General features: G+C 64.8%; 49 protein-coding genes, 2 tRNA genes and 1 pseudogene (2 of these 52 cut by a window edge). 14 read left to right on the forward strand and 38 right to left on the reverse strand.

The features are described from left to right. From cpaB to HWX09_RS01830, 4 genes are all read right to left on the reverse strand, one after another. Positions 1 to 163, reverse strand: the 5' end (the start) of a protein-coding gene (gene cpaB / locus HWX09_RS01815) for a Flp pilus assembly protein CpaB (RefSeq protein ID WP_027784291.1). It extends 737 nt beyond the left edge of the window; only the first 163 of its 900 coding nucleotides appear in the window; its start codon is at positions 161 to 163; its stop codon lies beyond the left edge, outside the window. A 95-nt stretch (positions 164 to 258) separates the two neighbouring features. Next, complete coding sequence (locus tag HWX09_RS01820; protein ID WP_027784290.1) at positions 259 to 753, reverse strand: TadE family protein; 495 nt, start codon at positions 751 to 753, stop codon at positions 259 to 261. Next, positions 750 to 1,244, reverse strand: coding sequence for an A24 family peptidase (locus tag HWX09_RS01825; RefSeq protein WP_027784289.1), 495 nt, complete (start codon positions 1,242 to 1,244; stop codon positions 750 to 752). Before HWX09_RS01825 ends, HWX09_RS01820 begins: the two co-directional genes overlap by 4 nt. Positions 1,245 to 1,331: 87 nt before the next feature. Beyond that, entirely contained in the window at positions 1,332 to 1,502 is a 171-nt protein-coding gene (locus tag HWX09_RS01830; RefSeq protein ID WP_027784288.1) for a Flp family type IVb pilin, read from the reverse strand. Between the two features lie 679 nt (positions 1,503 to 2,181). On the opposite strand from HWX09_RS01830, the gene HWX09_RS01835 reads away from it, so the two are divergent. From HWX09_RS01835 to HWX09_RS01850, 4 genes are all read left to right on the forward strand, one after another. Beyond that, positions 2,182 to 3,792 carry a collagen-like triple helix repeat-containing protein gene (locus tag HWX09_RS01835; protein WP_105133100.1) on the forward strand — a complete coding sequence of 537 codons (1,611 nt, stop codon included), beginning with the start codon at positions 2,182 to 2,184 and terminating at the stop codon, positions 3,790 to 3,792. Positions 3,793 to 3,831: 39 nt separating this feature from the next. Further along, positions 3,832 to 5,181, forward strand: a complete 1,350-nt coding sequence (locus HWX09_RS01840; RefSeq protein WP_027784286.1) for a collagen-like triple helix repeat-containing protein — start codon at positions 3,832 to 3,834, stop codon at positions 5,179 to 5,181. 144 nt (positions 5,182 to 5,325) lie between these two features. Next, positions 5,326 to 7,011 carry a ShlB/FhaC/HecB family hemolysin secretion/activation protein gene (locus HWX09_RS01845; protein WP_027784285.1) on the forward strand — a complete coding sequence of 562 codons (1,686 nt, stop codon included), beginning with the start codon at positions 5,326 to 5,328 and terminating at the stop codon, positions 7,009 to 7,011. Positions 7,012 to 7,185: 174 nt separating this feature from the next. Then, on the forward strand, positions 7,186 to 7,647 hold the full coding sequence (locus HWX09_RS01850) for a DUF2147 domain-containing protein (RefSeq protein WP_027784284.1): 462 nt from the start codon (positions 7,186 to 7,188) through the stop codon (positions 7,645 to 7,647). A gap of 102 nt (positions 7,648 to 7,749) precedes the next feature. Here HWX09_RS01850 and HWX09_RS01855 read toward each other — a convergent pair whose 3' ends face one another. From HWX09_RS01855 to typA, 6 genes are all read right to left on the reverse strand, one after another. Then, entirely contained in the window at positions 7,750 to 8,190 is a 441-nt protein-coding gene (locus HWX09_RS01855) for a transposase (protein WP_143751608.1), read from the reverse strand. A gap of 119 nt (positions 8,191 to 8,309) precedes the next feature. Beyond that, positions 8,310 to 9,407: a cell division protein ZapE gene (gene zapE / locus HWX09_RS01860; RefSeq protein ID WP_027784282.1), complete on the reverse strand. Its 1,098-nt coding sequence runs from the start codon at positions 9,405 to 9,407 to the stop codon at positions 8,310 to 8,312. 98 nt (positions 9,408 to 9,505) lie between these two features. Continuing rightward, on the reverse strand, positions 9,506 to 10,936 hold the full coding sequence (gene lpdA / locus HWX09_RS01865) for a dihydrolipoyl dehydrogenase (RefSeq protein ID WP_027784281.1): 1,431 nt from the start codon (positions 10,934 to 10,936) through the stop codon (positions 9,506 to 9,508). A gap of 80 nt (positions 10,937 to 11,016) precedes the next feature. Further along, a complete protein-coding gene (odhB, locus tag HWX09_RS01870) occupies positions 11,017 to 12,294 on the reverse strand; it encodes a 2-oxoglutarate dehydrogenase complex dihydrolipoyllysine-residue succinyltransferase (protein WP_027784280.1) in 1,278 nt (425 codons plus the stop codon). Between the two features lie 136 nt (positions 12,295 to 12,430). After that, the gene (locus HWX09_RS01875) at positions 12,431 to 15,295 is read right to left on the reverse strand and encodes a 2-oxoglutarate dehydrogenase E1 component (RefSeq protein ID WP_027784279.1); all 2,865 of its coding nucleotides are present in this window, start codon (positions 15,293 to 15,295) and stop codon (positions 12,431 to 12,433) included. Positions 15,296 to 15,611: 316 nt separating this feature from the next. Then, positions 15,612 to 17,438: a translational GTPase TypA gene (gene typA / locus HWX09_RS01880; protein ID WP_027784278.1), complete on the reverse strand. Its 1,827-nt coding sequence runs from the start codon at positions 17,436 to 17,438 to the stop codon at positions 15,612 to 15,614. Positions 17,439 to 17,768: 330 nt separating this feature from the next. Between typA and HWX09_RS01885 the strand changes: the two genes are divergently transcribed. The 4 genes from HWX09_RS01885 (at position 17,769) to HWX09_RS01900 (ending at position 22,699) form a co-directional block, all read left to right on the forward strand. Then, positions 17,769 to 18,260 carry a MarR family transcriptional regulator gene (locus HWX09_RS01885; protein ID WP_027784277.1) on the forward strand — a complete coding sequence of 164 codons (492 nt, stop codon included), beginning with the start codon at positions 17,769 to 17,771 and terminating at the stop codon, positions 18,258 to 18,260. An 87-nt stretch (positions 18,261 to 18,347) separates the two neighbouring features. Next, positions 18,348 to 19,844, forward strand: a complete 1,497-nt coding sequence (locus HWX09_RS01890; protein ID WP_027784276.1) for an efflux transporter outer membrane subunit — start codon at positions 18,348 to 18,350, stop codon at positions 19,842 to 19,844. 52 nt (positions 19,845 to 19,896) lie between these two features. Continuing rightward, positions 19,897 to 21,111, forward strand: a complete 1,215-nt coding sequence (locus HWX09_RS01895) for an HlyD family secretion protein (protein WP_027784275.1) — start codon at positions 19,897 to 19,899, stop codon at positions 21,109 to 21,111. 28 nt (positions 21,112 to 21,139) lie between these two features. Further along, positions 21,140 to 22,699 carry a DHA2 family efflux MFS transporter permease subunit gene (locus HWX09_RS01900; RefSeq protein ID WP_027784274.1) on the forward strand — a complete coding sequence of 520 codons (1,560 nt, stop codon included), beginning with the start codon at positions 21,140 to 21,142 and terminating at the stop codon, positions 22,697 to 22,699. A gap of 108 nt (positions 22,700 to 22,807) precedes the next feature. On the opposite strand, the gene truB is transcribed toward HWX09_RS01900, so the two are convergent. From truB to HWX09_RS01945, 9 genes are all read right to left on the reverse strand, one after another. After that, a complete protein-coding gene (gene truB / locus HWX09_RS01905; protein WP_027784273.1) occupies positions 22,808 to 23,740 on the reverse strand; it encodes a tRNA pseudouridine(55) synthase TruB in 933 nt (310 codons plus the stop codon). Positions 23,741 to 23,753: 13 nt separating this feature from the next. Next, the gene (gene rbfA / locus HWX09_RS01910; protein WP_027784272.1) at positions 23,754 to 24,152 is read right to left on the reverse strand and encodes a 30S ribosome-binding factor RbfA; all 399 of its coding nucleotides are present in this window, start codon (positions 24,150 to 24,152) and stop codon (positions 23,754 to 23,756) included. 114 nt (positions 24,153 to 24,266) lie between these two features. Continuing rightward, a complete protein-coding gene (gene infB, locus HWX09_RS01915) occupies positions 24,267 to 27,203 on the reverse strand; it encodes a translation initiation factor IF-2 (protein WP_027784271.1) in 2,937 nt (978 codons plus the stop codon). A 91-nt stretch (positions 27,204 to 27,294) separates the two neighbouring features. After that, positions 27,295 to 28,770, reverse strand: coding sequence for a transcription termination factor NusA (nusA, locus tag HWX09_RS01920; protein ID WP_006495348.1), 1,476 nt, complete (start codon positions 28,768 to 28,770; stop codon positions 27,295 to 27,297). Next, on the reverse strand, positions 28,770 to 29,228 hold the full coding sequence (gene rimP / locus HWX09_RS01925; protein ID WP_011351796.1) for a ribosome maturation factor RimP: 459 nt from the start codon (positions 29,226 to 29,228) through the stop codon (positions 28,770 to 28,772). Before rimP ends, nusA begins: the two co-directional genes overlap by 1 nt. A gap of 449 nt (positions 29,229 to 29,677) precedes the next feature. Next, entirely contained in the window at positions 29,678 to 31,438 is a 1,761-nt protein-coding gene (gene rluB / locus HWX09_RS01930; RefSeq protein ID WP_027784270.1) for a 23S rRNA pseudouridine(2605) synthase RluB, read from the reverse strand. 60 nt (positions 31,439 to 31,498) lie between these two features. Beyond that, positions 31,499 to 32,524: an SMC-Scp complex subunit ScpB gene (scpB, locus tag HWX09_RS01935; RefSeq protein WP_027784269.1), complete on the reverse strand. Its 1,026-nt coding sequence runs from the start codon at positions 32,522 to 32,524 to the stop codon at positions 31,499 to 31,501. A gap of 272 nt (positions 32,525 to 32,796) precedes the next feature. Continuing rightward, entirely contained in the window at positions 32,797 to 33,999 is a 1,203-nt protein-coding gene (locus tag HWX09_RS01940) for a pyridoxal phosphate-dependent aminotransferase (protein ID WP_027784268.1), read from the reverse strand. A 63-nt stretch (positions 34,000 to 34,062) separates the two neighbouring features. Then, entirely contained in the window at positions 34,063 to 34,965 is a 903-nt protein-coding gene (locus HWX09_RS01945) for a LysR family transcriptional regulator (protein WP_027784267.1), read from the reverse strand. A gap of 431 nt (positions 34,966 to 35,396) precedes the next feature. On the opposite strand from HWX09_RS01945, the pseudogene HWX09_RS01950 reads away from it, so the two are divergent. Together HWX09_RS01950 and HWX09_RS01955 are read left to right on the forward strand one after the other, a co-directional pair. Beyond that, positions 35,397 to 35,783: pseudogene (locus tag HWX09_RS01950) on the forward strand (transposase); the annotation flags it as partial. A gap of 211 nt (positions 35,784 to 35,994) precedes the next feature. Continuing rightward, entirely contained in the window at positions 35,995 to 36,246 is a 252-nt protein-coding gene (locus HWX09_RS01955) for a hypothetical protein (RefSeq protein ID WP_027784266.1), read from the forward strand. A 194-nt stretch (positions 36,247 to 36,440) separates the two neighbouring features. On the opposite strand, the gene HWX09_RS01960 is transcribed toward HWX09_RS01955, so the two are convergent. Further along, the gene (locus HWX09_RS01960) at positions 36,441 to 36,758 is read right to left on the reverse strand and encodes a hypothetical protein (RefSeq protein WP_027784265.1); all 318 of its coding nucleotides are present in this window, start codon (positions 36,756 to 36,758) and stop codon (positions 36,441 to 36,443) included. A 160-nt stretch (positions 36,759 to 36,918) separates the two neighbouring features. Between HWX09_RS01960 and HWX09_RS01965 the strand changes: the two genes are divergently transcribed. The 3 genes from HWX09_RS01965 to HWX09_RS01975 all read left to right on the forward strand — a co-directional run bounded on the left by HWX09_RS01965 (position 36,919) and on the right by HWX09_RS01975 (position 38,513). Further along, positions 36,919 to 37,635: a YdcF family protein gene (locus HWX09_RS01965; protein ID WP_027784264.1), complete on the forward strand. Its 717-nt coding sequence runs from the start codon at positions 36,919 to 36,921 to the stop codon at positions 37,633 to 37,635. Positions 37,636 to 37,843: 208 nt separating this feature from the next. Beyond that, entirely contained in the window at positions 37,844 to 38,119 is a 276-nt protein-coding gene (locus HWX09_RS01970) for a hypothetical protein (protein ID WP_006486101.1), read from the forward strand. A 136-nt stretch (positions 38,120 to 38,255) separates the two neighbouring features. After that, positions 38,256 to 38,513, forward strand: a complete 258-nt coding sequence (locus HWX09_RS01975; protein WP_011351788.1) for a hypothetical protein — start codon at positions 38,256 to 38,258, stop codon at positions 38,511 to 38,513. A gap of 46 nt (positions 38,514 to 38,559) precedes the next feature. Here HWX09_RS01975 and HWX09_RS01980 read toward each other — a convergent pair whose 3' ends face one another. From HWX09_RS01980 to HWX09_RS01995, 4 genes are all read right to left on the reverse strand, one after another. Next, positions 38,560 to 38,850 carry a putative quinol monooxygenase gene (locus HWX09_RS01980; RefSeq protein WP_027784263.1) on the reverse strand — a complete coding sequence of 97 codons (291 nt, stop codon included), beginning with the start codon at positions 38,848 to 38,850 and terminating at the stop codon, positions 38,560 to 38,562. A 536-nt stretch (positions 38,851 to 39,386) separates the two neighbouring features. Then, on the reverse strand, positions 39,387 to 40,595 hold the full coding sequence (gene bamC, locus HWX09_RS01985) for an outer membrane protein assembly factor BamC (protein ID WP_027784262.1): 1,209 nt from the start codon (positions 40,593 to 40,595) through the stop codon (positions 39,387 to 39,389). Between the two features lie 140 nt (positions 40,596 to 40,735). Continuing rightward, positions 40,736 to 40,812, reverse strand: a tRNA-Pro gene (locus tag HWX09_RS01990). A 131-nt stretch (positions 40,813 to 40,943) separates the two neighbouring features. Beyond that, the gene (locus HWX09_RS01995; RefSeq protein WP_027784261.1) at positions 40,944 to 41,657 is read right to left on the reverse strand and encodes a methyltransferase domain-containing protein; all 714 of its coding nucleotides are present in this window, start codon (positions 41,655 to 41,657) and stop codon (positions 40,944 to 40,946) included. Between the two features lie 393 nt (positions 41,658 to 42,050). Between HWX09_RS01995 and HWX09_RS02000 the strand changes: the two genes are divergently transcribed. Next, the gene (locus HWX09_RS02000) at positions 42,051 to 44,261 is read left to right on the forward strand and encodes a hypothetical protein (protein WP_027784260.1); all 2,211 of its coding nucleotides are present in this window, start codon (positions 42,051 to 42,053) and stop codon (positions 44,259 to 44,261) included. Positions 44,262 to 44,342: 81 nt separating this feature from the next. On the opposite strand, the gene HWX09_RS02005 is transcribed toward HWX09_RS02000, so the two are convergent. From HWX09_RS02005 to HWX09_RS02070, 14 genes are all read right to left on the reverse strand, one after another. Beyond that, a complete protein-coding gene (locus HWX09_RS02005) occupies positions 44,343 to 44,753 on the reverse strand; it encodes a MerR family transcriptional regulator (protein ID WP_027784259.1) in 411 nt (136 codons plus the stop codon). Between the two features lie 59 nt (positions 44,754 to 44,812). Beyond that, positions 44,813 to 45,199: an integration host factor subunit alpha gene (locus HWX09_RS02010; protein WP_006486093.1), complete on the reverse strand. Its 387-nt coding sequence runs from the start codon at positions 45,197 to 45,199 to the stop codon at positions 44,813 to 44,815. 72 nt (positions 45,200 to 45,271) lie between these two features. Further along, on the reverse strand, positions 45,272 to 47,701 hold the full coding sequence (gene pheT, locus HWX09_RS02015; RefSeq protein WP_027784258.1) for a phenylalanine--tRNA ligase subunit beta: 2,430 nt from the start codon (positions 47,699 to 47,701) through the stop codon (positions 45,272 to 45,274). Between the two features lie 96 nt (positions 47,702 to 47,797). Next, a complete protein-coding gene (pheS, locus tag HWX09_RS02020; protein WP_027784257.1) occupies positions 47,798 to 48,811 on the reverse strand; it encodes a phenylalanine--tRNA ligase subunit alpha in 1,014 nt (337 codons plus the stop codon). A gap of 148 nt (positions 48,812 to 48,959) precedes the next feature. Then, entirely contained in the window at positions 48,960 to 49,319 is a 360-nt protein-coding gene (rplT, locus tag HWX09_RS02025) for a 50S ribosomal protein L20 (protein WP_004192938.1), read from the reverse strand. Positions 49,320 to 49,349: 30 nt separating this feature from the next. After that, positions 49,350 to 49,547, reverse strand: coding sequence for a 50S ribosomal protein L35 (rpmI, locus tag HWX09_RS02030; protein WP_004191477.1), 198 nt, complete (start codon positions 49,545 to 49,547; stop codon positions 49,350 to 49,352). Between the two features lie 189 nt (positions 49,548 to 49,736). Then, entirely contained in the window at positions 49,737 to 50,261 is a 525-nt protein-coding gene (gene infC, locus HWX09_RS02035; RefSeq protein WP_080681331.1) for a translation initiation factor IF-3, read from the reverse strand. Between the two features lie 49 nt (positions 50,262 to 50,310). Then, entirely contained in the window at positions 50,311 to 52,218 is a 1,908-nt protein-coding gene (gene thrS / locus HWX09_RS02040; RefSeq protein ID WP_027784255.1) for a threonine--tRNA ligase, read from the reverse strand. Between the two features lie 271 nt (positions 52,219 to 52,489). Beyond that, a tRNA-Val gene (locus HWX09_RS02045) sits at positions 52,490 to 52,566 on the reverse strand. A gap of 84 nt (positions 52,567 to 52,650) precedes the next feature. Further along, on the reverse strand, positions 52,651 to 54,885 hold the full coding sequence (locus HWX09_RS02050; protein WP_027784254.1) for a bifunctional (p)ppGpp synthetase/guanosine-3',5'-bis(diphosphate) 3'-pyrophosphohydrolase: 2,235 nt from the start codon (positions 54,883 to 54,885) through the stop codon (positions 52,651 to 52,653). 49 nt (positions 54,886 to 54,934) lie between these two features. Then, on the reverse strand, positions 54,935 to 55,288 hold the full coding sequence (locus tag HWX09_RS02055) for a RidA family protein (RefSeq protein WP_027784253.1): 354 nt from the start codon (positions 55,286 to 55,288) through the stop codon (positions 54,935 to 54,937). An 81-nt stretch (positions 55,289 to 55,369) separates the two neighbouring features. Next, the gene (locus HWX09_RS02060) at positions 55,370 to 56,266 is read right to left on the reverse strand and encodes an alpha/beta hydrolase (protein ID WP_027784252.1); all 897 of its coding nucleotides are present in this window, start codon (positions 56,264 to 56,266) and stop codon (positions 55,370 to 55,372) included. 223 nt (positions 56,267 to 56,489) lie between these two features. Then, the gene (locus tag HWX09_RS02065) at positions 56,490 to 57,131 is read right to left on the reverse strand and encodes a CoA transferase subunit B (protein WP_027784251.1); all 642 of its coding nucleotides are present in this window, start codon (positions 57,129 to 57,131) and stop codon (positions 56,490 to 56,492) included. A gap of 1 nt (position 57,132) precedes the next feature. Then, positions 57,133 to 57,671, reverse strand: partial view of a CoA transferase subunit A gene (locus tag HWX09_RS02070; RefSeq protein WP_027784250.1) — the 3' portion only. Its footprint extends 166 nt past the window's final position; only the last 539 of its 705 coding nucleotides appear in the window; the start codon falls outside the window, past its right edge — the gene reads right to left on this strand; its stop codon occupies positions 57,133 to 57,135.

Below are 57,671 nucleotides of genomic sequence, written 5' to 3' on the forward strand. Positions count from 1 at the left end.
ACGGCCGAGTCGTCACGACGACCGGCACGCTCTGCGTCGCGACCGTCGAGGCAACCGGCGCGACATCGGCCGGCTTGCGACCGAGCATCCACGCATAGATGCCGAGCAGGATCGCGATCGCGATCAGCAAACCCGCAATGATCTTCGTCAGGTTGTTGGCCATGGTGTTGTTATGTTTCCCCGCTACTCACGATTGAATTCTCCGCGCAACGTTGCCGACCGGGGGCTCTCGACCCGGCACGACGCCGTCGCTGCCGTCTATATGATGTTGACCGGGCTGATCTGGACCATCGCGGTTCCGGTGAGTGTCGAAGGCACCGGCAACAGCGAACCGAGCAGCGGGAACGATGGAATCAGCGGACTCTGCGAGTATGGGTAGGTCAGCGTGATCTGCACGCACAGCATCGTCGGGTCGTACGAACAGTTGCCTTGCTGCGTGGGCGAGCATGTCGACCCTTTCAGCCATGTGGTCAGGTTTGTCGCGGCCGTACATGCGGCCTGGGCTCGCGCCGCCAACGCGGCTTGCTGCGCTGCCTGCACCGACGCGGCCGCCCCGACCTGCTGATAGTTCAGCGCGGCGCGAGCGCCTTCCGTTGCGGCAAGCGTCAGATTCTGCTGGGCCGCGAAGATCATCCCGTACGTGATGATCGCGTACAGGATCAGGAAGAACACCGGCAACATCAGCGCAAATTCGATCGCCGTCGCACCGCGCTCGCGACGTCGCATGCCGGATACCGGACAAACGACCGTCATTGCATCCCCCCGGTCGCGATCCGATACAGGCACCACAGCGCCGCAGGGATCACGAGAAACGCGGCATACGGCGACGCCCGGAAACCGGCGATTTGCATCGTCGGGGAACGCCGCTGCCACAACGCCGATACCGGCGTACGGGTAGCGAAGACCAGCGTGCCGGCATGCGCGAATGCCAGCAGGCTCGCAATGATCCAGAGCCACAGCAACGCATGCGGGCCGCACCACGCGCCGAGTACCGCGAATACCTTGACATCCGCGGCACCCATTACGCGCAGCACAAAAAACGGGAACAGACTCAGAAAACCGACCAGTACGCCAATGAGCGCCTGATTCACGGATATGCCAAATGGATTATGTCCGGCGAGCACAAATGCAGACACGAATCCACCGATCACCAGTGAATTCGGTATACGTCTATGACGGATGTCCTCGAGCGCGACGAGCATCGCCCACGCGAGGAAAACCCCGACGCCAGTTAGCAGGATCATTTACGCCCCGAACGGCAAAACTTACCGCGCGGATTGCCGAAGCAATCCGCGCCCCTAACAGCAGGGAAATGAGCAAAAGCTCGTTCGTTATGCCGCGGGCAGTTTGCTGGCGATGTAGTTGAACGCCCCCGCGATGCCACCCGTCAACGTGGTCATGGCACTGACGAGAGCGACGGCGATAAGCCCGGCGATGAGACCGTACTCGACTGCGGTAACCCCGTCTTCTTCTTGAAGGAAACGCTTGATGATTGCTTTCATTTTATTCCTCGTGCCTGTATTTACGTTTTCTGGCCTTTTATACGTATACGTCCCCGCATATCTGGCCGTTTGCCCCAACCGTTCGCTACATCTGCTGTAACGACAACCGGGTGCGCTTTCTTTATAGGTCGCCCCGAAGGGCATTGCTCACGATTTGATGCAAGTTAACATTCGCGATAGCGCTCCTCCTCGAACGTAGTGTACCGAACCGTACATTTGCTTACATCTGCTCCCGATTCTATATCCGTTCCTATTTAAATTCCAACCTCTTTTCAACCGCTCAGCCGGAAAAAATGATCAGGAGCACAACGTATTTGTACGGCGTTTCGGTACGACTTACACATAGGATTTACGATAGGTTAGATGTGCACGCCTAATCCACCAGTAAAACCATTGCCTCGTCCACTAAGCCTGCGTGGGCCCCCACGTTACGCCGCACGCGTAACGCGAATGTTGTGACGTTACGTTACGAAACGGCCGAAACCGTTCTCATTCATCCGCAGTTAAACAGATTCAACAATCTTTCAATTCCCATAACTTCCTTCTCCCACAAGGAATTGCGTCGTTTAAAACCCGTCGCCGACCCGCCGGGTATCGAAATGGCACGACAGTTGCAGAGTACTCCTCGCACCACTCAACACAACGCAGTTCACAAACACATTTTTAATGCGAGGAAGAAATGGACATTAAGGTTATCCCTCATGGCGTGTTCCGGACGACTCTGATCGCGGCCACCGTTGCAGCCATGCTCTCCCTCTCCGCGTGCGGCGGCTCCGGCTCCATCAGCCAGGGTCTCGGCGGCGGCTCCAGCTCGGGCAGCGGCGACACGATCTCCACGTCGGGCGGCAACGGTACGAGCGGCACCTCGGGTACGAGCGGTACCTCCGGCACCAGCGGAACCTCGGGCACGAGCGGCACCAGCGGTACGTCCGGTACCAGCGGCACCTCGGGTACGAGCGGCACGTCCGGCACGAGCGGAACTTCGGGCACGAGCGGTACGTCCGGCACCTCGGGTGTGTCGTCGAACCCGGTGGGAACTGTCCTCGCAAGCAGCAGCAATATCATCACGAGTGTCGGCGGCACCGTCTCCGGTCTCGGCTCCGTCATCGGCAGCCAGTCGCTGCCGGGCGTCAATCCGGCCACCACGCAAGCCGCGGGCGGCATCGTGCAAAGCGTCGGCGGCGCGGTCACCGCCCTGGGCAACGGCCTCGGTAGCGGCCTCGGCCAGCTCGGCGCAACGAAGGATCCGGTCGGCACCACGGTCGCCAGCACCGGCGGCGTGGTCAATCAGCTCGGCGGCGCGGTCACGCAAACGGGCAACCTGGTCACGAGCCTCGGCAGCGGCCCGCTGTCGCCGCTCGCGCCGGTCACGGGCGCTGTCGGCGGCCTCGTATCGACGCTCGGCGGCGCCGTGTCGAACGGCGGCACCACGCTCACCAACGCACTGTCGACGGGCCCGATTCAGCAGGTCACGCAAACGGTCAGCTCGGCCATCACGCCGATCACGACGATGGTCGGCCAGACGACCCAGACGATCGGCACGGCAACCGGCCTCGGCGCACCGGTCAACACGCTGCTCGGCACGATCGGCAACGGGCTGAACCAGGCCGGCGCCCTGCTCGCATCGACGGGCGGCAACCCGGTCACCACCGGCCTCGGCAACACCGTCTCGTCGACGGGCAACACCGTGAAGGCCGTCGGCGGCCTGCTCACGGGCGGCACCGGCGGCGTGACCAACCCGCTCGCCCCGCTCACGGGTCTCGTCTCGACGGTCACCGGCACACTCGGCGGCGCAACGGGCGGCGGCAGCGGCCCGCTCGCACCGATCACGGGCCTCGTCTCGACCGTCACCGGCACACTTGGCGGCGCAACGGGTGGCGGCAGCGGCCCGCTCGCACCGGTCACGGGCCTCGTCTCGACGGTCACCGGTGCACTGGGCGGCGCAGCAGGCGGTAGCGGCGGCCCGCTGGCACCGGTCACGGGTCTCGTCTCGACGGTCACCGGCGCGCTCGGCGGCGCAACAGGCGGCACCAGCGGCGGCCCGCTCGCGCCGGTCACGGGTCTGCTCGGCGCAGTCACGGGCGCACTCGGCGGCGTAACAGGCGGCGCAGGCGGCAGCAGCCCGCTCGCCCCGGTGACGAACGCCGTCTCCACGGTTACCAGCACGGTCGGCGCACCGGCACTGAGCGGCGGCACGGGTGCCGTCACGAACTCGGGCTCGTCGTCGAATCTGCTTGCGCCCGTCACGTCGCTGATCGGCGGCCTGCTCGGCGGCACGCACGGCAAGTAATCCGACATCCATTCATCGAAAGACAGCGAGGAGTCCATCATGTCCCAGCAACGTTCCATCACGACGGTCGCCCTGCGCCAGTGGCGTGTGCCCCTCACCGCCTTCGCCGCCGCGTGCCTGCTGGCCGCCTGCGGCGGTGGCGGCGTCAGCTCGCCGCCGACCAGCAGCAACGACAACAACAACCCGAGCACGAGCGGCACGCCCGGCACGAGCGGCACCAGCGGCTCGCCGACGGGCACCAAGGGCGTCGTCAGCACGGTCGGCCAGACGGCCACCGACCTCGGCAGCACGGTCGGCAACATCAGCCTGCCGGGCCTCGGCGACGGCGTGACGAAGGGCGTCGGCAGCACGCTCTCCAGCACCGGCACGATCGTCGGCGCGGCCGCCGATGCGGTGAGCAACGGGCTGGGGCAGATCGGCTCGACGAAGGATCCGGTCGGCACCACGGTTGCCGGTCTGGGCAACGTCGTCGGCGCGACCAGCAACACGGTGTCCGGCCTGAGCTCGACGGTCAAGGCGCTGGGCACCGGTCCGCTCGCACCGCTCGCGCCGGTCACGACGCCGGTCGGCACCGTGCTCGATACGGTTGCCAACGGCCTGACGGCCGCCGGCACGACGATCGGCTCGACGCTGTCGTCGGGCGCCGTGCAGCAGGTCACGCAACCGATCAGCTCGGCGATCACGCCGCTCGTGATCACCGCCGGCCAGGTCACGCAGCAGGTTGGCACGACGACCGGCCTCGGCCAACCCGTCTCGGGCCTGCTCGGCCAGATCGGCGGCGCAATCAGCTCGGCCGGCAAGCAAGTCGGCGGCACGTCGAGCCAGCCGCTCGTCGGCGACGTCGGCCAGCTCGTGAGCGCGGTCGGCAATACCGTGACCAACGCGGGCGGCCTCGTCAATCCGAACGGCCCGAACGGCGCGGCACCGATCCCCGGCCTGATCACGAGCCTCGTCGGCGGCTCGACGGCAACCGTCGCGAGCGGCTCGTCGTCGGGTTCCGGTTCGACGAACCCGCTCGGCGGCTTGCTGTCGGGTCTCGGCTCGACGCCGCTCGGCTCGCTCACGGGCGCGCTCGGCGGTGCAACGGGCGGCTCGGCCAGCGGCCCGCTCGCGCCGGTGACCGGCCTCGTCTCCACGGTGACCGGCGCACTGGGCGGCGCAACGGGTGGCGCAGGCAGTGCAAACCCTCTCGCGCCCGTCACCGGTTTGCTGAATACTGTCACCGGAGCAGTTGGCGGTGCAGCAGGGTCCGGGGGCTCGAGCCCGCTCGCGCCGGTCACGTCGCTGGTCGGCAGCGTGTCGGGGACGGCATCGTCGGGCAGTGGTTCGACGGGCCTGCTGGCACCGGTCACGGGGCTGCTGGGTACGCTGGGTAGCGTGGGCAAGTAAGGAGGACGGTCGCGTCATCGCAGCCGGAGCGAATGGCGCGGCCGTACAAACACAACCGGCATTGCGGCACGCGGCGCGCGACACCCTGGTGTCGTGCGCCGGCATTACAAAGAAGACGAAAAGCAAGGCCTACGAGGAAGAACAATGAAATCCAGACTCGACAGATGGATGATGCTGCTCGCCATCGCGGCAGCTGGCACGGCACAGGCGCAAACGCGCGTCGGCGGTAACCCGCTCGATTCCCTCCCCCAGATCAACGCACCGAAGACGGGCCCGAACGTCACCGTTCAGGTCGCACCGCAGGCGCCGCAATTGCAGGAGCTTCTGTCGCGGCATCTGACGCCGACGACGTTCCAGGTCGAAGGCGTGAAGTCGGTGCCGTTCGAGGAAATCACGCGCCGCTTCACACCGCTCGTCGGCAAGGACATCACGATCGGCGAGCTGATCGAAACCGCCAACGGCGTGACGAAGCTGTACCAGGAACGCGGCTACGCACTGTCGTTCGCGTTCGTTCCCGCACAGACGTTCGAGAACGGCGTCGTGCGCATCACGGTGGTCGAAGGCTACGTGTCGGACGTCAAGGTCACCGGCAAACCCGGCGCGATGGAACCGAAGATTCGCGCGATCGCCGCGCACATCACGGCCGATCGCCCGCTGCGCCGCGCGACGTTCGAGCGCTACGTGAACACGTTCGGCCTGCTGCCCGGCCTCACGGTGAAGGCGAATGTCCCGCCGCCGCAAACCACCGACGGCGCGACGACGCTCGAACTCGCGGTGGATCGCAAGCCGTTCAACGTCAGCACGGGTATCGACTTCAACCACCCGGGCGTCCAGGGCCTCATCACCGCAACCGAGAACGGCCTCACGTCGTTCGGCGAGCAGTTGAGCATCTCGGCGCTCGCGCCGCCGGGACGCGACAAGCAGACCTACTTCGCATTCAGCGGCGCAGTGCCGGTCGGCAGCAGTGGCCTGATTACACGCCTCGACGCAAGCACCTATCGCGGCAAGCCGACCAACAATCCAGGCCTGCCGTCATACGTCGAGCGCACCGTGAAGAACGAGAAGCTCGGTCTTTCGGCATCCTATCCGATACTGTTGAACAATCAGCGCAGCCTGCTCGGCACCGTGTCGGGCTATGCGTCGCACAACGAGGACCGCTACCAGAACCAGATCAATGGCGCGACCCTCGATAACCGATCTCAAGTTCGCGTGATGCAACTGCAGCTCGACTACACGAGCGTCCAGCCGAAACAGGTACAGAAGCTGAGCGTCAACGTTGCGAAGGGCTTGAACATCCTCGGCGCGTCGAAAGCGCAGGACATCACCGTCGGTACGACAACGACCTCGGTGGACAACCCGATCTCGCTGACCTTCGTCCGCACCGGCGCGACCTTCACGCAGACGAACGAATGGCCGTTCCGGATCGGCACGTCGGTTTCGCTGACCGGGCAATACAGTCCGGACTCGCTGCCGACGTCCGAACAGATCTCGTTCGGCTCGACCCGTTACGCGCTCGGCTACCAGCCGGGCGAAACGTCGGGCGACTCCGGCTGGGGGATGTCACTGGAAGTCAACCGCGGTTTCACACCGGGCTGGACGTATCTGAAATCGATCACGCCGTACGTCGCATATGACATGGCGCGCGTGTATCTGCACTCGGGCACGCCATCGCCGAGCCGCATGTCGTCGGTCGGCATCGGCGTGCGGCTCACGGACAGCCGCTACTACAGCCTCGACCTGAACGTCGCCAAACCGGTGGGCGACGCACCGGTCGAAAGCGCGTCACGCAGCCCGCGCATCAACGCCGCATTCTCGTATCAGCTCAACTGATCGGTCACCAAAGTCACGAAACAGCCCGCGTCATGCGGGTTGTTTCGATTAGAGTCCCCTCTATCAAACGTGGCGCGCGGTTTCACGTATTCTGGCGAAGCTCGCAACAGGCCCGCCCCATGTAGACGGTCGTGCGAGCGAATCGAACAGACATGCAAAACAAGGAGGATGACAATGATTCAACTGACCCGCCCGTTGCGTGCAATCGCCATTGCCGGCGCCCTGCTCGCGTGCGCAGCCCCCACGTTCGCGCAAGCCGACAGCCCCGTCGGCATGTGGCAGACGATCGACGACAACACCCATCAACCGAAGGCACTCGTGCAGATCGCCGAGGACGGCGACGGCTCGCTGACGGGCAAGGTCGTCAAGGGCCTCGGTGCGAACGATACGCCCGATCGCCGCTGCACCGCGTGCACGGACGAGCGCAAGGATCAGCTCATCAAGGGCATGACGATCATCAAGGCGATGAAGAAGGAAGGCGACCACTGGGACGGCGGCAACATTCTCGACCCGGAGAACGGCAAGGTCTACAAGTGCAAGATGACGCTTGAAGACGGCGGCCAGAAGCTCGTGGTGCGCGGCTACATCGGCGTGTCGCTGCTGGGCCGGTCGCAGACCTGGGTTCGCCAGCAATAACGCAGTACGCGCCGAAACGCGCGGCTCAATGAAAAAATCGGCCTGCGACGACGTCGCCAGGCCGATTTCTTTTGGTGCGTGCACAACGAAAACCAATGGGCATCACGCCGCTCGCTTCATCGCATCCGATGCATAGCTACCCGGTGCACGATACGCGGGCGCCGCGTTGCTACGCGCCTCCGCCGCCTTCGATTGCGTGTGCTTGCGCATTCGCGCGGACAGTTCATTGCACAGATTCATGCCGGCGTCGCCATAGAGCTCGCGCATCACGTTCATCAGCGTGCCCGTTTCGTGCCACGCCTTGAAGCGGCGATGGCATGTTTGATATGACGGGTAACGGCGCGGCATGGCCGACCAGGTTGCACCACTGTAGATCACCCAGAGCACACCGTTCAGCACGGCCCGCGTATTGGCTAACGGCCGGCCGCGCAACTCGGTGCGCGGCTGCATTTCGGGCAGAAGCGGCGCGACGCAGCGCCATTCGTGGTCGGTTAAATCGCGATACGGTGTCATGGACATCTCCAGCCTTAATAACCATGACACCACAATATCGGCTCACCTCAACGATGAATATAAGACAAATCCGAAAATACCCGAAGATTGGCCGAATTTAACCGAAATTGAAGTTTAAATTCCGCCAATGGCGAGCGCCCTCGATCAGCTCAGGTCAACGACGTATCGACGATGCGGCGCGGCGTTTCGAGATATTCCTTCGACTGCATTTCGACGATGCGCGAGACCGTACGCGCGAATTCGTTGGCCATCGGGCCTTCGACGTACAACGCTTCGGCCGGCACCGCCGCGGACATCAGCAGCTTGACCTTGTGATCGTACAGCACGTCGATGAGCCACGTGAAGCGGCGCGCTTCGGACGCCATCCGCGGCGACATCTGCGGCACCTCGGACAGCACGATCGCATGAAAGCGGCTCGCCAGTTCGAGGTAGTCGTTCTGCGAACGCGGGCCGCCGCACAGCGTCGCGAAATCGAACCATACGACGCCGTCCGCCTTGCGCAGCGCCTTCAGTTCACGCTTCTCGATATGCAGGATCGGGCTCTCGTCGGGCACGGCCGCGAGCTTGCCGAATGCATGGCGCAGTTCGCGATCGGCTTCCGCGCCGAGCGGCGTGTGATACATCTTCACCTGCGCGAGCGTGCGCTGGCGATAGTCGACCCCCGCATCGACGTTGAGCACGTCGAGCTTTTCCTTGATCAGCGCGATCGCCGGCAGCATGCGGTCGCGATGCAGGCCGTCCGGATACAGGTCGTCGGGATCGTAATTGGACGTCATCACGAACTGCACGCCGTTGTTGAACAGGCGATCGAGCAAGCGATACAGGATCATCGCGTCGGCGATGTCCGACACGTGGAATTCGTCGAAGCAGATCAGCCGGTAACGCTTCGCGATGCGGCGCGCGAGTTCGTCGAGCGGATCGGCCTGCCCTTTCAGCTCCTCGAGCTCGCGGTGCACTTCGCGCATGAATTCGTGGAAATGCAGGCGCGTCTTGCGCTGCACGGGCACGACTGCGTAGAAGCTGTCCATCAGGAAGCTCTTGCCGCGACCGACACCGCCCCACATGTAGACGCCGCGCGGCAGGTCCGGATGAATGATGAGCTTCTTGAAAGCATTCGAGCGGCGCGCCTTGTATTCGACCCACTCGTCGAAACAGCGCTGCAGGCGGTCGACGGCCGCGCGCTGAGCGGGATCGGACTGATAGCCGCGCGTGGTCAGTTCGCGCGTGTAGTATTCGGTGACGTTCATCGGGCAAACCGGAAAGAACGAAGGCGAGCGGGAAACCCCGCCCGCCTTCGTCATGAGACGGCCGCGCCGGCCGACGGCCGGCAGGCGCTACACCGTGCTCAGCTGTTCAGCGAGCGCTTGTCGACCGCGAGCGCCGCTTCGCGCATCACTTCCGACATCGACGGGTGCGGATGGCAGATGCGGGCGATGTCTTCCGACGCCGCCTTGAACTCCATCGCCACCACGGCTTCCGCGATCAGGTCCGACGCGTTCGCTGCGATCACGTGCACGCCGAGCAGTTCGTCGGTCTTTGCGTCCGCAATCATCTTCACGAAACCGTCCGGCGCGTTCATGCCGAGCGCGCGGCCGTTGATCGAGAACGGGAACTTGCCCGTCTTGATCTCGCGGCCTTCGGCCTTCAGCTGCTGTTCCGTCTTGCCGACCCATGCGATTTCCGGGTACGTGTAGATCACCCACGGAATGCAGTTGTAGTCGATGTGCGGCTTCTGCCCGTCGATCACTTCCGCGACCAGCACGCCTTCGTCTTCCGCCTTGTGCGCGAGCATCGGGCCGCGCACCACGTCGCCGATCGCGTACACGTTCGGCACCGCCGTGCGGCAGTGGTCGTCCACGTCGATGAAGCCGCGCTCGTTCGCCTTCAGGCCGATCGCTTCGAGGCCGAGGTTGTCGGTGTTCGGCACGCGGCCGACCGACACGATCAGGCGGTCGGCGTCGAGCGTCTGCGCGTTGCCGTCCTTGTCCGTGTAGGCGATCGACACGCCGTCGGCGGTCGTCTTCACGTCGCCGATCTTCACGCCGAGATGGATGTCGAGGCCCTGCTTCTTGAACAGCTTCGCCGCTTCCTTCGCAAGCGCTTCGTCGGCTGCGCCGAGGAACGCCGGCAGCGCTTCGAGCACCGTCACGTCGGCACCGAGGCGGCGCCACACCGAGCCGAGCTCGAGGCCGATCACGCCCGCGCCGATCACGGCGAGCTTCTTCGGCACCGAGTCGAATGTCAGCGCACCTTCGTTGTCCGACACGATCTTGTTGTCGACCGGAACGTTCGGCAAGTGACGCGCCTTCGAACCCGTCGCGATGATCACGTTCTTCGCGGTGACGACTTCGGTTTCACCCTCGCCGCTCACTTCGATCTGCACGCCAGCATCGGTCTTGCCGGTGAACTTGCCATGGCCCTTCAGCCAGGTGATCTTGTTCTTCTTGAACAGGAACTCGATCCCGCTCGTCATCTTCTCGACGATCGCGTCCTTGCGGCCGAGCATCTTCGCGACGTCGATCTTCACGCCGTCGACCGTGATGCCGTGGTCGGCCAGGTGATGCGACGTGTTCTCGAACTCTTCCGACGACGCGAGCAGCGCCTTCGACGGGATGCAGCCGACGTTCAGGCAGGTGCCGCCGAGCTTCAGCGCGCCGGCCGGGTTCTTCCACTTCTCGATACAGGCAACGGTCTTGCCGAGCTGCGCGGCGCGAATCGCGGCGATGTAGCCGCCGGGGCCGGCGCCGATCACGACGACGTCAAATTCCTTGGACATGACAATCCTTTCTACTTGTACGTCCGCAGGTTCACGCGTGGGCGCGAACCTGCGGACGGATCGATGCAGTGAGACTCGGCTTACAGGTCGAGCAGCAGGCGGGCCGGATCTTCCAGCGCATCCTTCATCGCGACGAGCGACAGCACGGCTTCGCGGCCGTCGATGATGCGGTGGTCGTACGACAGCGCCAGGTAGTTGATCGGGCGAATCACGATCTGGCCGTTTTCGACGACCGGGCGCTCCTTCGTCGCGTGCACACCGAGAATGGCCGACTGCGGCGGGTTGATGATCGGGGTCGACAGCATCGAACCGAACACGCCGCCGTTCGAGATCGAGAACGTACCGCCCGTCATTTCCTCGATCGACAGCTTGCCGTCCTTCGCCTTCTGGCCGAATTCGGCGATCTTCTTCTCGATCTCGGCGAGGCTCAGCTGATCCGCGTTGCGCAGGATCGGCACGACCAGGCCGCGCGGGGAACCGACAGCGATACCGATGTCGAAGTAGCCGTGATAGACGATGTCGTTACCGTCGATCGACGCGTTCACGAGCGGGAACTTCTTCAGCGCATGGACAGCCGCCTTCACGAAGAACGACATGAAGCCGAGCTTCACGCCGTGTTCCTTCTCGAACTTGTCCTTGTACTTGTTACGCAGTTCCATGACCGGAGCCATGTTCACTTCGTTGAACGTCGTCAGGATCGCGTTGGTCTGCTGCGATTCGAGCAGGCGCTCGGCGATACGCGCACGCAGGCGCGACATCGGCACGCGCTGTTCCGGACGGTCGTTCAGCCACGTCGCTGCCGACGCCGGCACCTTCACTTCCGGCAGCGCCGGCTTCGCGGCGGCGGTCTTCGCCGGCGCGGCGGCCGGAGCGGCCTTCGGTGCGTTGCCCGCGGCCAGCGCGTCGCCCTTCGTGACGCGGCCGTCGCGGCCCGAACCTGCGACGTCGCCCGTCGACAGGCCCTTCTCGGCCAGCAGCTTCGCTGCGGCCGGCGATGCGGCGGTCGAGCTCGATGCGGTCGCGGCAGCCGGCTGTGCGGCCGGCGCGGCTGCGGCAGGTGCTGCTGCCGGCTTGACTTCGGCGGCGCCTGCCGCTGCTTCGGCAGCACCTGCCTTCGCTTCGGTGTCGATCGTCGCGATCAACTGATCGGCGACCACCGTGTCACCGTCGTTCTGCAGCACTTGCGCGAGCACGCCCGCTGCCGGCGCCGGCACTTCGAGGACGACCTTGTCGGTCTCGAGTTCGATCAGGATTTCGTCCTGCGCGACTGCTTCGCCCGGCTTCTTCTTCCACTGCAGCATGGTGGCTTCCGACACCGACTCCGAAAGCTGGGGGACTTTGACTTCTACGATAGCCATGTGATTTTCCTGGATGCTTAATCTGGGTAATGACGAGGTTCGTGCGATTCCTTCGGCCGATGCGGCGCGCGACGCGCCCGGCAGGCCAAAGGCGACGGGAAAGCGCCGCGCGCCTTCCCGTTTCGCTTGACGTCGGTTATTTCGCGATCGACGCGCTCTTCAGGCGGCCGAATGCACCTTCGATCAGGGCCTTCTGCTGCTCGTAGTGCTTCGCGTAGTAGCCAACCGCCGGCGAGGCCGAAGCCGGACGGCCGCTGTATGCCAGCTTCTGCCCTTCCTTCATGCCTTCCTTCAGGTGGTGCTCGACGTAGAACCAGGGGCCCTGGTTCTGCGGCTCGTCCTGCACCCAGACCACTTCAGTCGCGTTCTCGTACTTCTTCATTTCGGCTTCGAACTGCTTGTGCGCGAACGGGTACAGCTGCTCGATACGGATGATCGCGACGTCGTTCGCCTTCGCTTCGCGGCGATGCGCGACGAGGTCGTAGTACACGCGGCCCGAGCACGCCAGCACGCGCTTGACCTTCTTCGCGTCGATGCCGCCGTCGGTTTCGCCCAGCACCGGCTGGAACGAACCCTTCGCCAGTTCCGACAGGTCCGACACCGCTTCCTTGTGACGCAGCAGCGACTTCGGCGTCGCGATGATCAGCGGCTTGCGGAACAGGCGGATCATCTGGCGACGCAGCAGGTGGAAAATCTGTGCCGGCGTCGTCGGCTGAACGACCTGCATGTTGTGGTCTGCGCACAGTTGCAGGAAACGCTCGATACGCGTGGACGAGTGTTCCGGACCCTGGCCTTCGTAGCCGTGCGGCAGCAGCATCGTGAGGCCCGACACGCGGCCCCACTTCACTTCGCCCGACGAGATGAACTGGTCGATCACGACCTGCGCGCCGTTGACGAAGTCGCCGAACTGCGCTTCCCACAGCACGAGCGTGTTCGGCTCGGCGGTCGAGTAACCGTATTCGAAGCCCAGCACGGCTTCTTCCGACAGCACCGAGTCGATCACCGTGAACTTCGCCTGACCTTCGGCGATGTTCTGCAGCGGCACGTACGTACCGTCGTTCCAGCGTTCGCGGTTCTGGTCGTGCAGCACCGCGTGACGGTGCGTGAACGTGCCGCGGCCCGAGTCCTGGCCCGTCAGGCGCACCGAGTAGCCCGATGCGACGAGCGACGCGAATGCGAGGTGTTCGCCCATGCCCCAGTCGAGCGGCTGGTCGCCGCGCGCCATGTTGCGGCGGTCGTTGATCACGCGCTCGACGAGCGGGTGAACCTTGAAGTTTTCCGGGACCGTCGTGATGCGTTCGCCCAGGCGCTTCAGTTCGGCGAGCGGCACGGCCGTGTCGGCTGCATCCGTCCACTTGCGGTTCAGGAACGGCACCCAGTCGACCGCGTACTTGCTCTTGTAGTTCGACAGGACCGGATCGACGGTATGGTGGCCGTCGTCCATCGCCTTGCGGTACGCCTTCACGTAGTTGTCGGTGTCTTCCGCGGTGATCACGCCCTGCTGCACGAGCTTTTCGGCGTACAGCGCACGGGTGCCCGGGTGCTGCGCGATCTTCTTGTACATCAGCGGCTGCGTGACCGCCGGCGTGTCCTGCTCGTTGTGACCCAGCTTGCGGAAGCAGACGATGTCGATGACGACATCCTTGTGGAACTGCATCCGGTAGTCGATCGCGATCTGGATCGCGAGCACGACGGCTTCCGGATCGTCGCCGTTCACGTGCAGCACCGGCGCTTCGATCATCTTGACGACGTCGGTGCAGTACAGCGTCGAGCGCGCGTCGCGCGGGTCGGACGTCGTGAAGCCGATCTGGTTGTTGATGACGATGTGCAGCGTGCCGTGCGTGCCGTAACCGCGCGTCTGCGCGAGGTTCAGCGTTTCCATCACGACGCCCTGGCCAGCGAAGGCCGCGTCGCCGTGGATCTGCACCGGCAGCACTTGCAGGCCGTCTTCGTCGCCGCGGCGGTCCATCCGCGCCTTCGCGGAACCTTCGACCACCGGGTTCACGATTTCGAGGTGCGACGGGTTGAACGCGAGCGACAGGTGGACCGGGCCGCCTTCCGTCGACACGTCCGACGAGAAGCCCTTGTGGTATTTCACGTCACCGGCCGGCAGGTCGTCGACGTGCTTGCCTTCGAATTCGGCGAACAGGTCGGCCGGCATCTTGCCCAGCGTGTTGACCAGCACGTTCAGGCGGCCGCGGTGAGCCATGCCGATGATGATTTCCTGCACGCCGCTCTTGCCCGCATGCTGGACGACTTCGTCCATCGCCGCGATGAAGCTTTCGCCGCCTTCGAGCGAGAAGCGCTTCTGGCCGACGTACTTGGTGTGCAGGTAGCGCTCGAGGCCTTCGGCGGCCGTCAGGCGATTCAGGATGTGCTTCTTCTTGTCGGCCGAGAAGGCCGGCGTCGCGCGGGTCGACTCCAGGCGCTCCTGCCACCAGCGCTTCTGTTCCGGATCGCTGATGTACATGAACTCGGCGCCGATCGTGCCGCAGTACGTATCGCGCAGACCCTTGACGATGTCGCGCAGCGAAGCCTGGTCGAAACCGAAGTACAGGTTGCTTGCGCTGTACGTCTGGTCGAGGTCGCCTTCGGAGAAGTCGTAGAACGCGGGTTCGAGTTCGGGAATGGCGGGACGTTCGCGTCGCTTCAGCGGATCGAGATTGGCCCATTGCGAGCCGAGGAAGCGGTAGGCGCTGATGAGCGACTGGACGTGCACCTGCTTGCGTGCGGTCGCGAGATTGCTGGTGCTTTCGCGCGGAATGAAGGCATTGGCCTTCGCACGCTCGGCGAACGATTCGACGATCGGGAAGTGAGCGACGTCATTGGCGTTCGAGCCGTCCGTTGCAGGCACGTTCTGCAGCGCGTCGAAATACTCTCGCCAGTTCTCCGGCACCGATGCCGGATTGTTGAGGTATGCATCGTACAGTTCTTCAACGTACGAAGCATTGCCGCCGAACAAATAGGAGTTCAGCTGAAACTGCTTCATTACATCTGACATTTTACGCTCACCTTTCTTCGAGCTTCTCGAGAAATAGCGGGTTACTCAACCTTCCGCGACACGGCCTGACCGTTTAGCGGATTGCGAATCAAGTCTTGCTTGGAAGGACCTAAAACTTGCGTGCGCGCAGCATATCACAGAACCGATACCGGAGTTCACGGCGAAACGTCCGTGAAAGCACCGTGCGGCGGGGTTTTGCCGGATTGCCGCGCCCCGCGGGAACAGTGTTTTGCAGGCAGCCCGGCTGCACGCTGCGCGGATGCGAAAAAGGCTGCCCGAAGGCAGCCTTTTCGTCGTGCTCGGGAACAGTCGATGCTTAGTCGACCGCGCCTTCGCGGCTCGCGCGGCGACGCTCGTGCTCCTTCAGGAAGCGCTTGCGCAGGCGAATCGACTGCGGCGTCACTTCGACGAGCTCGTCGTCGTCGATGAATTCGACCGCGTATTCCAGCGACATCTGGACCGGCGGCACGAGACGCACGGCTTCGTCGGTACCCGACGCGCGCACGTTGGTCAACTGCTTGCCCTTGATCGGGTTCACGACGAGGTCGTTGTCGCGGCTGTGGATGCCGATGATCATGCCCTCATACAGCGCGTCGCCCGGCTTCACGAACATGCGGCCGCGATCCTGCAGCTTCCACAGTGCGTACGCCACCGCGGCGCCGTCGTCCTGCGAGATCAGCACGCCGTTGCGGCGCTCGAAGACCGAGCCGTCCTTGACCGGTGCGTACGAGTCGAAGATGTGGCTCATCAGGCCCGTGCCGCGCGTGAGCGTCAGGAATTCGCTCTGGAAGCCGATCAGGCCACGCGCCGAGATCTTGTACTCCAGACGCGTGCGGCCGCGGCCGTCCGACGCCATGTCGAGCATTTCGCCCTTGCGGCGGCCCAGCTCTTCCATCACGCCGCCCTGGTGTTCGTCCTCGACGTCGACCGTCAGCAGCTCATACGGCTCGTGACGCACGCCGTCGATCTCCTGCATCACGACGCGCGGACGCGACACGGCCAGCTCGTAGCCTTCGCGGCGCATGTTCTCGACGAGAATCGTCAGGTGCAGTTCGCCGCGGCCCGACACTTCGAACACCGTTTCGTCGCCGGTATCCTTCACGCGCAGCGCGACGTTGTGGTTCAGTTCCTTCATCAGACGGTCGCGGATCTGGCGGCTCGTCACGAACTTGCCTTCGCGGCCGGCGAGCGGCGACGAGTTGACGAGGAAGTTCATCGTCAGCGTCGGCTCGTCGACGGTGATCATCGGCAGCGCTTCCGGCGTGTCGATCGCGCAGATCGTCGCGCCGATGCCGACGTCTTCAATACCGTTGATCAGCACGATGTCGCCCGCTTCGGCCGATTCGACCTGCACGCGCTCCAGGCCCTTGAACGACAGCACCTGGTTGATCTTGCGGTTCAGCACGTCGCCTTCCGGGCCGAAGCGCATCACGACCGGCTGGCCCGGCTTGATGCGGCCGCGCGTGATGCGGCCGACACCGATCCGGCCGACGTACGTCGAAAAGTCGAGCGACGTGATCTGGAGCTGCAGCGGCGCGTCCGGATCGGCCGGGCGAACCGGCACGTGCGCGAGGATCGCCTCGAACAGCGGGCGCATGTCGCCGTCGCGAGCAGCCGGGTCGAGCGACGCATAGCCGTTCAGGCCCGATGCGTAGACGATCGGGAAGTCGAGCTGCTCTTCGGTCGCGCCGAGCTTGTCGAACAGGTCGAAGGTCTGGTTGATGACCCAGTCGATCCGCGCGCCCGGACGATCGATCTTGTTGACGACGACGATCGGCTTCAGGCCGAGCGCGAGCGCCTTCTTCGTGACGAAGCGCGTCTGCGGCATCGGGCCTTCGACCGCGTCGACGAGCAGCAGCACCGAGTCGACCATCGACAGCACGCGCTCGACTTCGCCGCCGAAGTCAGCGTGCCCCGGCGTGTCGACGATGTTGATGTGCGTGCCTTCGTATTCGACCGCGCAGTTCTTCGCGAGAATCGTGATCCCGCGCTCTTTTTCGATGTCGTTCGAGTCCATCACCCGCTCCGCAATCTGCTGGTTCTCGCGGAAGGTGCCGGACTGGCGGAGCAGTTGGTCGACGAGCGTGGTCTTGCCGTGGTCGACGTGGGCGATGATGGCGATATTGCGAAGGGCGCGGGTCATAGAAACCTGGAAATCGTTTGAACGCGCAAACGCGCGCGCTCCGTTTTTCAGGGGCGCGCGCGTTGCAGCTTGGAAAGCATTAAATTATAGCACGTACGCGTGTCGAAAGCTGACCCGCGCGTTGCAACGCAGCAAACCGGGGCGCCCCGCCCTCCTCTCCCGAACAGCCCAACTCTCTCGCCCACCATCGCCGGCGGGCCGAAAAACCCTTATCGAGACAAGGGATTCTCGCCATACAGAGCGCGTGCTTTGCCGTTCGATTAACATTTGCCGCGGCAAGCAATTGTGCCTATACTGCTGCCTAGTCAACTATTGCAGCTTCAGGGTTTTATGTCGGATTCTCCTACCCCACCGCCCGTTTCGCCGCTGTCTTCGTATCAGATGAACGACAGCGTCGGTTATCTCATGTCGCGCGTGAAGTCGGTGATGACCAATCTCGTCACGCAGCGCACGCAGGAAGAGCTCGGCATCACGGGCACGCAGGCGAGCATGCTGTTCATGATCGCGGTCGGCAAGTGCTCGACGGCCGCCGAACTCGCGCGCGAATACGGGATCGACGCAAGCGCGGTCACGCGCCTGCTCGACCGGGTCGAGAAACGCGGCCTGCTGTCGCGCGTGCGCAGCATCGAGGACCGACGCGTCGTGCGCCTCGAGCTCACCGACGAAGGCCGTGCGCTGGCCGAACGGCTGCCGCCCATTTTTCGCAGCGTGCTCGACCAGGTGCTGGACGGGTTTACGCCGGAAGAAGTTGGGTTCCTGAAGAGCATGCTGCGCCGTATTCTCAGCAACTATTGCGAGACGGCCGGCGGTAGCATCACGTAATAGTTGCCATAACAATTACTTTTGACAGATTAATGTAAGGAAATCCTTGCAGTGTCCATCATTCATTCCGAGTCAGGGGTTAGCGCGATGAAATCCTCCCCGTTGTCCGTGCGCGCCGGGTCGTGCCGCGCCGCCGTCGCCGCCGCGGTCGCCGCGCTGGCGCTGGCGGGCTGCGCGAATTACATCGGCATCAAGAGCGACAAGCAGATCGCCCCCGCGTCGCAATTCGAATCCGCCCAGAGCCTGCCGGCCCAGGGCGGCCAGTGGCCGGCGCTCGATTGGGCCAGCCAGTTCGGGGATCCGCAACTGCCGAAGCTGATCGACGAAGCGCTGCAGGGCAACCCGTCGATCGCACAGGCGCAGGCGCGCATCGCGAAAGCCTCGTCGTACATCGAATCGTCGCGCTCGAACCTCATGCCGAAGGCCGAAGCCAGCTATTCGTGGACGCGTGAACTGTATTCGTCGAACGCACTGTTCCCGCCCCCGTACGGCGGCCAGTGGTACAGCGAGAACAACGCGCTTGCGAGCGCCTCGTGGGAACTCGACCTGTGGGGCAAGAACCGCGAGCGCCTGCACACGGCCGTGTCGCAGGAAAAGGCCGCCGAAGCCGACATGCAACAGGCGCGCATCACGCTCGCGTCGTCGGTCGCACGCACCTACAACTCGCTCGCACAGCTCTATGCGCTGCGCGACATCGCGCAACGCGAGATCAGCAACCGCGAGACGGTCGGCAAGATCACCGACGGCCGCGTATCGGCCGGCCTCGATACCAACGTCGAACGCCAGACGGCCCGCGGCAACATCGCGACGACCCAGGCCTCGCTGTCGGACCTCGACGGCCAGATCACGACGGTGCGTTACCAGCTCGCCGCGCTGCTCGGCAAGGGCCCGGATCGCGGGCTGCAGATCGCGGCGCCCGTGATGAACCCGAGCGGCGACGTCACGCTGCCCCGCAACCTGCCAGCCGATCTCGTGTCGCGCCGCCCCGACATCGTCGCCGCGCGCTGGCAGGTCGAAGCCGCGATGCACGACGTGAAGGAAGCGAAGGCCGAGTTCTACCCCGACGTGAACCTCGCGGCCGGTTTCGGCTTCGATGCGTTCGGCTGGGGCAAATTCCTGAACTTCGCGAGCCGCCAGGCGCAGTTCGGCCCGGCCATCCACCTGCCGATCTTCGATGCCGGCGCGCTGCGCGCCCAGCTCAAGGGCCGCTACGCCGATTTCGACCTGTCGGTGGCGAACTACAACCAGACGCTGATCAGCGCGCTGAACGACGTCGCGACGCAAGTCGCGTCGATCCGCGCGGTCGATCGCCAGATGGGCGACGCCCAACGTGCGCTCGACGCATCGACGCGTGCGTACGATCTCGCGGTCATCCGCTACAAGGCCGGCCTGTCGCCGCAACTGCAGGTGCTGACGGCGGACAGCAACCGCCTCGCATCGGAGCAGACCGTGACCAACCTGAAGATGCGCCGGCGCGATATGCAGCTTGCCCTGATCAAGGCGCTCGGCGGCGGGTTCGACGCGACCGGCACGCCGCTCGCCGCGCCCGATGCGGCCACGCCGACCAAACAGGCCGCCAACTGAGCCGGCACCACCACTACGCAGACACTCGAAATAACGGACGGAGAAAATCGCCATGAGCGACCAACAAAACGCCGCCAGCGCGCAGCCGCAGAACAACGGCAAGCGCAAACGAATGATGACGCTGCTCGTCGCGGTCATCGTGATCGCGGCCATCGCATACGGCCTGTACTACTTCCTCGTCGCCCGCTTCCATGAAGACACCGACGATGCATACGTGAACGGCAACGTCGTGCAGATCACGCCGCAGGTCACCGGCACCGTGATCGCCGTGAAGGCGGACGACACGCAAACGGTCAAGGCCGGCGATCCGCTCGTCGTGCTCGACCCGGCCGATTCGCAGGTCGCGCTGCAGCAGGCCGAAGCCAACCTCGCGCAGACGGTGCGCCAGGTGCGCGGCCTGTTCGTCAACGACGACCAGTACCGCGCGCAAGTCGCGCTGCGCCAGTCGGACCTGTCGAAGGCCCAGGACGACCTGCGTCGCCGCGTGGCCGTCGCGCAGACCGGCGCCGTGTCGCAGGAAGAGATCTCGCACGCCCGCGACGCGGTGAAGGCCGCGCAGGCATCGGTCGACGCCGCGCAGCAGCAGCTCGCGTCGAATCGCGCATTGACCGCGAACACGACGATCGCATCGCACCCGAACGTGTTGGCTGCCGCCGCGAAGGTGCGCGACGCGTACCTCGCGAACGCACGTAACGTGCTGCCGGCGCCGGTCACCGGCTACGTCGCGAAGCGCTCGGTGCAGGTCGGCCAGCGCGTGTCGCCCGGCAACCCGCTGATGTCTGTGGTGCCGCTCAATGCCGTGTGGGTCGACGCGAACTTCAAGGAAGTCCAGCTGAAGCACATGCGCATCGGCCAGCCGGTCGAGATGACGGCCGACATCTACGGCTCGTCGGTCACGTACCACGGCAAGGTCGTCGGCTTCTCGGCCGGCACGGGCTCGGCGTTCTCGCTGCTGCCCGCGCAGAACGCGACCGGCAACTGGATCAAGGTCGTGCAGCGCCTGCCGGTGCGGATCGAGCTCGACCCGAAGGATCTCGACAAGCATCCGCTGCGCATCGGCCTGTCGATGCAGGTCGACGTGGACATCAAGGACGAACGCGGCGACCAGCTCGTCAACGCACCGAACACCGTCTACGAGACCAACGTGTTCGCGAAATACGGCGACGAGGCCGACGCCGAAATCGCGCGCATCATCGCCGAGAACACAGGCGGCAACGCGTCGGCGCCGGTCGCGGCGAAGCAGAGCAGCACCGCGAAAATGATGTAACCGTTCCGACTTCGGAAAGGCAATCGACATGGCACAGGCTCCTGCCTCCTACCCGCCCTTGCAGGGCGGCCAACTCGTGCTCGGGACGATCGCGGTATCGCTCGCGGTGTTCATGAACGTGCTCGACACGTCCATCGCGAACGTCGCGATCCCGACCATCTCGGGCGACCTCGGCGTGTCGTCCGACCAGGGCACATGGGTCATCACGTCGTTCGCGGTCGCGAACGCAATCTCGGTGCCCCTGACCGGCTGGCTGACCGACCGCTTCGGGCAGGTCCGCCTGTTCCTCGCGTCGATCATCCTGTTCGTCATCTCGTCGTGGATGTGCGGACTGGCGCCGACCCTGCCGTTTCTGCTCGCGTCGCGCGTGCTTCAGGGCGCGGTCGCCGGGCCGATGATTCCGCTGTCGCAATCGCTGCTGCTGTCGAGCTATCCACGTGCGAAAGCGCCAATGGCGCTCGCCCTGTGGTCGATGACGACGCTGATCGCGCCGGTCGCGGGGCCGATCCTCGGCGGCTGGATCTCGGACAATTATTCGTGGCCGTGGATCTTCTATGTGAACATCCCCGTCGGGATCGCCGCTGCGCTCGCTACGTGGTCGATCTACCGTACGCGCGAATCGACCGTGCGCCGCGCGCCGATCGACGGTGTCGGCCTTGCGCTGCTCGTGCTGTGGGTCGGCTCGCTGCAGATCATGCTCGACAAAGGCAAGGATCTCGACTGGTTCGCGTCGACCACGATCGTCGCGCTCGCGTTGATCGCGGTCATCTCGTTCGCGTTCTTCGTGATCTGGGAGCTGACCGCGGAACATCCGGTCGTCGACCTGTCGCTGTTCCGCATGCGCAACTTCACGGGCGGCACGATCGCGCTCGCAGTCGGCTACGGGCTCTACTTCGGCAACCTCGTGCTGTTGCCGCTGTGGCTGCAGACCCAGATCGGCTATACGGCGACCGATGCGGGCCTCGTGATGGCGCCCGTGGGGCTGTTCGCGATCCTGCTGTCGCCGCTGACCGGTAAGTTCCTGCCGCGCACGGACCCGCGCTACATCGCGACCGCCGCGTTCCTCACGTTCGCGCTGTGCTTCTGGATGCGTTCGCGCTACACGACCGGCGTCGACGAATGGTCGCTGACGCTGCCGACGCTCGTGCAGGGTATCGCGATGGCGGGCTTCTTCATCCCGCTCGTGTCGATCACGTTATCCGGCCTGCCCGGCCACCGCATTCCAGCGGCGTCCGGCCTGTCGAACTTCGTGCGGATCATGTGCGGCGGCATCGGTACGTCGATCTTCCAGACCGCGTGGGATCATCGGAACAACTTCCACCACGCGCAACTGGTCGAACAGGCGAATCCGTACAACCCGACGTTCAATCAGGCCGTCACTCAGATGGGTAATCTCGGGCTCACGCAGCAGCAGGCGCACGGCCTGATCAACAACATGGCCACGCAGCAGGCCGCGCAGCTCGGCGTGAACGATCTGTTCTACATTTCGGCAGCGATCTTCGTGCTGCTGATCGGATTGATCTGGATCACCAAGCCCGAACGCGCGGGCGGCGGCGATGCCGGTGCGGCGGCGTCGGCGGCGCACTGAGCGCTACCCGGCCGCGCATCACCGCGCGATCACGCCAAACAAAAAGCCCGGTCTAATTCGACCGGGCTTTTTTTCATTCTGCGGCGTGCACGTGCGTGCGCCGCAGTGTCATTGCGCCGTCACGACGAGCCGTTCCGGTGCGAGCACGCCATTCGCCTTGCGTGCCACGCCGAGCAATCGCGTTGCGTCGTACACGCGCACGCGCTCGCCGTCGGCCGCGCCGATCGGCTCGAGCGCCGACAGCGGCAGGCGCTGGCCGTGCAGGAACCGCTTCGCGGACGCGTCGTCGAGCCGAATGGCCGGAAACGTGGACAGCAGCGCATCGACCGGCTGGAGCCATGCATCGCGCGCCGATTCGGCAGCATCCGACAGCGCATCGAGCGTCACCGCGTGCTCGAGCGTCAGCGCACCGACGCCCGTGCGACGCAGCATCGTCAGATGCGCGCCGCAACCCAGCGCCTCGCCGATATCCTCCGCCAGCGTGCGCACATACGTGCCCTTGCTGCAGGTCACGCGAAACGTCACGTCGGGCAGCTCGCACGCGAGCAGTTCGAGCGCACGGATCGTCACGTTGCGACCTTCCCGCTCGACGGTCTGGCCGGCTCGCGCATATTCGTACAGCGGCTTGCCGTCGCGCTTGAGCGCCGAATACATCGGCGGCACCTGCACGATCTCGCCGGTGAAGCGCACGAGCGCGGCTTCCACCGCCGCACGATCGCATTCGACCGGCCGCGTGTCGATCACGTCGCCTTCCGCGTCGCCGGTAGCCGTGCGCTGGCCGAGACGCATCGTCGCTTCGTAGGTCTTGTCGGCGTCGAGCAAATCCTGCGAGAACTTGGTCGCCTCGCCGAAACACAGCGGCAGCAGGCCCGAAGCCAGCGGATCGAGCGTGCCGGTGTGACCGGCTTTCTTCGCGAGAAGCAGGCGCTTGGCGCGAATCAGCGCATCGTTGCTCGACAGGCCGACCGGCTTGTCGAGCAGAAGAACGCCGTCCAGCACGCGCCGGGGCACGCGCGGACGTTGGGGTGCTGCATTCGTCATAGGCCGGTCGAGCTCAGTCGTCCTTGGCAGGCGCGTCGGCCTCGTCGTCGTCCTTCGCGCGCGTCGAGTTCGCCTCCTTGATCAGGCGCGACATTTCGACGGCCTTCTCGATCGTCTGGTCGTAATGGAAATGCAGCGTCGGCACCGTATGAATGTGCAGGCGCTTGAACAGCAGGTTGTGCAGGTGACCCGACGCATGGTTCAGCGCCTCCTGCGTCTTGTTCGGATCGCCGGTAAGCGCTGTGAAGTAGATCTTCGCGTGCGCATAGTCCGGCGTGAGTTCCACGCTCTGGATGGTCACGATGCCGATGCGCGGATCTTTGACCTCGCGCATGATGAGTTCGGACAGATCGCGCTGAATTTGATCGGCGATCTGAACGTTGCGATTGGGGGAAGTACGTTTCCTGGACATGATCGATCCGTGATCCGTTTATCAGGATGAAGCGGCGGCCATTTTCGGCACGCCACCATGAAAATGGGCGGGGCAAGCCCAAGCCTGCCCCGCCCATGAGCCGATACGCGACGATTACAGCGTACGTGCGACTTCGGTCACTTCGAAGACTTCGAACTGGTCGCCTTCGATGACGTCGTTGAAGTTCTTCACCGACATACCGCACTCGAAGCCTTGCTTCACTTCCTTCACGTCGTCCTTGAAGCGCTTCAGCGATTCGAGTTCGCCCGTGAAGATCACGACGTTGTTGCGCAGCACGCGCACCGACGACGAGCGCTTGACAATGCCGTCCGTGACCATACAGCCTGCGACCGTGCCGATCTTCGGTACCTTGAAGACCTGGCGCACCTCGACCATGCCGGTGATGACTTCGCGCTTCTCCGGCGCCAGCATGCCCGACATCGCCGCCTTCACCTCATCCACTGCGTCGTAGATGATGTTGTAGTAGCGGATATCGATGCCGTTCGACTCGGCCAGCTTGCGTGCCTGAGCATCCGCACGCGTGTTGAAGCCGATGATGACCGCCTTCGATGCCGTCGCGAGGTTGACGTCGTTTTCGCTGATGCCACCCACCGCGCTGTGCACGATCTGCACGCGCACTTCGTCGGTCGACAGCTTGAGCAGCGATTGCACGAGCGCTTCCTGCGAACCCTGCACGTCTGCCTTGATGATGAGCGGCAGGTTCTGCACTTCGCCTTCGCCCATCTGTTCGAGCATGCTTTCGAGCTTCGCGGCCTGCTGCTTCGCGAGCTTCACGTCGCGGAACTTGCCCTGACGGAACAGCGCGATTTCGCGTGCCTTGCGCTCGTCCGGCAGCACGATCACTTCCTCGCCCGCACCCGGCACTTCCGACAGACCCTGGATTTCGACCGGGATCGATGGGCCGGCTTCCTTCGTCGGCTTGCCGTTCTCGTCGAGCATCGCACGGACGCGGCCGTAGGCCGTACCCGCCAGCACGATGTCGCCGCGGTTCAGCGTACCGGACTGAACGAGGATCGTCGCGACCGGGCCTTTACCCTTGTCGAGCTTCGCTTCGATCACGATGCCCTTGGCCGGCGCTTCGATCGGTGCCTTCAGTTCCAGCACTTCGGCCTGCAGCAGCACGTTTTCGAGCAGATCGTCGATACCTGCGCCCGTCTTTGCCGACACCGGCACGAACGGCGAATCGCCACCGTATTCTTCCGGCACGACGCCTTCCGCGACCAGCTCCTGCTTGACGCGATCGAGGTTCGCATCCGGCTTGTCGATCTTGTTGATCGCGACGACGATCGGCACGCCACCCGCCTTCGCGTGAGCGATGGCTTCCTTCGTCTGCGGCATCACGCCGTCGTCGGCCGCCACCACCAGCACCACGATGTCGGTCGCCTTCGCGCCGCGTGCACGCATTGCCGTGAACGCCTCGTGACCCGGCGTATCGAGGAACGTGATGACGCCGCGCGGCGTATCGACGTGATATGCGCCGATGTGCTGCGTAATGCCGCCCGCTTCGCCCGCGGCAACCTTCGCGCGGCGGATGTGGTCGAGCAGCGAGGTCTTGCCGTGGTCGACGTGACCCATCACCGTGACGACCGGCGGACGCGGCAGTTGCTCCGCATCGGTGGTCGTTTCGCCTTCGACGAGCAGCGCTTCCGGATCGTCCAGCTTCGCCGCGACCGCGCGGTGGCCCAGTTCCTCGACGACGATCATCGCCGTTTCCTGGTCCAGCACCTGGTTGATCGTGACCATCTGGCCCATCTTCATCATCACCTTGATGACTTCCGAGGCCTTGATCGACATCTTGTGCGCGAGATCGGCAACCGACACGGTTTCCGGCACGTGCACTTCACGCACGATCGGTTCGGTCGGCGCCTGGAACGACGATGCGCTGTCCTGGTGACGGCCGCGACCCTTCGGGCCGCCGCGCCAGCCGCGGTCGACGCCGCCGCTCGAATCGCCGCGCGTCTTGATGCCGCGGCGCTTCGCCGCGTCGTCCTGCCAGCCGCCCTTGCCTGCGCCCGGCTTCTTGTTGCGGTCGCCCGCGCCTGCCGGTGCCGCCGTCGTTGCCGGCGTTGCGCCGGCCGGCTTCTTCACTGCCGGGCGCGCCTGCGCGCCTTCAGGCTTCGCCGGCTTGTGCAGCGTGCCCTTCGCTTCGGCCGGCTTCGGCGGCTCGGCCGGCTTCGGCGGCTCGACTGCCTTGACCACGGCCTTGCGCGGCGTGTTCATCATTTCGCGGATCGCACGCGCTTCGGCCTCGGCGGCCGCGCGGCGCTTGCTGATCTCTTCCTGCTCGGCGCGGGTTTTGTCCGCCGCCTCGCGGGCAGCATCCTCGGCCTTCTTCGCCGCTTCGCGCTGCGCCGCACGTTCGGCAGCGGCACGGGCTTCGGCGGCCGCGCGCGCTTCGTCCTGCGCGGACTGCGCACTCGGTGCTTCCGGCTCGGCCGCGGCGGCCTGCTGCGCTGCCGCCTGCTGCTGTGCCGTAGCGGCTTCGGCCGCGGCACGCTTCGCCGCAGCTTCTTCCTCGGCGCGACGGCGCTCGGCTTCGGCCGCTTCCTCGCGGGCGCGACGCTCGGCCTCCTCGCGCTCGAGGCGTTCCTGGCGCTCGCGCAGTTCCTGAGCCTGCTTCTCGAGCAGCTCGGCCTCGCGGCGCGCTTCTTCCTCGCGACGCTTCAGTTCCGCATCGTCGTCCGCTTCGGCGACCTGCGCCTGACCCTGTTCCGCACCTTCGCTCACGTCGTCGCGCTTGACGAACGTACGCTTCTTGCGAACCTCGACCTGAATGGTGCGAGCCTTGCCCGTCGCGTCAGATTGCTTGATCTCCGACGTATGCTTGCGGGTCAGCGTGATCTTGCGCTTGTCGCCGTCGGTTGCGCCGTGCGACTTGCGCAAATGATCGAGCAGACGCGCCTTGTCCGTCTCGGACAGCGCATCGTCTTCACTCGCTTTCTGGACGCCCGCTGCCTGCAGCTGTTCGAGCAGCACACCAGCAGGCATTTTCAGTTCCGCGGCAAATTGGGCTACGTTGTTACTCGCCATTCATTCCTCTTAGTGCAAGGACCGATTCCTTGCGGTTAGCATCGGGTCAGGCCATACGGCCGCCATCAAATCAGTGCGCCATGGTCATTTCTCACTGGAACCAATGTTCACGTGCTTTCATGATCAACGCCTTAGCGGCATCCTCTTCCATTCCGGTCATGTCGACCAGTTCATCTACAGCCAGTTCGGCGAGATCGTCGCGCGTCTGCACGGCGTGTTCGGCCAGCTTCGCGAGCAACTCCGGCGTGATGCCGTCGAGGCTCTTGAGATCCAGCGCTGCGTTCTCTACCTTTTCTTCGTTCGCGATGGCCATCGTCAACAGCGCGTCGCGTGCGCGGTTGCGCAGTTCGTGCACGGTGTCCTCGTCGAACGCTTCGATTTCGAGCATTTCGTTGAGCGGCACGTACGCGATCTCTTCGAGGCTCGTGAAGCCTTCGTCGATCAGGATGTCGGCAACTTCTTCGTCGACGTCGAGACGCGCCATGAACAGTGCACGCAGCCGGTCGCGCTCTTCGCCCTGCTTCAGGGCGGATTCGTCCGGCGTCATGATGTTGATCTGCCAGCCGGTCAGTTCGCCGGCAAGGCGAACGTTCTGACCGCTGCGGCCGATCGCGACAGCCAGTTCGTTCTCGTCGACGACGACGTCCATCGAATGCTTTTCTTCATCGACGACGATCGACTGGACGGCTGCCGGCGCGAGCGCGCCGATCACGAACTGGGCGGGATCCTCCGACCATAGCACGATGTCGATGTTTTCGCCACCGAGCTCGTTGCGCACGGCCTGCACTCGGGAGCCGCGGATGCCGACGCAGGTGCCGATCGGATCGATCCGCTTGTCGTATGCGATGACGCCGATCTTCGCGCGCACGCCCGGGTCACGGGCAGCCGCCTTGATCTCGAGCAGGCCCTGCTCGATTTCCGGCACTTCCATCTCGAACAGCTTCATCAGGAATTCGGGCGCCGTGCGCGACAGCTCGATCTGCGGGCCGCGCGCGGTGCGGTCGACCTTCGCGATGTACGCGCGCACGCGGTCGCCCACGCGCAGGTTTTCCTTCGGGATCAGCTGATCGCGGCGCAGCAGCGCCTCGACGCGGCCCGATTCGACGATGAAGTTGCCCTTGTCGAGGCGCTTCACCGTACCCGTCATGATCTTTTCGCCACGCTCGAGGTAGTCGTTCAGGATCTGCTCGCGCTCCGCGTCGCGCACCTTCTGCAGGATCACCTGCTTCGCGGCCTGCGCGCCGATGCGACCGAACTCGATCGACGGAACGGGTTCCTCGACATACTCGCCGACTTCGACGTCGGGCTTCTGCTCACGTGCTTCGAACAGCAGGATCTCGCGATCCGGCTCCTGCAAGCCTGCCTCGTCGGGAACGACGAGCCAGCGACGGAAGGTTTCGTGCTCGCCGCTTTCGCGATCGATATGGACGCGGATTTCGGCGCCTTCGTCGAACAGCTTCTTGGAAGCGGACGCGAGCGCAGCCTCGAGGGCGCCCAGCACCACATCCTTGTCGACGTTTTTCTCGCGCGCCAGCGCATCCACCAGCATCAACACTTCGCGACTCATTATTTGCGGCTCCTAAAGTCAACTTGCGGAATCAGGCGGGCTTTGTCGATATCGGCCAGCGTGAAATCCAGCATGGCTGCCTCGCCCTTCTTCCCCTCAAATTCCAAACCGATCGTTTCGCCATTCGGCGCGTGCAGAATGCCCCGGTACGTCTTGCGCCCGTCCAGCGGCTTTTTCAAGGTCACGGAAACTTCGCTGCCGGCGAAGCGCTCGAAGTCGGCCAGCTTCTTCAACGGGCGGTCGAGCCCCGGGGACGAGACTTCGAGCCGTTCGTAATCGATGTTTTCGACCGTCAAGACGTGCTGGAGCTGACGCGTGACCTTTTCGCAATCTTCGAGCGAGATGCCGGCAGGCTGATCGATATAGATGCAAAGCATGCCGCGCCCGGTGCGCTCGAGATCCACCAGCTCGTAGCCGAGCCCGGTGACCGTGGTTTCTATCAGTTCCGTCAGTTGCACTGTGTCCTCTCAGGTGTTCGCGCCCGCCGCTCGCGATTACACCCGCGGGCGCGCGCCTTAGCCGGCGCAGGAAGCGCTACCCGAGATGCCTAACCGTTTCAGCAAAAAAAAATGGGCGGAACGCCCATCTTCTTACTGGTGGTCGCACCTGAGCCGCACATTGAATCCGTACGCCCAGCGACTCCGCGATTATAGCGTTTTTTGGCGCAAACGCCAAGCCAGCCGGTAAAAGCAGCGCGTCGGCTGCCTTTACGGACCGAAAATGCGAAATCGGGCTGCCCTATCGACCGATACCACCCTACCGAACCGGTGATCGTCGTTGTCGCGGCACGCGACATGGATGCAGCCGAAATCCATCAATGCAACGCGTCGTGTCGACAAAACCGCCGGACGTCAGCCAGACCGACGAGCCGGCGGCTTTGCGCCGCCGTACGCCAACCAACAGGCGCTTAGCGGCTACGCGTACGACTGCGCTGCGGACGCTGACCGCCGCGCGGGCCGCCGCTGTTGCCGGCGCCGTCGGGACGATTGCCGTTCGGATTGCGGTTGCCGCCGCCCTTGCTGCCGCCGCGCTTGCCAGCCGCGCCATCGCGCTTGGGGCCGGCGCCATACGACGCGCGATTGCCGTCGACTTCGCGACCGCCGCCGGTGCGATTGCCATCACGGCCGCCACCCGCGCGGTTACCATCACGGCCACCGCCCGGACGGTTACCGTAACCGGACGGCGCGACCGGCAGGCTGCCGTAGCCGCTCAAGCCCGGCAGGCCCGGCCCGCCGCGTCGGCCACCGCCGCGGCGCGGCTGATCGAGTTGCCCGTGCGTCGTCAGCACCGGCTCGCGGCTGATGAAGCCCATCGACGTCTGCATCGGATCGGGCTGGCGACGCTCGGTCGGAGCGGCACCGCCACGCTTGCCCTTCTCTTCGGACGGCGCCTTCAGGCCGACGGTCGCCATCAGCTTGCGCACCTGCGCGTCGTCGAGCTCTTCCCAGCGACCACGCTTCAGGCCGCGCGGCAGCGGAATCGGGCCGTGACGCGTACGGATCAGCCGGCTGACCATCAGGCCGACCGCCTCGAACATCCGGCGCACTTCGCGGTTGCGGCCTTCGGCCAGCGCGACGTGATACCAGTGGTTCGTGCCTTCGCCGCCGCCATCGCGGATGCGCAGGAAATTCGCCGGACCGTCGTCAAGCTCGACGCCGTGCAGCAGCTTCTGCCGCATGCCTTCGGCCAGCTCGCCGACGACGCGCACCGCGTACTCGCGCTCGACGCTGTAACGCGGATGCATGAAGCGGTTCGCGAGGTCACCGGAGGTCGTCAGCATCAGCAGACCTTCGGTATTGAAGTCGAGACGGCCCACCGCGAGCCATTTCGCCGTCTTCATCGGCGGCAGACGGTCGAACACCGACGGACGGCCTTCCGGATCCGCGTGGCTGACGATTTCGCCCGTCGGCTTGTGATACAGCAGCACGCGCGGCGGCTTGTTCGGCAGCTTGCGCTTGACCGGCTTGCCGTTGATCCGCACCTGGTCGGTCGGCATGATCCGCTGGCCGATGTGCGCGGGCTCGCCGTTCACCGACACGCGGCCGGCGACGATCAGTTCTTCCATTTCGCGGCGCGAACCCATGCCCGCTTCCGCCAGCACCTTGTGGAGCTTCGGCGCGTCGTCGTCCGGCGACAGCACGCGCTTGTTCGCAGGCTGCTGCTGGCCGCGGCCGCGGCGCAGCATCGGCGCACGCACGCCGCTACCGCCCGCGGAGTTGTCCGCGTCGAAGGCGGGCGACGTCACGTACGCGAACAGTTCGTCCTCGGATGCATCGCCTTCCACGGCTTTCGCCGGGCCGCCTTCGGCCTTCGATGCACCGCGACGGCCCTGGCCGCCCTGACCGCCCTTGGCCGCGCCTTCGCGCTTGCCGGCCGGCTTGCGAGCACCCTTGGCCGCACCTTCCTTGCGCGGCGCACGCGCGGGCTGCGCGTCGGCAGCCTCGACCGGCGGCGCATCCGCGCCCTCGGCACCGGGCTGCTCGCCTTCGGCGCCCTTCGACTTGGCCGCCGCGCGACGCCGCGCGATCAGGCTGCGCGGACCGCGCCGCAGACCGCGGCGGGGACGCTCGTCGCCACCCGCGGCCGAAGCATCCTGCTCCGGCGCATCGTCGGCACGCGCTGCCTGCACGGCAGGCGCGGACGATTCAATATCGTGGATATCTGTCAAAACAACCTCAAAATGTCAGGTCTCGCGCCCGGCGCGGGCGCGGCAAGAAGTTGGCCGCGATCAGGCGCGACGCTGTTTGGGTTCTGCTTCGTCGTCCGGCAGCGCGTCGGCGCCGATGGGCGCACTGGCGCTTCGTACGGCATCCGCGAGACTGTCGGACGTGTCGTCCAGCGTCTCGTCGTCCGCGGAACGGGAACGAGAGGCGTCGGCCCGATCGGCCTCGCCGGGCATGTCGCCGGCCGCTTCCGCTCCGTCTCCGGCAGCCGCTTCGGCGGCCGGCTTGCGATCTTCCTCGCTCCAATCCGCACGCTGCGGCTCGGGCTGCACACCGGTCGGCACTGCTTCGGCGCCAACCTGTTCCGTATGTTCCGTTTGGCCGCGATCAGCATCGAGCGTATCGCGACTCGGAATTTCCTGCGTCGACGCGACGTCGGCCGGCACCTCGGCCGACCGGCCACCGGGCGCTTCATCCGCGAGCGCCTGCGGCACGTCGGCCGCTGCATCGTCGGCCACCGGCACGTCACCGTCGAAATCCATCGCCTGCTGCGCGAGCAGCGCGGCCTCGATGTTCGCTGCCGGCTCTTCGAGCGCCGGCAGGTCGTCGAGCGCCTTCAAGCCGAGATCGTCGAGAAACTGCTTGGTCGTCGCATACAGCGCCGGACGCCCCGGCACGTCGCGATGACCGATCACCTCGATCCAGCCGCGATCCTCGAGTTGCTTGACCACCTGCGTATTGACCGTGACGCCGCGAATCTCTTCGATGTCGCCGCGCGTGACGGGCTGTCGGTACGCAATGATCGCGAGCGTTTCGAGCACCGCGCGCGAATATTTCGGCGGCTTCTCGGGATGCAGGCGATCCAGATAATGACGCATCGCCGGCTTGCTCTGAAAGCGCCATCCGGTCGCCAGCGCCACCAGTTCGACGCCGCGGCCGGACCAATCCTGTTTCAGATCTTCGAGCAACGTGCGGACCGTGTCAGCCGACACGCCGTCGGCAAAGAGCTTGCGCAAATCGCCGAGCTTCAGCGGTTCCTGCGCACAGATCAAAGCAGTCTCGAGGACGATCTTCGCCTCTTGGGTATTCATGCAGCTAGGCCAGACCCTGTGGTCAAACGAACCGGATCAACAAACAGACGAAAGGAACGGAAGACGCGCTCGCCCGATTCTGATCGGTCATATTGATGGGAGCACGAACCGGGGGCGGCGAACCAACTTCAGGCCAGGCCCAAACCGGACGGAACAGCACGGCTCAACGACGGAACCGCGTGACTGAACGCCATATTACGCAAAATTGCCCTGTGCGTAAAGATGAGCGGAACAGGCCGCCGTACGGAGCGGCCGCCCGCTCCGTCCCCGCTTCAGCCGGTGGCCGCGCCGTGCTCGAGGAACCGGCGTAGCCGCTCGACGCCCGCGTCGAGCCGCACCGGATCGCACGCATAACACCAGCGCACGAACCCTTCCCCCTCCGGGCCGAACGCGCGCCCGGGCGCAAGGCCGAGCCCCGCGTCGCGCACCAGCGTCTTGCAGAACGCCAGGCTGTCGGCCGCGCCCGGCAGTCGCAGGAACAGGTACATCGCGCCCGGCGGGGGCGGCACGTCGACGCCCGGCAGCGTCCGCAGCGCGGCGACCAGGTGATCGCGCGCGTCGCGCAGCGCCGTGACGAACGACCGCACGAACGGCTCGCCGTCGCGCAACGCGACCTCGGCCGCGGCCTGAACGAAGCCCGGCGCACACGACGTGTTGTATTCGACGAGCTTCGACAGGTCACCCATCACCGATGCCGGCGCAATCAGCCATCCGAGCCTCCAGCCCGTCATCGCCCATGCCTTCGAGAAGGAATTCACGACCACGACGCGCTCGTCGCGGGACGCGATATCGAGAAACGACGGCGCGCCGCCCTCGTCGAATGCAAGCCGCTCGTACACCTCGTCGGCGACCAGCCAGATGCCGTGACGACGGCAATGAGCGAGCACGGCCCGCTGATCGTCGCGCGACATCGTCCAGCCGGTCGGGTTGTTCGGCGAATTGATCAGCAGCATCCGCGTATCGGGCGTCAGCGCCGCGAGCAACCGGCCGACATCGAGCTGCCAGCCCGCGTCGCCGTAGCCGAGCGGCACGCATTCGACCTGCGCGCCGAGAATCTTCGGAATCTCGACGAGATTCGGCCACAGCGGCGTGACCGCGACGACACGCTCACCGGGCCCGACCAGCAACTGGGCAGCCAGCATCAGCGCACTCACGCCTGAACTCGTCACGGCTACCGTGTCGGCCGCCGTCGCGCCATGACGTGCGCCGACATAGGCCGCGATCGCGTCGCGCAGCGGCGCCGTGCCGAGATTGTGCGTGTAGAAGGTCGCGCCGTCGCGCAGCGCCGCCGCCGCGGCGTCGCGGATGAAGTCCGGCGTCACGCGATCGGATTCGCCGAACCAGAACGGCAGCATGTCCGGGATGCCGAAGCCGGCATTGGCGACCTCGCGGATCAGCGACGGACGCAGCGCGTGCACCGCGGCGCGCGCCGCCGGCTCGTCGTTCGCCGGGAAAAGACCTGCGGAATGCGTCATCGAGAACCACCGCCCAGGAACACGATCCGCGTAGTGTACCGGCCGGCAAGCCGGACCGGCACGTCAGTCGAGATCCTCGGCCCTCGCCGGCATCTGCCGCACGAGCTCCCAGATCGCCTGTGCGGCGGGCGACAACGATCGGTCGCGGCGGCGCACCAGTTCGACGGTGCGTTCGGTGCGCGGCGTGAGCGGCCGGGCGACGAGCGTCGAGCCGGCGGGCAGCGGCAGCGACAGCCACGGCTGCACGCTCACGCCGACACCGGCCTCGACCAGCCCGAACACCGTCGCCGAATGCCCGAGCTCCTGCATGACCGTCGCGTTGACGCGATGCGTGGCCAATGCCGCATCGATCAGCGGCCGGCTGCCCGACGCATGATCGAGCAGCACGAGGCGCTCGCCGTCCAGCGCCGTCCACGGCACCTCGGCCCGCGCCGCGAGCGGATGGTCGGCGCGCGCGACGAGGCAGAACGAATCGGTCATCAGCGGCTCGCAGACGAGATCGGCGACCGCCAGCGGCCCGATCACGACACCGAAGTCGACTTCGCTCGATTTCACCTTGCGCAGCACGTCGCTCTGCACGTCGTCGCGCAGGCCGAGCGTCACGAACGGGAACTGGCGCTCGCACGACGCCACCACGCGCGGCATCAGCCTGCATGCGATCGTCGGGCTTGCCGCGACGATCACGCGCCCGCGGCGCTGCTCGCCGATCTCGCGAATCTCGCGCAGCGTGTCGTCGAGATCGTCGAGCAAGCGCGACACGCTCGCGATCAGGTTCGCGCCGACGTCGGTCAGCTGCACGTCGCGCGTCGTGCGGTCGATCAGCTTCAGCCCGAGTTCGGCCTCGAGTTCCCGCACGCAACGGCTGACCGCGGACTGCGTGAGTCCGATCTCGTCACCCGCCCGACTGAAGCTCTTGAGCCGCGCGACTTCGATGAATACGCGAAGCTGGCGCAGCGTGACGTTCATGTCCCAACCTCATCAATCGTCCATATCGATGCGTGATTTTAATGTGCGAAATCGGCGTCGGCGAGCGAATCCGGCACCCGTCGCACATGTTTCGCTGCGGTGCAATACGTTCGCAAACGCACGTGACGTGGGCGAATTGCACAAGATTGGTGATTGTCCCGATTTGCGCACGGGTTATTTTGGCGTCTTATACGCCCCTAGCTGACTTAGCCGTTAGCTCGCTGCCAAGCGGCTCTCGAGGGATTCGCCTCCGACATGGCACGCTTCGTGCATTACCTGGCGCACAGGGTGCAGGTTTCGTCGGACGGAAGAGCAGAAACGCCGCTGCCGGCCAACCGGACGCCCCCACCCGGCACTCGACGATCGAGTGCTTGAAGAGTGCGCGGCGCAGGGCAGCGCACCGGAGTTAGCTTCGCTGAGGTGAGGACATGATGCTGTTCGACGATTTGAGAGATAACGAGTGGGCGCTGGTCGAGGGTCTGTTTTGCTCGGAGCCCGCACGGAGTGAGCGGCGCGGCCGTCCCCGCGTGGAAGCCCGATCGGTGGTCAACGCCGTGCTGTGGGTGCTGTCGACGGGTGAAGGCTGGTCGAAACTGCCGGGCCGCTATCCGTCCCCGCCGACCTGCCGCCGTCGCTTCGACGAATGGCAGGCGGACGGTACGCTCGCCGAAATCGTGAAGCGACTCGGCACGAGCGGCCGGCAGATCTCGCTGCGCGGACGCATCGGCGCCAGCGCGGCGAAGCCGCCCGCCCCGCCGAGCCGCGACCGGCTGCGCGGCGCATTCTGGACCAATCCGGAATCCTGGCGCGCGCCCGTCAAGATGGCGTAACGAATGCTCGATCGGGCGGCTTCGGCCGCCCGGTTTCTTTTCCGCGACGCGATCTTTTCGCGACGCATGCCTTGCCGTCGATTGTCGTTGTCGTGCCGCGAAACAACTATTTACCAATATTTACAGCACGCCTGCACTCCCGCGCTTACCTTAGCGAAATATCAACAGGCCGCACTGACGGCTTGAAGGGAGTCCCGCCATGAAAACAATGTCACTGCTCGTTGCATGCGGCATTGTCGTTTCCGTGGCGCTGAGCACCCCCGTCCATGCCGATGATCGCGCGAAGCCGCCCCATCGTCAGCAGGATCACCGGAACACCTTTCGACAGCCTCCGTCCGCGAACCCGTCCAGCCGGCAAACCGTGCCGCGCGGCGACCTGCGCGGCGACATCGCCAGCAACGCGCGGGCGCGAATCGGCTCACAGCCGCCTGGCGTGCCGCGCCATCCGTAACCCTGCCGATTTCGAGATTCCGCCAAAGAAAATGCCCGCATCCGGGAACTGCGCCGCAAGCGACGAGTCACATCGTTGCCATGAGCACAGCGTGGCAGCAGCAAAAGTATCCGGTACGCCCGTATCCTCGCGATACGGGCTTTTTTTTGCATCGCCGGCCTGCGCGGCGATGCACGAGACGGGAGGGAGAACCGCTACAGGCGGCTTTCGAGAATCGCCACGGCACTCGCTTCGCTCAATGCGTAGTCGTCCATGCGGCGATCGGTCCAGGAAAGTAATTTCTCGTCGCGCTCGAGGCGCGCGAATTCGGCTCGGCCGCTGTCGGTCAGTATGGCGATGTCGACCGGTGCGTGAAAGCCCGGTGCGGGAGCAACGGTTTTTTGCCTGACCGTGTCCATCAGCCCGAGCGAACGGAGATACTCGAACACGCCCGGGCGGCGTGCCCACGGTACCTGGCGGTACTGCACTCGTCTCAATGCGTCGAGCACCGCTTCGTTGGAATACGTGGCCATCTCGATTCTTTCTTAAAGTGCAGCGACAATGCGAAGCGGCGAGCCGGGCGGGGTCTCCGCCCACCGAAACCGCCACCGATTCTGGAGGCCGACGTTGTTCGGCGTCGCGTCAGGGCCGTATCGTCAGCCGTCCATAAAAAGACACCATACCCCAATCAAATTGATTCTGTTCGATTCATTTGTACTTCTCTTCATCGGTTTCATGCTCTGCCGCAACCAGCGTCGAACCATTTCCATCGCCGCCGCCGCGCTGTTCTGGCTGCTGGCGACGGGCTGGCTCGCGGCGCCGCTGATCGCCTGGACCGAAGCCGGCGTCACGCCGGTCGAGCACCCCGACATGCGCGGGCGAACCACGCTGATCCTCATCGGCGCCGGCACGCGCCGTACCGACACGGGATTGCAGCCGCCGCCCGACGGCGTCGCGCGCATCCACAAGATTGCGGCGCTCTATCGCACCTGCCGGCAGCAGGCCGAACGCTGCACCGTGCTGATGTCGGGCGGCGACCCGCAGCATCACGGCGACACCGAGGCGGCCGTCTACGGGCGCCAGCTCGTCGCGCAAGGCGTGGCGCCGGCCGACCTCGTGCTCGAACCGAACAGCCGCACCACCTACGAAAACGCGAAATTCACTGCGTCTATACTACGCTCACAGTATGACGACACGCGCGTTCTCGTCACGTCGTCGTATCAGATGCGCCGGGCGCTGCTCGATTTCCGCCGTTTCGGCATCGATCCGCAGCCCGTTTACGCGAATCTCCGACGCGCGCAGACGGGCTGGCTGCCGCGCTGGCGCAATCTGGCCAACGCCGAGCAGGCGCTGCACGAGCTGGTCGGCATCGCGCAATTTCACGTGTATCGTTGGCTCGGCTGGTTTTGACGACCCCGCGAAAATCGCAGCACCGCGCTGGATGGCACACGCGTGACGAAGTGCGCGAAGTGTTGCGCGACTTCAACGGGGCCTTGCGTCGTGCGGCGATCCGGTGCACATTGATCCGTCACTTTTGTTACACTCGACACGCACTCGATTGCAGTCGCCAGACAAAACGGCACACTCGGGTTCATCACCACTTAGCGGAGGTAAAGCAATGAAGAAGACGTCCCTGGCTATCCTGGTAGCGATGTCGGCGCTGACTGGCGCAGCGTATGCGCAAGAGAGCACGCAGATCCAGACCATCACCGATCCGGCCAAGATCGCCGAGATCGAGCAGCGTGCACAAGCGCTGCAACAGCAGCAAGCGGCCGAAGCGGCTCAGCCGGCGGCGCAGGAAGAGCATCACCACGGCAAGAAGGCTGCGCATCACAAGGCAGCAGCGAAGAAGGCCGGCAAGAAGGCGAAGGCTGCAGACGCTGCCAGCCAGTAAGTTCGGCGGCACCGCACCAGCGACAAGCCGAATCCGGGCAACCGGGTTCGGCTTTTTTGGTTGCGGCGCCCGCGCGCTGTGCTAAAGTCGCGCACCGAAATTTTCCACCCGTGCGCACCCCGGTGCGGAGGACAGCATGAGCAACATTCAACTCGACATCGAGTGGACCGAAGCCGCCACTCGCCAGATCAAGCAACTGATGCCCCGCGGCTCGGCCGACGCGTTTCTCGCGCTGCCGCCGATCGAGTGCCTGCCGATGGAGGGCGACGTGCTGTTCCTCGGCCCGCAAGGCAAGCAGCAACCGTTCATCGTTGCCGAGCGCCAGTATCACCATGACGGCGACGCCGACTGGACGATCATCCTGATCCTCGACGTACCCAGCACGTCGCACTGACGCGCCGCCGCGACCGGACACGTCCGGTCGCCCCACCCGGCTCGACTCAGACGAGCTTCGACAGCACGCGGATTTCGGAACGTTCGATCCAGTCCGCGGCCGCTTCGCGATAAGCGAGAATATGCGTGGAACGCGCATGAGCGGCCAGCGCCTCCTCGCTCTCCCAACGCTCGACGAATACGAACCGCGCGGGCTCCTTCAGATCCCGGTGCAGGTCGTACTGCAATGCGCCTGCTTCATTGCGGGTCGGCCCCACGATTCCTTCGAGCACGGCGCGCAGTTTTTCCTCGGCGCCCGGCTTCGCCACGATCAGCGCCACGACTGCAATTTCGGCCATTCCCGCTCCCTTCATTCGAAAAAGATCGAGAATACGCGAATCCCGCGCCGCGCATCGGCTACGCCGGGCCGGCATGACGACGGCACAAAAAAAAATAGCCCGCGCTTCAGAGAAGCGCGGGCGAAACCGTCGCCCTACGAGGATAGGCGACGGGGCCATCGGGATCCGCACGCTGGCGCGGATCGTCATCTGTTGCGCCGACGCGTGTCGCGTCGACATGTGAAAGCGTCGATACCGTTGTTCGGGCGCTCGCGGCGCATTCCCCGGACTCTGACGCCGTCCTCCCTGTTCTAACGATTCCAACCTATAAAGCAGGTTGCGTGCCAGGCATCACGCAACCGACATTCCATTGATTTATAAGGACAATTTTTTAGATCGGCGACAATGTGACACTTGGTTTGTCGCCGTAACGCCCTGATGTTACGTAACGTCACGCGGCGGGGCCGAACCACTCGAACACCCGCACGCGCCGGCGAGCGGCCATGAAAAAAGCCCGCCGGATGGCGGGCTTTTCAAGGGGGCGGGAAACGCCGGGATCAGCGGAGCTGATTCACGAGCAACCCCATGATCTGACGAGCCGGCGACGACGTATCGATCGCACCCGCATCGTCGACGACCGCGACGCGCGTCTGATCGGCCGTGAGCGCCTTCACGTTGACGCGATACTGCTTCGCCTGCTTTTCCTTCTTGCCGTGGAACAGCTGGCTCCAGAAACCCTGCTCGGCCGAACTCAGATCCTTCGGATCGACGTAGCGCACGAAATACAGGCCCTTCGAGCGATCGCGATCGTCGACCGTGAAGTTCGCGCGATCGAGCGCGAGACCGACGTGCAGCCACGACCGGTCGTACGGTTCGCCCAGCGTGACTTCGGACGGCACGGCCGCTTCAGCCGCATCATTGCCTTGCGCCGACGTGCGCGAGACGTTCTGCGCGGCGATTGCCGCCGCGGCCTTCGACGACGCGTCGGCATCGGCCTTCTTGTCCGTCGGTACCGCGTTGTCCTTGATGTTCGCGATCGGAGGTTCGCCGTTCTTCGCGCGTTGGTCGTTCTGCGCCAGCACGGCCATCAGCCGCTTCAGGTATTCCGTCTCGAGCGCCGGGTCGTTCGGCTTCGGTTCCCACTTGCTCGAATCGTTGTTCGCGCCGGTGATCGCCTCGCGCATCCCCTTCTGGCTGATGAACACGTAGGTGCCGCCGTTCGGCGCCGAATCGAGACGCGTACGGTACTTGTTGCGCTCGGCCGTCACGTACGAATTGCCCATCGCCTTCGAGATCACGCTGCGGATCAGGCCGTCGTTGATCTGGGGATGGGTTTCGTTCCAGTCGGTTTCCATCACGCCCTTGTCGCGCTGGTCGACGACGAGCAGGAAGCCCTGCTCCTGCCAGAAACGGCGAACCTGCGGCCAGATCGCGGCCGGCTGCTTGCCGTCGATCACGAGCCAGCTTTCGGTGCCGTCGCGCTGGATATGCATGCCGGTCACGGCCGGCGCGACGGTGTCCAGCGCGGGCGCGGCCTGCTGGACCTGCTTGAGCGCGGACAGGGAAGTCGCGCCGCCCTGGGGCGGCAGCGAACGCTGATCGGCCGTCTCGTCGAGCATGTTGGGCGGCACTGCGAGCGACGCTTCTTTCGATTTCGAATCGCTCTTGTAGTCCACTTTCGTGGGCGACGACGTACCGCAACCGGCGACGAGCGCGCCGGTGGCGAGCACTGCAGCGAACCGCATGGTAAGACGAAGATCAGTCATGTTCGGGGAATCCTCTTCCGCTAAATCACGGCGCTTTCCGTGGATCAACCTTGCATTTTACCGGGGCCGCGCTGCGATGTGCAAAAAAGCGACGGCCAAGAAAAAACCCGCGTCAGCTCAAGCTGACGCGGGTTCTTGTCTGGTCGGGGCGAGAGGATTTGAACCTCCGACCACCTGCACCCCATGCAGGTACGCTACCAGGCTGCGCTACGCCCCGAAAGAAAAAAATTATAACAGACAGTTTCCCGATTTAGAACGGGCTGCATGCATTTTGTGAATGTTCTCGTGAAATTTTTTGGCGCGATGGCGCCGATGCAAGCAATCCGCGACACCCGTCCTACCTCTGCGTTACCGCTTGCGCGCGACGCAGATGACCGTCAGGCCGGCGACGCGATTGAAGCGGAACATCGGCAACTCGATGCGGCAGACCGTCTTGAGCAAGCCGTTGACGAACGGATGATGACGACGCAATTGCGACACAGGCTCGCGCGGATGCGAACGCACCCGCTCACCCAGCCGCAATGCGGCCGCGAGCGGAAACGTGAGGCCGAAATAATAGGCACCGTGCTCGACGTCGAGCCCCGCACGCCGGGCCACCTCCTCGAGACCGCCCAGCGTATACCTGCGCTTGTGCTCGAGGAAATCGTCGTGGCCGCTCCACAGGAACTGGAACGCGGGAACGGTGATCAGGAAGCGGCTGCCTGGAGGCGCGCCCTTCACATACTGCGTCAGCAGCCCGACATCGTCGTCGACATGTTCGAGCACGTCCATCAGCAACACGAGATCGGCATCGAATCGATCGACGGAGCGCCGAAAGTGGATGGGCTTGCCGGCCGCCTCGCCGTCGCTGTCGTCGGCGTAGCTCGTATCGACACACCACGCTTCCGTCGCCTGCGTGCGCTCGAGCAGATGCTTCGAGAAAAAGCCGGAACCCGCACCGACGTCCAGTATCCGGTTCGCGCCCGACGCACCCAGGAACCGGCGAATCGCGCTCGCCTTCGACGCGTAGTACCAGTGATCGCCCACCCCCGCACCCAGTACGTCGACTTCCTTCAGGTCCATGGCGCTTCCCCGTGATGGCTGCCGTGTCGTGATATCGAACCCGCCATTGATGCCGATCTTACCTCGCCCCCATCGTCGATCGTATCCGTCGATGCCCGGGGGCCGCACCGCCTGGGCATCGGGTGAAACCCGCGCCGGCCAAGGCCTGCAGCGGGTTTTCACGGCCGCTTCAAAAGACGCCGACCGTCCGCCCGAACAAACCAAACGACCGTTTGATCCAGCCGTCCATCCACCGCGAATCCATTGTCTGGCCGCCCGCCGGCGCGCCGTGCCCGGGCGCCCGTTGTTTGGTAACGCCGCTCTAGCGCGCTATGACACACTGCACGGCATCGACGCTCGCGCCGTGCAGTGGCGCGCGCCGCCGTCGATCAAGACAAGACATGGAGACAGACGATGCGGAATGCGGTCCGGCGCGGCCATCGCTCGCCTTTGGCAATTTTCGACTGGTTTTCCGGCCTGCGACGCCCGGCCGCCCGGGAGGCCCACCTGACATCCCGTGCGTTCGGCTGCGGCGCGCTGGCGCTCGCGCTGCTCTGCGCCGGCTGCGCGGAATCGGCCGCGCAACGCGACAGCAACCCGTCCATCGCGTCGACGAAAATCGAGCGCACCAAGGCCGAGCTGCTCGCGCGCGAGCAGCAGATCGCACGTACCGTGCCGTCGCTCGCATCGATCAGCCTCACGCAACCGCGCCCGTTCACGCTGCGCGACTCGGGCCAGAACGGCGCGATGACATTCCTGCGCGACGTCGATTTCCGCATCGTCAACAACCTCGGCTTCTTCATCCATCAGTTGTCGGCCACGCTTGTACCGACGCAAGCCGGCGCGCCGATCGTATTCGACGATCCGACGAGCTTCGAAATCGACGTGCACGAAGGCACGGTCACGCTCGACAACGCGAAGCTGACCGCCCTCTTCAACACCTACATCTTCGGCTATCGCAACGCGCCGCTGCGCAAGCTCGCGGTGTCGGCCGGCGACGGCGTGATCCATCTGCAAGGCGAGATGCAGCGCGACGGCTGGGTACCGTTCTCGCTGACCGGCACGCTCGCGATCCGCGACGGCAGCCAGCTCGTGTTCCATCCGACCGGCGTGCGCGTGTCGGGCATCAACGCGCAGCCGGTGATGCGCGCGGCCAACGTGAAAATGGCCGACCTGCTGAAGGTGCAGACGCCGATCGCGCAACTCGCCGGCGACGATCTCGTGATGGCGGTCGACAAGCTGATGCCGCCGCCGCGCCTGAAGCTCACGATCACCGCCGTGCGCGTGACGCCGGCGGGCCTCGACCTTAAGCTCGACGACGGCACGCATGCCGGCTTTGCGATGCCCGCGAATGCGCCTCAGCAGGCGATGTTCATCCGCGGCGGCGACGTGAAATTCATGCGTTCGATGCCGATGAACGCGGACATCCTGATCGGCCCGATCGACCCGTCGAAGCGCGACCAGACGTTCGTGTTCGACCTGTATCACTATCGAGACCAGGTGTCGGCCGGCTACTTCAACTTCGACGAAAGCGGCGCGATGGCGATTCGGATGCCTTCGTATACGGGGCCGGCCAGCGGCACGCTGCTCGGCAACGCCGCGGCGCGCCTGAACGACAGCTTCCTCACAGCGCAGCAGAATACGCTGCGCGACGTGCGGCAGCACTGGGAAGCATACGCCCTCGCGGCGGACGCGATGCGGCCCGGCATGCAGAAGGTCGCGATGCGGCGCACGTCGACGACGCCGTTCAACGAACGGCATGTGTCGAACCGCAACCCGACGATCCATCTGCGCAACGTCGACTTCAACCTGTCCGGCGATATCGGCTTTCATGTCGAGGATCTCGACGTGGAACTGGTGTCGAAGCGTCCGGGCGAACCCGTCGATCTCGACGACCCCAACCAGTACGACATCCGCATTCTCGGCGGCACGGTCGTCGAGTCGTGGAAGGCGATGTCGGCGCTCTTCAACAACTACCTGCTCGACTATTCGCCCCGTTCGCTGAACGACCTGCAATTGAGCGCGGACGGCCAGGACCTGCGCGTCCAGGGCGGCATCAAGCTGTGGAATCACGTACCGGGCGTCTGGCTGCCGACCGACATGAAGGGCTCGCTGACGGTGCTCGACGACCGCCACCTCGCATTCAAGCCGTCGCAGGTGTCGGTGCTCGGCATCCCGCAGGCGACGCTGCTGCGCTCGCTCGGCATCGAGCTCGCGTCGCTGACGCCGTTGCAGCGGCGCGGCGCGGAACTGCGCGGCGACACGCTCGTGCTCGACCAGTACACGGTGTTCCCGCCGCCCGTGCTGAACGGCAAGCTCGGCCAGGCGACGGTCGAGCGCGACGGATTGCGCCTCACGTTCCGGCGCGCAGCGGGTGCGCCCGCGCCGAAGCGGCCGCAGATCGACGCGCCGAGCTACATGTGGATGGAAGGCGGCGACATGAAGATGTTCAACGTGCTCGAACTGAACGTGCGCGCGCTGATCCGGAATTCGGCCGAGGCCGGCCCGATGCGATTCGACCTGTACGGGTACCGCAGCCAGGTCGCGCAGGGCTCGGTGCGGATGTTGCCGGACGGCACGCTGGTCGTCGACATGGGGCAGAAGAATCCGCTCGCGTCGCGCTGATCCGCTTGCGACACACGCATGAAAAAAGCCCGGTGGCATGTGGCCAACCGGGCTTTTCGATGCATCCTGCGCGCCGTGCGCTCAATCGTGTTTCAGTCCGTCGATCACGTCCAGCAACGCCTGCCGCAACGCGATGACGTCAACCGTTGCGCCCGGCTTGCCCACCTCGCTCGCGTCGGCGGCCCGCGCATCGGATTTGACCGGCTCGCCCGCAGCCCGGCTGCCGGGCGAATCGAGCCGGTTGCGCGCGCCGTTGATCGTGAAGCCCTGCTCGTACAGCAACTCGCGAATCCGCCGGATCAGCAGCACTTCGTGATGCTGGTAATACCGCCGGTTGCCGCGCCGCTTCACCGGCCGCAGCTGAGTGAATTCCTGTTCCCAGTAACGCAGCACATGCGGCTTGACCCCGCACAGCTCGCTGACTTCGCCGATCGTGAAGTAGCGCTTCGCGGGAATCGGAGGCAAGACGACTTTCTCAACCGTAGTGGTCATCGTCGGTTAACCGTCGGTAAGGGGTGCGCGGCGGCCGCGCGGGGCGTGGGCGCGCGGTATTACTCCGCGCCGTTTTCGACCAGCGCCTTCAGCTTCTGGCTCGCGTGGAAGGTTACCACCCGGCGGGCCGCGATCGGAATCGCCTCGCCCGTCTTCGGATTGCGGCCCGGACGCTGCGGCTTGTCGCGCAGCTGGAAGTTGCCGAACCCCGACAGCTTGACGCTTTCGCCGTTTTCGAGCGCGTCGCGGATCACTTCGAAAAACGCCTCGACCATGTCCTTCGCTTCACGCTTGTTCAGCCCGACGCTGTCGAACAGCAGCTCCGCCAGTTCCGCCTTCGTCAGCGTCGGCGTCTCGGTGGACGCCGGCGCCGAAGCGTCGCGGTTCATCGCGCTGCGTTGCGCCGTCAGGAGGGCTTCGAATTCACTCGAGGTCATGTCGTTCATATCTGCCATACAGCGCGTTGAATCAAAACTTACGATGGAAAAAAGCCGCCCGCGAACGGGCCGGCCCTCTCCTTAGCCGCGCAGACGCGCACCGGCACGAGCCATCCGCTCGACCAGCGTCTGGATCGCCTGATCGACGACCTCGTCCTGCAGCGTGCCAGCCGCGTCCTGCAGCGTCACGCGGAAGGCAAGGCTCTTCTCGTTCGCAGCAAGACCGCCGGAAGTATTTGATTTTGCACGAAATTCGTCGAAGAGTACAACCTTCTGAACGAATCGGCAGGCCTCTTCGGCAAGCGCCTTCCTCATTTCGTCGAAAAGTGCCTGAACCTCGACCGCCTGATCGACGACAACGGCGATATCGCGACGGACCGGCGGGAATTTCGACACGTCGGTCGGCGCGGGCAGCGCACGTGCGATCAGCGCGTCCGCGTCGATCTCGAACATCACCGGCGCGTGCGGCAGCTCGTACTTCTGCATCAGGCGCGGATGCAGCTCGCCGATCCAGCCCACCGCGCGGCCATCGACCTCGATGCGTGCGCTGCGGCCCGGATGAAGGGCCGGATGCTCGGCCTTCACGAAGCGTGCAGCGGCCGGCGCGAGCAGCGCTTCGAGATCGCCCTTCACGTCGAAGAAATCGACCGCGCGGGTCGCCACGCCCCACTGCTCGTCGACTGCCGGACCGTACGCCAGCGCGCCGACACGCTTCGGCTGCGCGTGACCTTCGACCGCCAGCTCGCCGGCCTTCACCGACGGATCGGCGACGAACACGCGACCCGACTCGAACACGCGCACGCGATCGGCGCGGCGGTTCAGGTTGTGACGCAGCACCGCGATCAGGCTGCCGAACAGCGTCGTGCGCATCACCGAAAGCTGGCTCGCGATCGGGTTCAGCAGCCGGATCGGGTTGTCGTTGCCCGCGAAATCGCGCTCCCACTCCGCATCGACGAAGCTGAAGTTGACGGTTTCCGCGTAGTCGCGCGCGGCCAGCGCGTGACGGATATCGTGGATCGAACGCCGCGTCTCGTTGGTCGCGCGCATTTCGCTCGTCGCGACCGGCGGCCGCGCCGGGATCTTCTCGAAGCCGTAGATGCGCGCCACTTCCTCGATCAGGTCTTCCTCGATCTCGATGTCGAAGCGGTGCGACGGCGGCGTGACGAGGAACGCGTCGTCTTCACGCTCGAACGGCAGGCCGAGGCGCGTGAAGATGTCCGCGATCTCGTCGGCGTCGATCTTCACGCCGATGATGCGGTTCGCGCGCGACACGCGCATCTTCACCGGCGCGCGCTGCGGCAGGTTCACCGCCTGATCGTCGACCGGGCCGGCCTTGCCGCCGCAGATCTCGAGGATCAGTTGCGTGATGCGCTCGACGTGCTCGACGGTCGTCGCGTAATCGACACCGCGCTCGAAGCGATGGGCCGCATCGGTCGAGAAGTTGTACTTGCGCGCGCGGCCGCGGATGCTGTCCGGCCACCAGAACGCGGCTTCCAGGTAGATGTTGGTCGTATCGAGCGTGACGGCCGTGCTGTCTCCGCCCATGATGCCGGCCAGGCTTTCTACGTGACGGTCGTCCGCAATCACGCCGACCGTTTCGTCGAGTTCGACCGTGTTGCCGTTGAGCAGCTTCAGCGATTCGCCGCGCTTGCCCCAGCGCACTTCGATGCCGCCGTGAATCTTGTCGAGATCGAACACGTGCGACGGGCGGCCGAGTTCGAACATCACGTAGTTCGAGATGTCGACGAGCGCGGACACGCTGCGCTGGCCCGAACGCTCGAGGCGCTCGACCATCCACTGCGGCGTCTTCGCATGCGCGTTCACGCCGCGAATCACGCGACCCGAGAAGCGGCCGCACAGATCGGGCGCGGCAATGCGCACCGGCAGCGTTTCGTCGAGCTCGACGTTCACCGGGCGGATGTCGACCGGCGTCAGCGGCGCACCGGTGATCGCGGCCGTCTCGCGGGCGATACCGAACACCGACAGGCAGTCGGCCTTGTTCGGCGTCAGCTTGATTTCGAAGATCGTGTCGTCGAGATTGAGGGTTTCGCGAATGTCCTGGCCGACCGGCGTGTCTTCCGGCAGGATCAGCAGCCCGCTGTGATCCTCGGACAGCTTCAGCTCGCGTGCCGAGCACAGCATCCCCTGGCTCTCCACGCCGCGCAGCTTCGACAGCTTGATCGCGAACGGCTTGCCGCCCTCTTCCGCCGGCGGCAGTTCCGCACCGACCAGCGCGACCGGCACCTTGATGCCGGGCGCCACGTTCGGTGCGCCGCAGACGATGTTCAGCGTCGCGCCGGTGCCGGCGTCGACCTGGCAGACATTGAGCTTGTCCGCATCCGGATGCTTGACGACTTCGAGCACGCGGCCGACGACGATCTTCGACGTCGGCGGCGCAGCCTTGCTCAGCGATTCGACTTCGAGCCCCGCCATCGTCAGCGCGTGCGACAGTGCGTCGGTCGTCAGCTGCGGGTCGACAAAGGTTCTCAACCAGGATTCAGGGAATTGCATGGATGTCTACGTTCGAAACAGGTTAGATCGACGCCCGGGCCCCTCGGAAACGTCCGTCGGAGCGTGCGCGGGCACAGGTCGGCGCGGCGAGCGGCGTTATGCGAACTGGCGCAGGAAACGCAGGTCGTTCTCGAAGAACAACCTGAGATCCTGGACGCCGTAGCGCAGCATCGTCAGGCGCTCGAGGCCGCTGCCGAACGCGAAACCGATGTAGCGCTCGGGGTCGAGGCCCATGTTGCGGATCACGGTCGGATGCACCTGCCCGGAGCCGGAAATTTCGAGCCACTTGCCGGCGTTCTTGCCGTGCTCGAACATCATGTCGATCTCGGCCGACGGTTCCGTGAACGGGAAATACGACGGACGGAAGCGCACGAGGATGTCGTCGCGCTCGAAGAATTTTTTCAGGAAGTCGGTATAGACGCCCTTGAGGTCGGCGAAGCTGATGTTTTCGTCGATCCACAGCCCCTCGACCTGATTGAACATCGGCGAGTGGGTCGCATCGCTGTCGACGCGATACGTGCGGCCCGGCGCGATCACCTTGATCGGCGGACGGTTCATGCGCGCATAACGCACCTGCATCGGGCTCGTGTGCGTGCGCAGCAGCAGCTGGCGGCCGTCGGCGTCCTTGCCTTCGACGTAGAAGGTGTCCTGCATCGAACGCGCCGGATGGTTCTCCGGGCTGTTCAGCGACGTGAAGTTGTACCAGTCGGTCTCGATTTCGGGGCCGTCGGCCACGTCGAAACCGATCGAGCCGAAAATCTGTTCGACCCGCTCCCACGTGCGCATCACCGGGTGCAGGCTGCCCGCGCCGGCGCCACGGCCCGGCAACGTCACGTCGATCGCTTCGGCGGTGAGGCGCTGATTCAGCAGCGCGTCGGCCAGTGCCTGGCGACGGGCGGCGAGCGCGGCTTCGACCTGCTGCTTCGCGACGTTGATGCGTGCGCCTTCGGTCTTGCGTGCTTCGGGATCGAGCTTGCCGAGGCCCTTCAGCAACTCGGTCAGCGCACCCGATTTACCGAGAAATCGTGCTTTCTCGTTTTCGAGCGTGGTGATGTCGGCAGCCTGTTCGAAGGACTGCTGCGCGTCGGCGACAATCTGGTCCAGATCCATAGATCCCATCATTTCCAACGTCATTCGGTCTTGGCGAGCGAAACCGCCCACCAAACAAAAAAGGGGCTCGGAAGAGCCCCGTTTTCGCTGCAGCGGCCGAGACTACCGGAACCTCGCTGCAACTAACCACGCAGTGCTAATTTCGCAATTAGGCTGCAACGGCGGCTTTCACCTGCTTGACGATCGCAGCAAAAGCAGCCTTGTCGAACACCGCCATGTCGGCCAGCACCTTACGGTCGAGTTCGATCGACGCCTTCTTCAGGCCGTTGATGAACACGCTGTAGGTCATGTCGTGCTGGCGAACTGCCGCGTTGATACGCGTGATCCACAGTGCGCGGAACACACGCTTCTTGTTGCGGCGATCGCGGTACGCGTACTGACCAGCGCGCATCACCGCCTGCTTGGCGATGCGGTAGACGTTATTGCGGCGGCCGCGATAACCCTTGGCCAGGTTGATGATCTTCTTGTGGCGGGCCCGTGCGGTTACCCCACGTTTGACTCGAGGCATGTTTCTCTCCTTGGAGTATCGGTTGAGGGGTTACGCGAACGGCAGCATTGCGCGGACGGAGTTCAGATCGGAATCATGAACTGCCGTTGCGCCGCGCAGGTGACGCTTGTTCTTCGTGGTTTTCTTGGTCAGGATGTGGCGCTTGAAGGCTTGACCGCGCTTGACGGTACCGCCCGGACGCACCACGAAGCGCTTTGCAGCACTCTTCTTGGTCTTCATCTTCGGCATGACGACAACTCCAGTTTATTAGATGGCGATGGGTGTGCGGTTGGCTTGCGCCCTGAACCCGCCCTTCGAAACCCAGTCCACTTGTGTACGGCGTACCGCTTGCGCAGCCGCCGTCATTGTTGGCGCGCCGCCCTGACCGGGCAACGCGCCGAACCACTGTCGAACCTGCGCGCGATGCGCGCGGGCCCGTTACTTCTTTTTCTTCGGCGAGAGCACCATGATCATCTGGCGCCCTTCCATCTTCGGCATCTGCTCGACCTGGCCGACTTCCTCGAGATCCGTGCGCAGACGCTCGAGCATCCGCATACCGATTTCCTGGTGAGCCATTTCGCGGCCGCGGAAACGCAACGTGATCTTCGTCTTGTCGCCCTCTTCGAGGAAGCGCGTGAGGTTGCGAAGCTTGACGTTGTAATCTCCGTCATCGGTACCCGGGCGGAACTTGACTTCCTTGACCTGGATGACCTTCTGCTTCAGCTTCGCTTCATGCTGCTTCTTCGATTCCTGGTACTTGAACTTGCCGTAATCCATCAGACGGCAAACCGGCGGCACCGCTTGCGGCGCGATTTCCACCAGGTCAACATCCAGTTCTTCCGATTTACGGAAAGCATCAGCGAGTTTTACGATACCGAGCGGTTCGTTCTCGATCCCGACCAGGCGCACTTCCGGCGCAGTGATTTCACCGTTGATGCGGTGCGACGACTTATCAGTAGCGATGTTACGTTTCCTCTAAAAATTAAAAAAACGAGCCGCGCTGCCAGGGCGGTTACTTGAACGAGCGCAGGTCTTCCTGCAGACGCTCAACGAAGGCTTCGACCGGCATTACGCCCAGATCGACGCCGCCACGGGCACGCACGGCTACCGTTTGCGCATCACGCTCCTTATCGCCCACGACGAGGAGATAAGGCACCTTTTCCAGCGTGTGCTCGCGTATTTTATAGCTAATCTTCTCGTTGCGCAAATCGGCCGCCACTCTAACCCCTTGTTTTTGCAACGATTGGGTCAGAGCCTGCGCATATTCGGCCTGACTTTCGGCGATATTGAGCACAATTGCCTGGTACGGCGCGAGCCAGACCGGCATTGCACCAGCATGGTGCTCGATCAAAATGCCGAGGAAACGCTCCATCGAGCCGACGATCGCGCGGTGCAGCATCACCGGCCGGCGGCGGCTGTTGTCTTCCGCCACGTACTCGGCGCCCAGGCGCTCCGGCAGCATCATGTCGAGCTGCAGCGTGCCGCACTGCCACGAACGGCCGAGCGCATCCTTGATGTGGTACTCGATCTTCGGGCCGTAGAATGCGCCCTCGCCCGGCAACTCTTCCCACGTGAGGCCGCACGCCGTCAGCGCTTCGCGCAGCCCCTGCTCGGCACGATCCCAGGTTTCGTCCGAACCCATGCGCTGCTCCGGGCGCAGCGACAGCTTGATGTCGATGTGCTCGAAGCCGAAATCGCCGTACACGCTCATCGCGAGTTTGTTGAACGCGATCGACTCGGCAATGATCTGGTCTTCCGTACAGAAGATGTGCGCATCGTCCTGCACGAAGCCGCGCACGCGCATCAGGCCGTGCAGCGCACCCGACGCCTCGTTGCGGTGGCACGAGCCGAATTCCGCGTAACGCAGCGGCAGGTCGCGGTACGAGCGCAGGCCGTGCTTGAACACCTGGACGTGGCCCGGGCAGTTCATCGGCTTGATCGCGTAGTCGCGCTTCTCCGACTCCGTCGTGAACATGTTCTCGCGATAGTTCTGCCAGTGGCCCGACGCTTCCCACAGCGAGCGGTCCATGATCATCGGCGTCTTGATCTCGAGATAGCCGGCTTCGTTGACGCGGCGGCGCATGTACTGCTCGACCTGCTGCCACAGCGCCCAGCCCTTCGGATGCCAGAACACCATGCCCGGCGACTCTTCCTGCATGTGGAACAGGTCGAGCTGCTTGCCCAGCTTGCGGTGGTCGCGCTTTTCCGCTTCCTCGAGCATGTGCAGGTACTGATCCTGATCTTCCTTCTTCGTCCAGGCCGTGCCGTAGATGCGCTGCAGCTGCTCGTTCTTCGAATCGCCGCGCCAGTACGCGCCCGCGACCTTCATCAGCTTGAACACCTTCAGCTTGCCGGTGGACGGTACGTGCGGGCCGCGGCACAGATCGGTGAAGCCGCCGTGCGAGTACAGCTTGATTTCGTCGCTTTGCGGAATCGATTCGATGATCTCGGCCTTGTACTTCTCGCCGATGCTGCGGAAGTAACCGGCCGCCTCGTCGCGCGACACGACGCGGCGCGTGACCGGCTCGTCCTTCTTCGCGAGCTCCTGCATGCGCTTTTCGATCTTTTCGAGATCTTCCGGCGTAAACGGGCGGTTGTACGAGAAGTCGTAATAGAAACCGTTGTCGATCACGGGGCCGATCGTCACCTGCGCGTCCGGATACAGTTCCTTCACCGCATACGCGAGCAAGTGGGCGGTCGAGTGGCGGATGATGTCGAGGCCGTCGGCATCCTTGTCCGTGACGATCGCGAGCGACGCGTCGCGGTCGATCACCGTCGACGTATCCACGAGCTCGCCATCGAGCTTGCCACCAAGCGCAGCCTTCGCCAAGCCGGGACCGATCGAGGCCGCAACCTCGGCAACTGTCACCGGATGCTCGTATTGTCGAACTGAGCCGTCAGGCAAGCGTATCGAAACCATAGCAATCTCCGTGATGCCGACAGTGGGCGGCAGACCAGGTACGCGAGATCAAACTCACGCGTGAAAAATTCGCGACAAAAAAAATGCGGCCCCGCTTTCGAGGGGCCGCATTCGATACTTCACTCAACCTGAAAGGGCGAAAACGTTCCTCGACTAGCGTCGCTCCGAAGTGGTTTCGGTCAACGTTCGCGGTGTCATAACCGTATTCGCCTTGTTTGCGTTGAGTTGTGTACTGCATCGAACACCCGAAGACCGGGCATTCTCAATTCGTTGGTAGGCTCGATTGGACTCGAACCAACGACCCCCACCATGTCAAGGTGGTGCTCTAACCAGCTGAGCTACGAGCCTAGAGAAGCTAAGATTATATGGTGCTGCTACCGGCTTGGCAAGTGTTTTATGCGGTTGCAGCAAAAGAACGCCGTTCCAACCCCATCACGCTTTTCGCGCCGCCCGCACGACGCCCTGCACCTCGCCGAGCAGCGTGCACGCGCGCTGCACCTGCGCCGAATTCGACACCTCGACCGTGAACTGCATGAATGCCGCATTGCGGCGGCTCTGCGTCTTCACGCCAACGACGTTGATCTTTTCCCGCGCGAACACTTCGGAGATATCGCGCAGCAACCCTTGCCGGTCGCTCGCCTCGATCATCAGGTCGACCGGATAGACGGATGCGCCGCGCCCGCCGAGCACGTCTGCCGACCAGGTCGTCTGCAGCACGCGCTCCGGCGCGCGCTCGACCATCCGGCGAAACGTCGGACAGTCGGTGCGATGGATCGACATCCCCTTGCCGCGCGTGACGAAACCGCTGATCGGATCGGGCGGCGCCGGACGGCAGCAGCGCGCGAGTTGCGTCAGCAGCGCGTCGACGCCCACCACCAGCACGCCGGTCGACGCACCATGCGCGACGCTTGCGCCGCTGCTGCGCTTCTCGAAATCGGCCGGCGCCTCGGGCGCCGGTTCCGGCGGCGGCGCATCGGACAGCGCATGCTCGACGTTGCGCAGGCTGAATTCTTCCTTGCCGACGACCGAGAACAGCTCCTCGGGCGACTTGAAACCGAGCTTCGCGGCGAGATTGTCCAGGCTGACCGACGTCTTGCCCTCGCGCTGCAGCGTCTTTTCGACGAGCGCGCGGCCGTGCGCGACGTTTTCTTCCTGCTCGATCGAGTTGAACCACGCACGCACTTTCTGCCGCGCGCGCGGGCTCTTCAGGTAGCCGAGCTGCAGGTTCAGCCAGTCGCGCGACGGCCCGCCCTCCTTCACCGCGACGATCTCGACCGTCTGGCCGTTCGCGAGCGACGTGTTCAGCGGCACCATCACGCCATCGACGCGCGCGCCACGGCAGCGATGGCCAAGCTCGCTGTGCAGGTGATACGCGAAATCGACCGGCGTCGCGCCCTGCGGCAGCGCGATCACGCGCGCCTGCGGCGTCAGCACGTAGATGTGGTCGTCGTCGAGCGACGTCTCGCGCAATTGCGCCCACGCCTGGTCGCCCGACACTTCGGTGCCGTCCTCGACGTCGTCCTTCCACGCGAGCAACTGGCGCAGCCACGCGATCTTCTCGTCGTACTTGTCGTTCGCCGAGAACTGGCCGCCGTAGCCGCGCGCGCCGGCCTCCTTGTAGCGCCAGTGCGCGGCGACGCCGTACTCGGCGAAACGATGCATCTCCTGCGTGCGGATCTGCACTTCGAACGCACGGCCGTCGTCGCCGATCACGACCGTATGCAGCGACTTGTAGCCGTTCGGCTTCGGCCGCGAGATGTAGTCGTCGAATTCCTTCGGAACCGGCTGCCACAAGTGATGCACGATGCCGAGCACCGCGTAGCAATCCTTGATGTCCGGCACGATCACGCGGAACGCGCGAACGTCGTACAGCTCGGAGAAATCGAGCTCCTTGCCGCGCATCTTGCGCCAGATGCTGTAGATATGCTTCGGCCGGCCGCTCACGTCGGCCTGGATGTTCGCTTCCGCCAGCTCGTGCTGCAACCGCGCGATCGCCTGCGTGACGTACGCCTCGCGCTCGATGCGCTTCTCGTCGAGCAGCTTCGCGATCCGCTTGTAGGTGACGGGATCCTCGAAGCGAAACGCGAGATCCTCGAGCTCCCACTTCAGTTGCCAGATACCGAGACGATTCGCGAGCGGCGCATAGATCTCGAGCGTCTCGCGCGCGACGTCCGGCGGCGGGTCGATCTTCGCGGCCGCGTAGTAGCGCAGCGACTGCAACCGCGACGCGAGCCGGATCAGCACCACGCGGATGTCCTGCGCGAATGCGAGCAGCATCTTGCGCAGCGCCTCGATCTGCGCACGCCGCTCTTGCGCCGCGTCGCGTCCGGAGTCGGGCTTCGCGTTCTGCGCGACGCGCAGGCTGACGGTGCCGAGCCGCAACAGCTTGCGCACGTCGGACACGAGCCGCGCGACTTCGTCGCCGAAACGCTCGGTCAGCTCGCGCCCGGGGTCGCTCAAGTGCGGCGTCAGCACGAACAGCGCGGCGGCCTGCATCGCGGACGGATCGACGTTCAGCGTGCGCATGATCGCCGCCGTGCCGGCCGAGTGATCGGCGAGCAGCTCGCCCGACGACAGGCGCGCGTCGCCGGCCCGCTCGCGCACGAACGCGAGCACGTCGTCGAACGACGGCGCCGCGACGGGGGAAGCGGAAACGGATTCGGTCATTGCACGGCCTGCCGGAATACGGTCATCGTCGGATAACGCTCAGCTCGACTCAGCTCCGCTGCGCGGCGACGACCACGATCTCGACGAGCAGCGCCGGATCGGCGAGCTTCGCCTCGACGGTGGCGCGCGGCGGCGTGTTGCCCTGCGCGACCCATGCGTCCCACTCCGCATTCATGCCTTCGAAATTCGCGAGATCCGAGATGTAGATCTGCACCGACAGCAGATGCGCCTTGTCGCTGTTCGCTTCGGCGAGCAGGCGGTCGATGTGGCCGAGCACTTCGCGCGTCTGGCCGCGGATGTCCTGCGTGGTGTCTTCGGCGATCTGGCCTGCCAGATACACGGTACCGTTGTGGATCGCGGTTTCGGAGAGACGGGCCCCGACGTGATGACGAATGACTGCCATGAAAGTGTTCCGGTCGTGAATGGGTAAGAAATCGGGCGGCGGCACGGCCCGCGCACCGCCGAACCGCATATTATGACGCGTTTATACGTCGCCTTCGACGAAAAACCGCCGCGCGAGCGCAATCTGGTCGGCGCTGACGAAGGCCGGCGCGTGGCCCGCCCCCGGAATCTCGACCTGCGTCACATGCCGGCCGCGACGGACCATTTCGGCCGCCGTCTCGCGCGACAGCAAGTCGGACGTCTCGCCGCGCACGACGAGCAGCATTGCATCCGTCGTTTCGATCGCGCGCCACAGCGCGGCCTCGCCGAGCGCGGCCAGTTCGGGCGTCGTCGCCTTGAACGGCTCGGCGATGCGCGGATCGTAGCGCATCGTCCAGCCGCCTTCGGGCAGTTCGTGCAGCAGCGGCCCGTTGATCTCGCGCCACTCGTCGGCGCTCAGCGCTCCGAACGGCAGCGACAGCGAGGTCAGATAGTCGATCGCCTCCTGCTCGGTCGCAAAGCGCGGCTGCACGCCGAGATATTCGCCGATGCGCGTCAGCGAATCGGGCTCGATGCGCGGGCCGACGTCGTTGACGATCATCCGCCGCACCGGCGTGCCGGGAAGCCCCGCGAGCGCCATGCCGATCAGGCCGCCCATCGACGTGCCGAACCAGTCGACCGATTCGACGTCGAGGCGCGCGATCAGCGTCACCATGTCGGCCACGTACTGCGGAATCGCATAGTGCCGCGGATCGGCCAGCCGGTCCGACCGGCCACGCCCGACGACATCGGGGCAGACAACGCGATACGTATCGGACAGCGCGGCGGCGAGCCGGTCGAAATCGCGCCCGGAGCGGGTCAGGCCGTGCACGCAGACGAGCACGCGCGGATTGGCTGAGTCGCCCCATTCGGTATAGGCAACGTGATGGAGGCCGGCCGGGCTCGCGCATTGCACGCGCCGCTGGCGGGGAACCTGAGGATTCGCTGAAGTCGGTGGCATCGTTGGCATCCTGTCGAACGGGGGCCCGCATGGGGCAACGCTTGCGGCGCCCGATGCAAACGATTGTAAACCGCTTCGGAATGACGGGGCGCCGCCAATGCAACCGGCTCAACGGTACCGATCGACGGCGGCGGCGCGATCGCGTGACGCATGCGGTCATGACAAAACGCCCCGCGTTCCGTGAGGAACGCGGGGCGTCGAGAATGACGCGACAACGTGACGCTCAGGCCACGGCGCTGACGTCGAGCGGCGCTCCCGTCTTCGCCTGGATCTCATCGGCGCTCACGCCGTCGGCGAGCTCGAGCACCTTCAACCCGGCCGGCGTCACTTCGATCACGCCGAGATCGGTGATGATCAGGTCGACCACACCGACACCCGTGAGCGGCAGGTTGCATTCGTCGAGGATCTTGTGCTGATCGCCCTTCGCGACATGCTCCATCAGCACGACGACGCGCTTCACGCCGGCGACGAGATCCATCGCGCCGCCCATCCCCTTGATCATCTTGCCCGGGATCATCCAGTTCGCGAGATCGCCCCGCTTGCTGACCTGCATCGCGCCGAGGATCGCCAGGTTGATGTGACCGCCGCGAATCATCGCGAACGAATCGGCCGACGAGAAGATCGACGAACCCGGCAGCGTCGTGACGGTCTGCTTGCCGGCGTTGATGAGATCGGCGTCGACTTCGTCTTCGGTCGGCGACGGGCCGATGCCGAGCAGGCCGTTCTCCGACTGCAGCCACACCTCGACGCCTTGCGGCACGTGGTTCGCGACGAGCGTCGGCAGGCCGATGCCGAGGTTCACGTAGAAGCCGTCCTGCAGTTCCTTCGCCGCGCGCGCGGCCATCTGGTCACGATTCCAGGCCATGTCAGTCTCCTTTCGCGCGGATGACGCGTTGTTCGATGCGTTTTTCAGGCGTCGCGTTCAACACGATGCGCTGCACGAAGATCCCCGGCGTATGAACCTGGTCCGGATCGAGCGTGCCGTTCTCGACGATCTCCTCGACCTCCACCACGGTGATCTTGCCGGCCATCGCGCACATCGGGTTGAAGTTGCGCGCGGTGCGGCGGTAGATGAGATTGCCCGACTTGTCGGCCTTCCACGCCTTGACGAGCGCGACGTCGGCCGTCAGCGACGGCTCGAGCACGTAGTGGCGATCGCCGAACTGGCGCGTTTCCTTGCCTTCCGCAATCACGGTGCCGTAGCCGGTATTCGTGAAGAATGCGGGGATGCCCGCGCCGCCCGCGCGCAGCTTTTCGGCGAGCGTGCCCTGCGGCGTGAATTCGAGCTCGAGTTCGCCGGCCAGGTACTGGCGCTCGAACTCCTTGTTCTCGCCGACGTACGACGAGATCATCTTCTTGATCTGGCGCGTTTCCAGCAGCAGGCCGAGGCCGAAACCGTCGACAC

Origin of the sequence: Burkholderia sp. BCC1208 (assembly GCF_902833095.1) — a bacterium.
In the GTDB taxonomy this organism is placed as follows: Bacteria; Pseudomonadota; Gammaproteobacteria; order Burkholderiales; family Burkholderiaceae; genus Burkholderia.

Bases quoted from the DNA above. Each gene is read 5' to 3' on its own strand.
- HWX09_RS01875 (WP_027784279.1), bottom strand. From the start codon at position 15,295: ATGTCAGATGTAATGAAGCAGTTTCAGCTGAACTCCTATTTGTTCGGC.
- pheT (WP_027784258.1), bottom strand. From the start codon at position 47,701: ATGCAATTCCCTGAATCCTGGTTGAGAACCTTTGTCGACCCGCAGCTG.
- pheS (WP_027784257.1), bottom strand. From the start codon at position 48,811: ATGGATCTGGACCAGATTGTCGCCGACGCGCAGCAGTCCTTCGAACAG.
- infB (WP_027784271.1), bottom strand. From the start codon at position 27,203: ATGGCGAGTAACAACGTAGCCCAATTTGCCGCGGAACTGAAAATGCCT.
- HWX09_RS01970 (WP_006486101.1), top strand. From the start codon at position 37,844: ATGAAGAAGACGTCCCTGGCTATCCTGGTAGCGATGTCGGCGCTGACT.
- HWX09_RS01995 (WP_027784261.1), bottom strand. From the start codon at position 41,657: ATGGACCTGAAGGAAGTCGACGTACTGGGTGCGGGGGTGGGCGATCAC.
- HWX09_RS01895 (WP_027784275.1), top strand. From the start codon at position 19,897: ATGAGCGACCAACAAAACGCCGCCAGCGCGCAGCCGCAGAACAACGGC.
- typA (WP_027784278.1), bottom strand. From the start codon at position 17,438: ATGACCCGCGCCCTTCGCAATATCGCCATCATCGCCCACGTCGACCAC.
- HWX09_RS02055 (WP_027784253.1), bottom strand. From the start codon at position 55,288: ATGGCAGTCATTCGTCATCACGTCGGGGCCCGTCTCTCCGAAACCGCG.
- zapE (WP_027784282.1), bottom strand. From the start codon at position 9,407: ATGAACGTCACCGAATACTACACGCGCGAACTGACCACGCGCGGCTAT.
- nusA (WP_006495348.1), bottom strand. From the start codon at position 28,770: ATGAGTCGCGAAGTGTTGATGCTGGTGGATGCGCTGGCGCGCGAGAAA.
- HWX09_RS01900 (WP_027784274.1), top strand. From the start codon at position 21,140: ATGGCACAGGCTCCTGCCTCCTACCCGCCCTTGCAGGGCGGCCAACTC.
- HWX09_RS02000 (WP_027784260.1), top strand. From the start codon at position 42,051: ATGCGGAATGCGGTCCGGCGCGGCCATCGCTCGCCTTTGGCAATTTTC.
- truB (WP_027784273.1), bottom strand. From the start codon at position 23,740: ATGACGAATGCAGCACCCCAACGTCCGCGCGTGCCCCGGCGCGTGCTG.
- rbfA (WP_027784272.1), bottom strand. From the start codon at position 24,152: ATGTCCAGGAAACGTACTTCCCCCAATCGCAACGTTCAGATCGCCGAT.
- HWX09_RS02065 (WP_027784251.1), bottom strand. From the start codon at position 57,131: ATGGCCTGGAATCGTGACCAGATGGCCGCGCGCGCGGCGAAGGAACTG.
- bamC (WP_027784262.1), bottom strand. From the start codon at position 40,595: ATGACTGATCTTCGTCTTACCATGCGGTTCGCTGCAGTGCTCGCCACC.
- HWX09_RS01960 (WP_027784265.1), bottom strand. From the start codon at position 36,758: ATGGCCACGTATTCCAACGAAGCGGTGCTCGACGCATTGAGACGAGTG.
- HWX09_RS01890 (WP_027784276.1), top strand. From the start codon at position 18,348: ATGAAATCCTCCCCGTTGTCCGTGCGCGCCGGGTCGTGCCGCGCCGCC.
- rplT (WP_004192938.1), bottom strand. From the start codon at position 49,319: ATGCCTCGAGTCAAACGTGGGGTAACCGCACGGGCCCGCCACAAGAAG.
- thrS (WP_027784255.1), bottom strand. From the start codon at position 52,218: ATGGTTTCGATACGCTTGCCTGACGGCTCAGTTCGACAATACGAGCAT.
- HWX09_RS01945 (WP_027784267.1), bottom strand. From the start codon at position 34,965: ATGAACGTCACGCTGCGCCAGCTTCGCGTATTCATCGAAGTCGCGCGG.
- HWX09_RS01850 (WP_027784284.1), top strand. From the start codon at position 7,186: ATGATTCAACTGACCCGCCCGTTGCGTGCAATCGCCATTGCCGGCGCC.
- HWX09_RS01840 (WP_027784286.1), top strand. From the start codon at position 3,832: ATGTCCCAGCAACGTTCCATCACGACGGTCGCCCTGCGCCAGTGGCGT.
- HWX09_RS01835 (WP_105133100.1), top strand. From the start codon at position 2,182: ATGGACATTAAGGTTATCCCTCATGGCGTGTTCCGGACGACTCTGATC.
- HWX09_RS01820 (WP_027784290.1), bottom strand. From the start codon at position 753: ATGACGGTCGTTTGTCCGGTATCCGGCATGCGACGTCGCGAGCGCGGT.
- HWX09_RS01975 (WP_011351788.1), top strand. From the start codon at position 38,256: ATGAGCAACATTCAACTCGACATCGAGTGGACCGAAGCCGCCACTCGC.
- HWX09_RS02060 (WP_027784252.1), bottom strand. From the start codon at position 56,266: ATGCCACCGACTTCAGCGAATCCTCAGGTTCCCCGCCAGCGGCGCGTG.
- HWX09_RS01980 (WP_027784263.1), bottom strand. From the start codon at position 38,850: ATGGCCGAAATTGCAGTCGTGGCGCTGATCGTGGCGAAGCCGGGCGCC.
- HWX09_RS01885 (WP_027784277.1), top strand. From the start codon at position 17,769: ATGTCGGATTCTCCTACCCCACCGCCCGTTTCGCCGCTGTCTTCGTAT.
- HWX09_RS02005 (WP_027784259.1), bottom strand. From the start codon at position 44,753: ATGACCACTACGGTTGAGAAAGTCGTCTTGCCTCCGATTCCCGCGAAG.
- HWX09_RS01940 (WP_027784268.1), bottom strand. From the start codon at position 33,999: ATGACGCATTCCGCAGGTCTTTTCCCGGCGAACGACGAGCCGGCGGCG.
- HWX09_RS02050 (WP_027784254.1), bottom strand. From the start codon at position 54,885: ATGACCGAATCCGTTTCCGCTTCCCCCGTCGCGGCGCCGTCGTTCGAC.
- HWX09_RS01830 (WP_027784288.1), bottom strand. From the start codon at position 1,502: ATGAAAGCAATCATCAAGCGTTTCCTTCAAGAAGAAGACGGGGTTACC.
- HWX09_RS01825 (WP_027784289.1), bottom strand. From the start codon at position 1,244: ATGATCCTGCTAACTGGCGTCGGGGTTTTCCTCGCGTGGGCGATGCTC.
- HWX09_RS01845 (WP_027784285.1), top strand. From the start codon at position 5,326: ATGAAATCCAGACTCGACAGATGGATGATGCTGCTCGCCATCGCGGCA.
- HWX09_RS01955 (WP_027784266.1), top strand. From the start codon at position 35,995: ATGAAAACAATGTCACTGCTCGTTGCATGCGGCATTGTCGTTTCCGTG.
- scpB (WP_027784269.1), bottom strand. From the start codon at position 32,524: ATGAATACCCAAGAGGCGAAGATCGTCCTCGAGACTGCTTTGATCTGT.
- lpdA (WP_027784281.1), bottom strand. From the start codon at position 10,936: ATGTCCAAGGAATTTGACGTCGTCGTGATCGGCGCCGGCCCCGGCGGC.
- odhB (WP_027784280.1), bottom strand. From the start codon at position 12,294: ATGGCTATCGTAGAAGTCAAAGTCCCCCAGCTTTCGGAGTCGGTGTCG.
- HWX09_RS02010 (WP_006486093.1), bottom strand. From the start codon at position 45,199: ATGAACGACATGACCTCGAGTGAATTCGAAGCCCTCCTGACGGCGCAA.
- rpmI (WP_004191477.1), bottom strand. From the start codon at position 49,547: ATGCCGAAGATGAAGACCAAGAAGAGTGCTGCAAAGCGCTTCGTGGTG.